Here is a 56,893-nt window from a genome sequence, read left to right on the forward strand (position 1 = left end):
TGCTCGCCTGTCCAGACCAGCGCCAGAAAGCCCAGGAAGATGATCAGGCTGGCGCCGAAGAACACCCAGCCCTGGCGGCGCTTGAGCAGCATCGAGCCCAGCGCATAGGTCATGCCCGCCGGGATCAGCAGCATCGCCAGGATGTGCAGCATATTGGTGAGCGGCGTGGGGTTCTCAAAAGGATGGGCTGCATTCATGCTGAAAAATCCGCCCCCGTTCGTCCCCAGGTGCTTGATGCTCTCCAGACTCGCGACCGGCCCCATCAGCAGCTGCTGCGTGCGGCCGCCATCGATGGTGTGGGCCAGCACCTCGGTGCCCAGGGTCTGCGGCACGCCCTGCCAGACATAGACCAGCGCCAGTAGCAGTGACAGCGGCAGCAGCACGCGCCAGAGCATGCGCACAAAATCCACCCAGTAGTTGCCAATGTCCTGGCTGCCCGCGCGGGCCAGCCCGCGCACAAAGCCGGCAGCAGCGGCCAGGCCGGCGGCGGAGCCCGCAAACATCAGGCCGGTGATCACCACCATCTGCGTGGCATTGCTCAGGCTGCTCTCGCCGGCATAGGCCTGCCAGTTGGTGTTGGTGATGAAGGAGGCTGCCGTGTTGAACGCCAGATCCGGCGTCTGCGCAGCGTTCTGCAGCGGATTGAGCGGCAGGCTGCCCTGCAGCCGCAACAGCAGGTAGCCCAGCAGCATCAGCAGGCCATTGCTCATCACCAGCACCGCGCCATAGCGCTGCCAGCCCATGCGCTCTTGCGGATCCACACCGATGGCGGCGTAGGTCCAGCGCTCCAGCCGGCTGTCGTGCGCGCTGGTAAAGCAGCGTGCCAGCCACCATCCCATGGGGATGGTGAGCAGCACCAGCACCGCCACAAAGGCGGCATATTCGATCCAGACTAAACCCATGTCAGCCCCCGCTCAGATGCGCACCAAGGCGCGAACAAAGCCCAGCAGGCCGACAAAGCAGGCCAGCGTGAGCCCGACAAATACGAGGTCTTGCAGCATGTACATGGCCCTCTCCCCTTTTTTCAGAACTTTTCGGGCCGCAACAGCGCGTACCCCAGATAGACAAACAGCGCAGCACTGACCAGCGCGGCCAGCACCTCCACTCCATGGAACAACATCGCTCTCTCCTCTTGCGCCGCCGGGCCGCCCAATGCGGAGCGGCGGCGCGGTGGTGTTGCGCAGGCAAAACGCCTGCCGTAGAGCCAATGTAGGTTTGCGCGCATCAAGCAGGCGCTGAGAATGCGCGGGGGGATATCAAGATGGCATCAAGATGGTGTTGCGCAAAGGCAATGGCGACCCGACAGGGCCATGTATAGTGGTGCCGCGCTCACATCCGCCCCCTACCTATGCAGCCTTCCATGCCCCATCGCAGCAACTCTTTTGACATTCTTCGAATCTGCGCGGCGCTGGCGGTGATCTTTTGCCACCACTACTACATCAGCGGCCGTGAGGGCCCTGCCTGGATGAATGTGGGCATGATCGGCGGCGTGGCCGTGATGACGTTCTTCACAATCAGCGGCTACCTGGTCACCACCAGCTGGCTGCGTGAGCCGCATGTCGTCAAGTTCTGCGCCAAGCGCCTGCTGCGCCTGTGGCCGGGCATGATGGCTGCCGTCGTGCTGAATATCTATGTCTTTGGCGTGGCATTTACCGATCTGCCCGCACGCAGCTTCTTGACCCATGGGCAGACCTTGGAGTACTTCAAGAACCTGCTGCTCTACCGCGCCTACGTCAACCTGCCCGAGGTGTTTTCCAGCAATCCGCTGAGCAACTTGATGAACGGGCCGCTGTGGACCATTCCGATCGAGACCATGTGCTATGCCGCTTTGGCGGTTGCAGGGTTGGTAGGCGTTTTCCGCTACCGCTGGCTGGCCAGCCTGGTGCTGGTGGCCTACATCCTGCTGTTCATTGCGCGCTACAACGCCGACTTCACTGGCACGATGATGCATTGGTGGGAGTACCCGGCCTACTTTGCCTGCGGCGCGCTGATCGCGCTGCACCGGGATCGCTTTTTGGCCCATGGCGCTGCCATCACGTTCGGGCTGATTCCGGTGGCCCTGTTTTTCTGGCTGACGGGCTTACAGCATACGTCGGGCCTGGTGGTGCTGCCGGCTTTGCTGATCTTTCTGGGCAGCTGCAGTTCCAGCTTTTCAGGTGGAGTCAGCCGCCTGGGTGATCCCTCCTACGGGGTCTACCTCTCAGGCTGCCCGATCGCGCAGGCGGTGTTTGCCGTCTCGCCGGGCATGGACTTCTATGCCAGCATGGGGCTGTCGATGCTGCTGTCCATGCTGCTGGGCTATGCGCTGTGGCATTTGATCGAGTCGCCCGCGTTGCGCCTGAAGCGCTATCTGTAGCCCGCCCCCCCAAGCCCGGGTAAAACGCTTTCCGTTAAAATGCCCGCAGTCCCAGCCAGCACCTGCTGGCTTTGTTTTTTGGCAGCCCAGTCCCGGGTCTGCGCCCTTTGCTCTTCCGTACTGTGTCCTACGCTCCCGAAACCCAACGCCGCCGCACCTTTGCGATCATCTCCCACCCGGACGCGGGTAAGACCACCCTGACCGAAAAGCTGCTGCTGTTCTCCGGTGCGATCCAGATCGCAGGAGCGGTGAAGGGCCGCAAGGCCTCGCGCCACGCCACCTCGGACTGGATGGAGATTGAAAAGCAGCGTGGTATTTCGGTGGCCTCGTCGGTAATGCAGATGAGCTACCGCGACCATGTCATCAACCTGCTCGACACCCCCGGCCACAAGGACTTCTCGGAAGACACCTACCGGGTGCTCACCGCCGTGGACTCGGCGCTGATGGTGATCGATGCGGCCAACGGTGTGGAATCGCAGACCCGCCGCCTGATCGAGGTCTGCCGCCAGCGCGATACGCCCATCATCACCTTCGTCAACAAGATGGACCGCGAAGTGCGCGATCCGCTGGACATCATGGACGAGGTCGAGCGCGAGCTGGGCATGCCCTGCTGCCCCATCACCTGGCCCGTCGGCCAAGGCAAGAGCTTTGGCGGCATCATCAACCTGCTGACCCAAAGCATGACCGTGTTCGCGCCAGGCAGCGACCGCGGCCCCAAGGACTTTGAAGTCATCCCGCTGAGCGAGGCCGACAAGCTGCGCAGCCGCTTTGGCCAGGCCTTTGACGATGCGCTCGACTCGATGGAACTCGCCCAGGGCGCCTCTGCCGAATGGAACCATGCGGATTTCCTGGCCGGCAAGCTGACCCCCGTGTTCTTCGGCTCCGGTGTGAACAACTTCGGTGTGATGGAAGTCCTGGACGCGGTGGTGGACATGTCGCCACCGCCCGGCCCGCGCATCGCCTACACCGAGGTCAACCGCAATCGCGAAGAAAAAACCATCCATCCGGAAGACAGCAGCTTCTCGGGCGTGGTGTTCAAGGTGCAGGCCAATATGGACAGCAACCACCGCGACCGCATCGCCTTTGTGCGCGTGGCCTCGGGCAAGTACACCCCCGGCATGAAGATGAAGGTGCAGCGCACCGCCAAGGAACTGCGCCCCACCAGCGTGGTGACCTTCATGAGCCAGCGCCGCGAAGCCGTGGACGAGGCCTATGCCGGCGACATCATCGGCTTTACCACGCACGGCGGCGTGCAGCTGGGCGACACCATCACCGATGGGCCCAACCTGCAGTTCACCGGCCTGCCATTCTTCGCGCCAGAAATGTTCATGACCGTGGTGCTGAAGAACCCGCTGCGCACCAAGCAGCTGCAGCAAGGCCTGATGCAGCTGGGCGAAGAAGGCGCCATCCAGGTCTTCAAGCCCGATGCCGGCGGCAATATGCTGCTGGGCGCCGTGGGCCAGCTGCAGTTTGAAGTGGTGCAGCACCGCCTGAAGACCGAGTACGACTGCGAAGTCCGCCTGGAAGGCTGCCAGTACACCGGCGCCCGCTGGATCACCGCCGACACCCCCGCCGAGCTGCGGGAGTTTGAACACGCCTACCCGCTGCGCCTGGCGCATGATGCCGCCAATACCCTGGCGTATCTGTGCACCAGCCCGTATGACGTGCGCCTGGCACAAGAGCGTTTTCCGAAGATCCACTTCCATCCGCTGCGCGAGCATGCGGGGTTGGAATTGCAGACCTCCTGATCGCGCCGGTACCAGATACCGATGGCCTACCGCCACGCCAGCCCCCAACTGCCTTTGCAAGCCTATGTCACCCGGCATAGCGACTTGCAGGCCTTGGAGGGTGGCCGACGGGTGACGAGAAGCCTGCCCCGATCAGGATGGCGCTGATCGGCTTTGTCCTTGGCCAGTACGCGCAGCTGCTGGTTTTCATAACTGCTTGCTGGGGACTTGGCACCCTGCTCTGGCCCGCCTCCGATCTGCCCACACGGCAGCCTTTGCGCATCGCGCTGGGTATGGGTTTGGTCATTTGTGCGCTGCAGGGGCTGGCCATTGCAGGCTTGCTCAACACCGCATCGGTGCTGCTCGTCATCGGCTGCGGGCTGGTGGCTGCTGCGCTGCAAATCTGTCAGATGGCCTGGCCCCGGCTTGCACCGGGATGGCCGCTGCTGCTCTTGCTGCTGGCCACGTTGCCAACCTTGTTCGCCCCGCTGCGCCCGCCCCTGGCCTGGGATGCGCTGATGTACCACCTGCCCCATGCGCGGGAGTGGGCGTTGACCGGACATCTGGGTGTGCACGAATGGCTGCGCTACCCCTGGTTCCCCTACAACTTTGACCTGCTGTTTGCCGCCGCGCTGGTGTTGGGCAACGATGTGCTGCCCCAGCTGATCCATGCGAGCACTGGCTGGGTAACAGCCTGGTTGCTCTACCGGCTGGCTATGCAATACCTGCCTGCGCCTGCTGGCGCCGCAGCTGCTCTTGCCACCGTGACCTGGCTGGTCACCAGCCGCAGCCACTACAGCGCCGCCTATGTGGACATGGCCGTGGCCATGTTTTTGACCGCTGCTTTCACCGCCATGCAGGTCAGCATCCGGCCCGCTGGCCGACGAGCAGTATGGCTGGCGGCATTTCTGCTAGGCGTAGCCGCTGGCAGCAAATACCAGGTGCTGGGGCTGCTGCCGCTGTTTGGTGCTGCGCTGCTGTGGCGCCACCGCATGCAAGGCCCTGGCTGGCGCATCCGCAGCGAATGGGACACCTGGCTGGTTACAGCCCTGTGCTTTGCGCTGCCATGTCTGTACTGGTATGCCCGCAACGCCTTGCTCACAGGCGATCCCTTCAACCCGCTGGGCGGGCGCCTGCTGGGCTTTACGGATTGGAATCTGGGCGACTACCTCTGGCAGCTGCAGGACCTGCGCAACCATGCGGGCTGGCCACATTGGGCACTATGGCCAGCCTTGGCCGCCCCCCTGCTGCCGTCTCTGCGACGCATTCCGGCGCTGCGCGCGGCTTGGCTGGTGGCGGCCTATATGGCGTTGGTCTGGCTGCTGAGCTCGCGCTACCCGCGCTACCTGCTGCCTGCCTATCCCCTGCTCAGTTTGCTGTCGGCTGCGGTATGCATTCAGCTACTGCGGCAACTGCCTGCCAAGCTGTATCGGGCACTGGCACCCGTGTTTGTCGGATTGCTTGTACTGGCCCTGGGGATCATCGGAGCACGCAGTATCGCCAAATCCTGGCCTTTGATGGCCCCCACTCAGGCCGCACGCGATACCATCCTGCAGCAGCAAGTTGCTGGCTACCAGGTCTGGCGGTACTTGCAAGAACACCCTGAGGCCAAGCTGTACCAGATGAACCTGGAAGACAGCCTCTACTATGCACCGCGCGCCACCTGGGGCGATGTGTTTGGACCGTGGCGCTACCGCGACTACCAACACCTTTCTCCCCAGCCGCTGCACCATAAACTCAAGTCCGAGGGCTTCACCGCCTTGGTAATACACACAGGCCGGGCGCCGACTGTGGCGCAGCAATCTGCTTTTTTGCAATATTTTGAATTAATGCTGGTCGTTGGCGAGGTCAGCCTGTATCGTTTGAGGCCGGGATTTTGAGCGATGATTGCTTAATCATTAGCTAGACACCGCTACTGCTAGTTTGACAAAGTCCGGCAGTTGAAATAGTTGACGATTGCTTTGCATATAGATAGATATTTCGTCAAAAATAATCAAATTCATGAATAACCGGATCTCACCCTCTGTCTTTTTCTGGCCTTGCATGGCAGTCATTTCGATGGTTTCGCTGTGGCTGCGAATGGCATTCCCGATTCTGGGACAAGGTTGGGCATCGTACGACGACTTGCTGTTTGTGAGACAGGCTGCAGAGATCGGAATGGGAAATTGGCTGGGCACCTATAGCAATCTCACGCTTTCCAAAGGTATCGGCTTTTCCTTGTTCATGCTGGTCAACCATGCAACTGGCCTGCCTCTGAAGTTCAGCGAGCACGCGCTCTACTTGGCTGTTGCCTTGTACTTCTCGATGACCATGGCCCAGCTCTACCGCTCGCGTCTCGCAGCCTTGGTCTGCTTTTTTCTACTTGCCTTCTTCCCTACCGCCTGGGTCGCGGGTGCGGGGGGACGTGTAGTACGCGAAGGCCTTTACATCTCGCAAGCGCTGCTGCTGCTGACTTTGGGCATCCGCTGCTGGGTACTTCCCAAGGCCGAGTCCGTTGCACACCAACTGCACATACGGTGGCGCACCTTGATTGCCTTGGGTCTGGTAGCTGGCTGGTTCTGGATTACCCGTGAAGAAGGGGTGTGGCTCTTTCCCTCCATGCTATTGCTGATGGCTTACTGGCTGCTGCGCCAGGCCAACAGCCGCACGCAGTGGCGTCCAGTCCTCACTTTTTTGGCGCTCCCCTTGCTGGCTGCATCGCTGGTTGTTCTCACCATCAATTCCGTGAACTTCGCGGTTTATGGCACTTTTCGCAACAATGATTTCCGGTCCAGCGATTTTCAAGCCGGTTATGGCGCACTGACCCGTATTCGGCATGACAACTGGCAGCGCTATGTACTGTTCCCGAAAGATGCCCGCGAACGCGCCTATGAGATGAGCGCTGCCGCACGCGAACTCAAACCTTACTTTGAAGGCGCTGGCGGACAGGGTTGGCGAGATGCAGGCTGCAACCAAACTCAAACTTCTCCTTGCCCGGAGATTCTGTCCGGTTGGTTCATGTGGGCCCTTCGCGATGCGGTTTCCCAGGCAGGGCATTACAACAGTGCATACGATGCCCGTGCCTTTTATCGTCGTCTTTCCGCTGAAATCGAAGCAGGCTGCCAACAGCGGCCCGGCGACTGCCTGCCCATGCGTAAGACCCTTCTGCCACCGTGGCATGAGGGTTATGCCACCGATACGCTTCAGGCGTCATGGGCGGTTTTCAAGACGCTCGCCACCCTGGGGAAACTACCAGCCTACATACAGCCTAGCGAAGGCGATCCTAAATATTTAGCGCTTTTCGACTCGGTGACCAATGGCCCGCTGGCTCCAACGGCTGAATCTAAAGGCACCTGGGGAGAGTACACACTCAAATCACCACGCGACACGCTGCGAATGCACTGGGCCCAGCATTTGACGATATGGATTACTGCTTTCTCCACCTATGCGCTGCCCTTGGCATTTGTGATCTGGCTGGCATGGTCTGTAATTGCTGTCCTGCAGGCGATACGCAAGCGAGCATTTCCGTCTCCAGCCTGGTGGGTGGCATCGGCCATTGCAGGGGGGATTATCACTCGGGTAGTTTTGCTAGGCTTTTTGGAGGCCACATCGATCCCTAGCAATAACATGCTTTACCTCTTTCCCCTGGTGCCATTTTCTTTGGTCATGCTGCCTGTCGTGCTCTGGGGCGTGCTGCAATGGATAACTCCCGGAGTCAGGCACAATGCGGCAGCCGCCTGAATGACCAAAAATAACTCTGACATGATCGACAATTCATCCCGCCTCTACCGCAACCAGCGTATCGCCGTCATCCTCCCTTGCCACAACGAAGAGCTGACGGTGCGCCCGGTGGTGGAAGGCTTTCGGCAAGCGTTGCCGGAGGCGGAGATCTACATCTTCAACAACCTCTCGACGGACCGCACCGCAGAGATCGCTGTTGAAGTGGGCGCACATCTGCGCAATGTCCATCTCAAGGGCAAAGGCAATGTCGTGCGCCGCATGTTTGCCGATGTGGATGCCGATATCTATGTGATGGCCGATGGCGATGCCACCTACCACGCACCATCGGCCCGCCAGCTCATCGACATGCTGATTGACCAGCAGCTGGACATGGTGGTGGGTGCGCGCGTCGAGGCTGAGTCCGAGCCCGGCGACACAGGTATCACCTACCGTCCCGGCCATCGCTGGGGCAACAAGCTGTTGACGGGTACGGTGCAGCAGATCTTTGGTGGCAGCTTTCGCGACATGCTCTCGGGCTACCGGGTGTTTTCGCGGCGCTATGTCAAATCCTTCCCTGCACATTCGCATGGCTTCGAGATCGAGACAGAGCTTAATGTCCACGCGCTGGAGTTGCGAATGCCATGCACCGAGGTCGATACGCCTTACGGCGCCCGGCCCGAAGGCTCGGCCAGCAAGCTGTCCACCTACCGCGATGGCTGGCGCATCCTCAAGACCATTGGCCGCCTGGTAGTCAGCGAAAAGCCCTTGCAGTTCTTCGGCTGGCTGGGCGCTGTGCTGGCGCTGGTCGCCATTGCACTGGCCGCTCCCATCGTCATGGAGTACAGCCACACGGGCATGGTGCGGCGCTTCCCGACCTTGGGCCTGGTGTCCGCCATGGTAGTGTGCGGTGGTGTGTCCTTTGTCACCGGACTGATCCTGCAAGCCATTACCTTGACGCGGCGCGAGATCAAGCAGATTGCTTATCTGGCTTCTGTGGCCAACACACCGAGCAAGTGATGCGGTTCAAGATCAAGCGCTCGGTGCTCTGGTTCCTGATTGCCGGCTCACTTGCCTTTGTCGTTGATGTCGTGGTGTTGACCTTGCTGCGGGATGCCCTGGGCGTGTATGCCGCACGGGCCGTGTCGTTCTGGCTGGCAGCCACCACGACCTGGCTGATCAACCGCAATATCTCCTTTGCGGGACGCAGCGCCAACGGCAGCTTGCTGACCGAGTACCTGCGCTATCTGGGTCTGATGCTGGGCGGCGGTGCCGTCAACATTGCGGTCTATTCGTTGCTGGCCTGGATCTTTCCCCAAGGCCCGCTGTGGCTGATGCTGTATGTGGCTGCAGGTACCTTGGTCGCGATGACGGTGAACTACCTCAGCATGACCCGGTTGCTGTACCGCCAGCGCCAAGAACATTGATACAGGCCGGGCGAGAACGCAAATGCGTGCGGCATGCGGGTATGGGACAAGACAAGAACGCAAGAGAAAATGAAACGCATGGAACCGCTACGCCTGCACCCCGTCAATAATTTCGACGCCTTGCGCTTGGCCGCCGCTTTGGCCGTGCTGTACAGCCACCAGTACCCGATCACCGGCACACCGCCCCCAGCCTGGATGAACGTGGCGATGGTCGGTGGTGTGGCTGTGATGGCTTTCTTTGTGATCAGCGGATATCTGGTCACTCTCAGCTGGTTCTATCAACCACGCCTGTGGGCCTTTTGTGCGAAACGTGCGCTGCGCATCTGGCCTGCGTTGCTGACGGTGGTATTACTGGCCACCTTGGTATTGGGCTCCAGCGTTACGACCCTGCCGCTTCCCGATTACTTCCGACACCCTATGACCTGGGACTATCTGCACAACCTGTTGCTGCAGACGCGCTTCGGTCTGCCCGGGGTATTTACAGGCAATACTTTCCCCAATACCGTCAATGGCTCTTTATGGACCATTCCCATCGAGGTGAGTTGCTATGCGGTGCTGGCTGCAGCGGGAGCATGCGGGCTGCTGCGCTTTCGTTGGCTGTGGGCCGCGATCTGCGTTGCTTACCTGCTGTGGTTTCTCACCCATATGACCGTGGATTTGACGGGAGTGATGACGCACTGGTGGGAGTTTCCGGCGTACTTTGCGTTTGGCTCGTTGATTGCCTGTTTCAATCAGCAGTTTTTGCAGCGCCGTGCGCTGTTTGCGGTTGTTGCCAGTGCTTGTGCGCTGGCTGCCTATGCGTGCGGATTTTCCTACTCTGCGATCTTGCTGTTTCTGCCAGCAGTACTGCTGGCTGTGGGTACTGCCTCTTGGCCTGTGTTGTCTCAGGCAGGCAGGTTTGGCGATGTCTCCTATGGTACTTATCTGTATGCGTTTCCTATCCAGCAGACGATACGCTTGCTGGCGCCCGATCTGGGCTTCACCAGCAACCTGGCCATCGTGGTGATGCTGACTTTGGTGGCCGGCTGGCTGTCCTGGCGTTTGGTGGAACAGCCAGCACTGCGGCTCAAAACCCTTTGGCAATGAGTTGGCATGCAGTACAGAAAAGACATTGATGGCTTGCGCGCGATCGCCGTAGGCTCCGTCATCCTCTTCCATGCGGGCTTGGCCCAGCAGTTGCCGGGAGGATTCTTCGGTGTCGACATCTTTTTTGTCATCAGCGGTTTTTTGATTGGCCGCATTCTTTTCAGCGATATTGCCGAGGGACGCTACAGCCTGCTGCGTTTCTATGAGCGACGCGCTCGGCGCATTCTGCCGGCGCTGTTTTTTGTCTTGCTGCTCAGTTATGGCTTTGCACGCCTGCTGTTGACGCCACTGGCGTTCGCCGACTTTCGCAACAGCTTGTTTGCCACCTTGGGCTTTGCGTCCAACATCTATTTCTGGCTGCACAGCAGCTATTTCGAACCCGCCAGCGAGCTCAAGCCCCTGCTCCACACCTGGAGCCTGGGGGTCGAAGAGCAGTACTACATCCTCTTTCCGCTGCTGGCATTTGCATTGCGTAACTCACGCTGGCGCTGGGCAGCCATCGCACTGTGCGCTGCCGCGAGCTTCATCTGGGCGGTCGCTACCGTATCCGCCCAACCCAATGCCGCGTTCTACTTGCTGCCTGCACGGGCCTGGGAGCTTCTGCTAGGTGCGCTTGGTGCGCTCTGGGTGGCCAAGAACACATTAGCGCCCCAATCACGGGTCGCCCTTTCGGTGCTGGGAGTCGTCTTGATCCTGGTTGCGCTGCTGGGTCTGGATGCGCATCTGCCCCACCCCGGCGCCTACACATTGATCCCCACGCTGGGCACGGCCTTGGTGCTGGTCGCACAAAGCCCTGGCGGCGTGGCTACCCGCTTGCTGCAGTTGCCGCCGATGGTTTGGCTCGGTCAGATCAGCTACAGCGCCTATCTCTGGCACCAACCCCTGTTTGCTTTCTGGATCTACCGCTTTGGCAAGCCCTCTTTTGAACACTATGCCTTTGCCTTGATCGCTGCCACCTTGGTGTTGGCCTACCTCTCCTGGCGTTTCATCGAAAACCCGGCCAGAAGCGCAGCACGGACATCCAACCAGCACTTTGCCTGGTACGGCGCAGCAGCGCTGGTATTGCTGGCGACGGCTTTGGTTCCGCAAACCTGGCTGCTCAGCCACCGCGCCAACGAGGCTTTGCAGCAGTTGGCCCGCATCGAGAACCTCTACGACCACTTTGAATTTCAGAAGAACATCCGCAACCAGGTCTGCCATTCGGTGTCGATGGCAGAGCGCGAGCGCAATGGCTGCCTGCACACCCGCAGCAAAAACATTGTGTTGTTGGGTGATTCCTACGCAGCAACGCTGTATCAGGGCTTGCGCCATGAGCGCAATACCAGGCATACCGACTACGGCATCATCCAACTCACCGATGGCAATGCACCACCTTTTTTCCAAGATGGGCAGATCGATGGTGGCGCACCACTTCGGGAGATCAATGAAGCCAAACTGCAGGCGATTGCTGCCTTGCAACCACAGAAGATCGTCATCAACTGGATGATCTATGGCAAAAACAGCAGCAATGATCCTCAAAAGGAGTTGGAGGCTTTGCAGGCCACCCTTGCCCGTTTGAGCGCTATCAGCCCGGCCAGCAGCATTATCGTCATTGGTCCTGTTCCCAACTGGTCGGTATCCCTGCAGAAAAATCTGATGGACTTCATCAACGACCAGGATGATTTTCCGCGTTACATGCAGCAGGGGCTGTCGGCCAATGAAGCGCAGTGGGATGCCTATTTCAGCAGCCATTTGCAAAAAACCAGAACCACTTACCTGTCCGCGCTGGACGTGTTCTGCACGCCCGCCGGGTGCCTGACCTCGGTTGATGGCACCATTGCGGGTATGACAGCGGTCGATTGGGGGCACCTGACCAAGGCCGGATCGCTGTATCTGGCCGAAAAAATCGCTCCCCGCATCTTTGATTAGTCTCTCTCGCCTCTGCAATGCTAGCTCTTGATACCTGGAATCCGTCCTCTCTTCCCATCCTCGGCCTGCTGACCGATATCGACGACACCCTGACAACAGAGGGCGCCGTCCCTGACAACGTGGTGCAGGCCATCGCTGCCCTCAAGGCCCAGGGTCTGGCGGTGATCCCCATCACCGGCCGCCCAGTGGGCTGGAGCGAGCCTTTTGCTGCTGCCTGGCCGGTCGACGCAATCGTGGCGGAGAGCGGTGCCGTCGCGCTGCGCCGCAATGCCAGTGGCGGGCTCGACAAGCTCTACCAGCAGGACGAGGCCACGCGCATGGCCAACTTTGCCAGGATGCAGGCAGTGCTCACGCAGATCGAGCAAACGGTGCCGGGGGCGCAGCGCGCCACCGATTCGGCCGGGCGCGAATGCGATATCGCCGTGGACCACAGCGAGTTCACGCAAATGCCGCAGACCGATATCGACCGCTGCGTGGCGCTGATGCAGGCGGCCGGCATGAACGCCACCGTCAGCTCCATCCACATCAATGGCTGGTTTGGCGGGCACAACAAGCTCGAAGGCGCGCGCTGGATCGTCAAGACCTTGTTTGGGCGCAATCTCGACGCGGAAATCGGCCAGTGGTGCTATATCGGCGATTCCACCAACGACCAGCTGATGTTCCAGCACTTCGACAACAGCTTTGGCGTGGCCAATATCGCGCGCTTTGTGCCCCAGCTGCAGCACCTGCCGCGCTATGTGACGCGCGGCGAGCGCGGCGCCGGCTTTATCGAGCTGGCCGAGCGCATCTGCGCGCTGAAGTAAACGATTGGGCGACGAACTGATCGCCCTCTACAACGCAAAAAACGCCCGCGGCACTTCAAGTGCAACGGGCGTTTTGTCGTGCAGAACGCGCGAAAGCGCGGTCTGTCTCAGGGCTTGAAGTCGAACTGCTGCTGCAGGATGACCTTCATCGGCTGGTTGTTCTTCATCGCGGGGCGGTACTTCCACTGGCGCACCGCGCGCTCCACCTCGGTGGCCATATCGCGGGAGGTGGTGGTCAAGGTCTTCACATCGCTCACCGCACCATCGGTGTTGACGACGAACTGCACGCGCACGCTGGCCGGTTGTGGCTGGGCGCCTGCGGGGTAGGGGAAGCGGGGCGATGCACCGGTCAACAGCTGGGGCGCCGAGTCGCAGGCATTGCCTGCGCAGCCGGCCGCTGCAGGGGCCGCGTTGGCGGCAGGGGCCGTGGTCGCAGCAGCGCCAGCATCAGGCGTGGGAGCCGGCGCATTGGTAGCGCACCCTGCCAGCAGTGCGGCAAGAACGGTGACAACGGCAGAACTGGTACGGATCAATGGCATGGTCTGAAGCTTCCAAAAGTCTCATGGTGGTGCGGCCCAGGCCGCCCTGGCGTGCACAGGGCGCGGCGCAACAACGCTGCCCGCGCGGCAAACCCCATGTTTTACCACGGGCCTGCGGCTCTATTGTGGAGAAATCCGGTACATGCCCGCCCCAGCATGTCGAAATTGCCGTGCGCGACTACGCACACCGGCATGAACGGTTAGGATTTACAGCTGTTCGCCCGCAGCCATCCATCGGCTGCCCGCGACGGCCCGACCACTGGATACCTCCAAGACACGCAAGGAAAAATGGCAATGACCACTGCATATCCGGATACCCGACTGCTGATCAACAACGAATGGTGCGATGCCTCCGACGGCAAGACCATCGATGTGGTGAACCCCGCCACGGGCAAGCCCATCGGCAAGGTGGCCCACGCTACCAAGAAAGACATGGACCGTGCACTGGAAGCCGCCCAGGCGGGTTTCCTGGTCTGGCGTGCCACCCCTGCGATCGAGCGCGCCAACATCATGCGCCGTGCCGCTGGCCTGCTGCGTGAGCGCGCCGAGCAGATCGGCCGCCTGCTGACCCAGGAGCAAGGCAAGCCCTTTGCCGAAGCCAAGGGTGAAGTGCTGGCTGGCGCCGGCATCATCGAGTGGTTTGCCGATGAAGGTCTGCGCGTCTATGGCCGCATCGTGCCCGCCCGCGTGCCCAATGTGCAGCAGCTGGTGATCAAGGAGCCGGTCGGCCCCATCGCCGCATTCACGCCCTGGAACTTCCCTGTCAACCAGGTGGTGCGCAAGTTGGGCGCGGCACTGGGCACCGGTTGCTCCTTCCTGGTGAAGGCGCCGGAAGAAACCCCCGCCTCGCCTGCTGCGCTGCTGCAGTGCTTTGTCGATGCCGGCCTACCCAAGGGCGTGCTGGGTCTGCTGTTTGGCTCGCCTTCGGAGATCTCCGAGTACCTGATCCCGCACCCGATCATCCGCAAGGTGACCTTCACCGGCTCGACCGTGGTGGGCAAGCAGCTGGCCGCGCTGGCCGGCGCCCACATGAAGCGCGTGACCATGGAGCTGGGCGGCCATGCCCCGGTGATCGTCGCCGACGACGCCGATGTGGAACTGGCCGTCAAGGCCACGGCAGCTGCCAAGTTCCGCAATGCCGGCCAAGTCTGCATCTCGCCCACCCGTTTCCTGGTGCACCGCGATGTGAAGGACGCCTTTGTCAGCGCCTTCGTCAAGCATGCCGAAAGCCTGAAGCTGGGTGATGGCCTGACCGATGGCACCACCCTGGGCCCGCTGGCCAATGCCCGCCGCCTGACCGCCATGGCCCAGGTCGTCGAAGACGCCGCTGCCAAGGGCGCCAAGGTTGCCACCGGTGGCGCACGTGTAGGCAGCGAAGGCAACTTCTTCGCGCCCACCATCCTGGCCGATGTGCCGATGAACGCCTCGGTGTTCAACGACGAGCCCTTTGGCCCGATCGCCGCGATCCGCACCTTCGACAAGCTCGAAGACGCGATCACCGAAGCCAACCGCCTGCCCTTTGGCCTGGCAGCTTACGCCTACACCCGTTCGTACAAGAACGTGCAGCTGCTGTCCAACCAGATCGAAGCGGGCATGGTCTGGATCAACCAGGCGGCCACGCCAACGGCCGAGTTCCCCTTCGGCGGCGTGAAGGACTCCGGCTACGGCAGCGAAGGCGGCCCCGAAGCCATGGAGGCTTACCTGAACTCCAAGGCCGTGTCGATCACGGCAGTCTAAAGATCGTCCCAAGGCCTGTGCGCAGGCCTTGGGTACAAAAAAAGCAAGTCTGCGGACTTGCTTTTTTCTTGGGCTCAAACATCAGGCCGCAGCCGATTCAGGATGCTGCATCCGCCTCGCGCTCGCGCCGGCTGGGCAGGCCAAAGGCGATGGCGCCCAGCGCGCCCTGCACCAGCGCATACACGCCATAGATCAGCCCCACGCCGACTGCCAAGGCCGCTGGCACGCCAAAGGGCGCCAAGGCCGCGGCACTGGCCGCTTCACGCGTGCCCCAGCCGCCCACGCTGACCGGCAAGGCCGCCATCAGAAAAATGGGCGCCATCGCAAAGGCCCAGGCGGCCAGGTCGAGATGAATGCCCAGCGCCAGCCCGCCCAGCGCCAGGGCAGCGGCAGACAGCAGCTGCACCAGCGCAGAAGAGCCCGCCTGTACCAGCATCTGGCGGTTGAAGTCCGGCCGCGCAGCGGCCTGCAGCAAGGGCTGCAACCAGCCCGGCAGGCTGGCCGCCTGGCGCCGGCCCAGCCACCACAGCAGCAGCCAGGGCAGAGCGATCCAGACGATGGTGCCCAGCAGCATCAAAGCCTGCAGCGCCGCTGGAGAAATATGCAGTACGGGCGCCAAGGCGTTGGCGGAGAGCGCCGCGCCGATGGCACCGATGGCGCAGAGCATCCACAGGCCGCTGAAACGGTCCAGTAGGACCGACAGCGAAGCGGCGGCCTTGCCCTGGCCACTGCGCTGCAGCACCACGGCGCGGTAGACATCGCCACCCACCACAGCGCCGGGCAGCAGCGCATTGAGGCCAATGGCCTGGAAATACCAGCGCAGCGCATCGGGCCAGTGCATCGGCGCGCCCAGCCACTGCGCCAGCGCGCGCCAGCGCCAGGCAGAGACCACGTTCGATGCGATGGCCGCCGCCAGCCCCGCCAGCAGCCAGCGCCCATCGGCCGCACGCAGCCGGGCCCAGAGAGCAGCAGGGTCGGCAAAGTAGGCCACGGCGCCGAGCAACGCGGCGCCACACAAGGCCTTGATGCAGGCTTTTTGTGTAGGGTTCACACCAGGGGCGCTTAAAGACTCGGAGCGGCAGCGGGCTGCACGCTTGGCATACGGCCGGCATGGGCGTCCAGGCGCACCATGCGGGGGGCGTCGCCCGTCTCGTCGATCACATAGTCGTCCGCATAGTACTGGCGGCCACCGCCCGACTCGTAGTAGATGCGCGTCAGCAGCTCCCCGATCAGGCCGGCAGCAACAAAGGTCATGCCCATCAGCACCAGCATCACGCCAATGATCAGCAAGGGCCGCCCGCCAATGCTCTCACCCATCAGCTTGACGATGAACAAATAGGCCAGGATCAGAAAACCTGGCGTGGCCAGCCACAGGCCCAGGCCGCCAAAGGCGTGCAGCGGACGCTGGCGGTAGCGCATCAGGAACACCATCAGGATCAAATCCAGAATCACGCGGAAGGTGCGGTCAATGCCGTACTTGGAAACCCCCGCCGTGCGGGCATGGTGGCGCACCGGCACCTCGGTGATGCGGGCACCGGCATCGCGCGCCAGCGACGGGATGAAGCGGTGCAGCTCGCCGTAGAGGTGCACGCGGTCAATGATGTGGCGGCGGTAGGCCTTGAGCGCGCAGCCATAGTCGTGCAGCTGCACGCCGGTGGCGTTGGAGATCAAACGGTTGGCAATCTTGGAGGGCAGCTTGCGCGAGATGGCCGCATCCTGGCGGTCCTTGCGCCAGCCCGAGACCATGTCCACGCTCGGGTCGGTCTCCAGGCGGTTGAGCAGCAGGGGGATGTCATCGGGCTCGTTTTGCAGGTCGGCGTCCAGGGTCACCACATAGCGGCCCTGCACGCGGTCAAAACCGGCCTGCAGCGCGCTGGACTGACCGTAGTTGCGCGCCAGGATCACCGGGCGCAGCCAGGGGCGCGTGGCAGCCAGCTCCAGCAGGCGCTTGGCGCTGTCGTCCTTGGAGCCATCGTCCACGGCAATCAGCTCATAGCTCAGCGGCTGCGAGCGCATGGCCGCGTCAATCCGGTCGACCAGGGCGATCAGATTGTCGAACTCGTTGTAGATGGGGACGACGATGGAAACAGCAGGAGACATAGAGGGCACATTGCAAAAAGCCGCTCAAACAGGCGGCTGGACCGAGACCGGAACCGGCATGCGGCGCAGCCCAACCGGGGTTGGCGACTCTTGTGGCATTGGTAAAACAGTGGTCGCCTATACTACCTGATCCGCTCTTTCCTCTGCTGCTGATGCGACAGGCTGGTGCCGCGCCTCAGGGCTGCGGGCCCTGTATGCACCCGCATTTCGTGTTTCTGCCATGACGTCTGCGTCCCCCTCCTCCGCCAAAGATTGGCAGTCCCAGCTCTACCGCCACCCCTTGGCCTGGGTGCTGGTGCTGGCCTGTGCACATGTCCTCTCGCGCGTGGCCATCTCGGACGGCATGAAATGGGACGAATCCGAACAAATCCTCTGGTCCCAGCAGTTCCTGCTGGGCTATGGCGCCCAGCCTCCTGCTTACAGCTGGCTGCAATGGCTGGTGGGCCAGGTGCTCGGGCCCACGGTGCTGTCGCTGTCGCTGGTCAAGCACAGCCTGATCGTGCTGACCTATGTGCTGGCCTGGCAAACCGGCCGCGCGCTGCTGCCGGCCAAGGGCGCCTTCTGGGTCGCCGGCGGCCTGCTGCTGATGCTGCCCTTTGGCTGGGACAGCGTGCGCGACCAGACCCACACCATCCTGGTCACCGCGATGGCCTTTGGCGCCTGGTGGATGGCCTTGCGCCAGGTGCGCGCGCCAGATTTGGTCAATTTTGTCGGCCTGGGCATTTTTTGCGGCGTGGGCATGCTGGCCAAGTACAGCTTTGCCATGTTGATTGGCGTGTTTGCCGTAGCCGCGTTCAGCGTGCCCCAGGTGCGCCGCGCGCTGCTGGGCCGGGGCTGGTGGCTCGCGCCGCTGATTGGCCTGCTGATCTTTGCGCCGCACGGCTACTGGCTGCTGCAGCACTGGCGCGAGGCCACGACCGAAACCATCCACAAGATGGACATCTCCACCCAGGTCTCCCACCTCAAGGGCCTGGGCGCGCTGGCGACGGCCGTGTTCTCCACGCTGGGGCTGTGGCTGCTGGTCAGCCTGGCCAGCTACCGCAGCCGCTTGTGGAAGGATGCCCCCACCCCATTGCCCGCCGCAGATGTCGCTACACCTGAATGGCGCATCTGGGCCTGGCCGCTGCTGTGGCGCTACCTGGCGCTGGTGTTTGCGATCCTCGTGGGCATGGTGCTGGTGGGCGATGTCAGCAGCTTCAAGCAGCGCTGGGTGCTGCCGCTGACGGCCGTGGCACCTCTGGCCCTGTATGTCTGGCGCCCGCGCCTGCTGGCCGATGGCGTGGGCCGGGGCTACACCACCACGGTGCTGGTGTTTGCGTTGGTCTTTCTGACCTTGGCAACGGTGCGCCCCTGGCAGTCCAACCTGCGCAAGGATCCCGACGAGCTCAACCACCCCGTTGCGCAGCTGAGCGCTGCGCTGGCGGCCGCCGGCTATGACGGCCAAGGCGTCATCGTCGGCTCGGACAACATGGTTGCCGCCATGCTGCGCTCGCGCAACCCGGGGGCCTATGCCACGGCCTGCACGGCCGAGGTTGGCCGCATGGCCGACTGCCTGGCTCAAGCCCGCGCCAGGGCCGTTCACACCGGCACCGGCCTGCTGTACATTGCCCGCATGGACAAGGCCACGCCCGCCTGGTGGGAGCCGGTGCTGGCTGCGGCGCCCGGCGCGTCCGTGCAAGATCTGACCCTTCCGTTTTCCCATATGCGTGCCAGCACGCCGCCCATGCACTACCAGTATCTGTGGCTGCCCGCACCCATCACACCATGAAACCTGTTCTCGTCACCGGCGCTGCCGGTTTTATCGGCATGCACTGCGCGCTGCGCCTGCTCGAGCGCGGCCTGCCCGTGGTTGGCATCGACAACCTCAACAGCTACTACGATGTTGCGCTCAAAGAGGCGCGGCTCGCGCAGCTGCAAAGCCACCCCAACTTCCGCTTCATCCAGCTCGATCTGGCCGACCGCGCCGGCATGGCCGCGCTGTTTGATGAGGTCCAGCCCCAGCGCGTTCTGCACCTGGCCGCCCAGGCAGGGGTGCGCTACTCGATCGACCAGCCCGACGACTACACGGATGCCAACCTGCTGGGCTTTGGCCATGTGCTGCAGGGCTGCCGCAAGCACCAGGTGGCGCACCTGGTCTATGCCAGCAGCTCCAGCGTCTACGGCGGCAATGCCAAGATGCCTTATGCCGAGAGCGATGCCGTCGACCACCCGATCAGCTACTACGCGGCCACCAAGAAGGCCAACGAGCTGATGGCCCATACCTACTCGCACCTCTACCAGATGCCCACTACCGGGCTGCGGTTTTTCACGGTCTATGGGCCCTGGGGCCGTCCGGACATGGCCTTGTTCAAATTCACCAAGGCCATCCTGGCGGGCGAGACCATTGACGTCTATGGCAATGGCCAGCTGGTGCGCGATTTCACCTTTATCGACGACATCGTCGAAGGCATTTTGCGCGTGCTGGACAAACCGGCCACGCCAGACAGCCACTATGACGCGCTGCAGCCCAACCCGGGCACCAGCACGGCGCCCTACCGCATCTTCAACATCGGCAACAGCCAGCCCACCGTGCTGATGGACTACATCGCCGCGCTGGAGTCGGCGCTGGGTATGCAGGCCCACAAGCGCATGCTGCCCATCCAGCCGGGCGACATGCACAGCACCTCGGCCGACACCCGGGCCTTGCAGGCCTGGGTGCAGTTCGCCCCCTCTTTCACTGTCACAGACGGAATCCAGCGCTTTGTCGACTGGTACCGCTCGTTCTACCGCGTATGAAAGTCACTGTTTTTGGAACCGGCTATGTCGGTCTTGTTCAAGGCGCCGTGCTGGCCGATGTCGGCCACCAGGTGCTCTGTGTCGATGTCGATGCCTCCAAGGTCGCCGCGCTGCAGGCCGGCCAGATCCCCATCCATGAGCCGGGCCTGGACAAGCTCGTCACCAGCAACCATGCCAACGGCCGCTTGCGCTTTACCACCGATGCAGCCCAGGGCGTGGCGCACAGCGAGGTCATCTTTTTAGCAGTGGGCACGCCCCCTGACGAAGACGGCAGCGCCGACTTGCAGTACGTGCTGGCCGTGGCCCGCACCATTGCCCAGCACATGGATGGCCCGCGCATCGTCATCAACAAATCCACCGTGCCGGTGGGCACAGCCGACAAGGTTCGCGCGGTGATCGCCGAGGGCCTGGCAGCTCGCGGCGCCAGCCACGGCTTCGACGTGGTCTCCAACCCGGAATTCCTCAAGGAAGGCGCCGCGGTGGCCGACTGCCAGCGGCCGGACCGCATCATCATTGGCACCAGCAACCCCGCATCCGAGGCGCGGCTGCGCGAGCTGTATGCGCCCTTCAACCGCAACCACGACAAGATCGTGGTGATGGATGTGAAGAGTGCCGAGCTGACCAAGTACGCCGCCAACGCCATGCTGGCCACCAAGATCAGCTTCATGAACGAGATCGCCAATCTGGCCGAGCGCCTGGGCGCCAATGTGGAGGCGGTGCGCCGCGGCATTGGCAGCGATCCGCGCATTGGCTACCACTTCATCTACCCCGGTGTGGGTTATGGCGGCAGCTGCTTTCCCAAGGATGTGAAGGCCCTGGTGCGCACGGCCGAGGAGATCGGCTTCGATCCCCTGCTGCTCAACGCCGTCGAAGCCCGCAATGAGGCCCAGCGCAATGTGCTGTTCGAGCGCATCAGCGCCTTTTATGGCGGTCAGCTGCAGGGCAAGACGATTGCGCTGTGGGGCCTGGCCTTCAAGCCCAATACCGATGACATGCGCGAGGCGCCCAGCCGTAACCTGCTTGAATCGCTGTGGGCCGCTGGCGCCCGCGTGCAGGCCTATGACCCCGTCGCGATGCAGGAAGCCCGGCGCATCTATGGCGAACGCAACGACCTGGTGCTCGCTGCCGACCCCGAGGCCTGCTTGCAAGGCGCCGACTGCCTGGCCATCGTCACCGAGTGGCAGATCTTCCGCGCGCCCGATTTTGGCCAGCTGGCCCAGAGCCTGCGCGACCGCATGGTCTTTGACGGCCGCAACCTCTATGATCCTGCTTTGGTGGCCGGCTATGGCCTGGGCTATGTGTCGATTGGCCGCCAACCGGTGCCACGCAGCGAATAAGGCCGCTGGCGATCAACCACAAAAAAAGCGAGTCCTCCGACTCGCTTTTTGCTGCATGGGGGGCCACTGCTGCAGCCCGCGCCCCGCTTATTTGTCGCCCACCACCTGGCCATCAAAGCGCATATCGGCATAGGCCACGGTGCGGCTGCCTTTGGCCCAGCGGTAGCCCCACCAGATCAGCAGGAACACCGGCAGGCCGATATAAGTGGCCACCACGCCGCCCCAGTCGATATGGTCTTTCAAGAAGGCCTCGTAGTTCTGACCCAGCGTGATGACCAGGCAGAGCACAAACGCAAAGATGGGGCCAAACGGGAACCAGGGCGAGACATAGGGCAGCTGCGACACATCATGGCCCTGCGCCAAAAAGCCCTTGCGGAAGCGGTAGTGGCTGATCGCAATGCCCAGCCAGGCGATAAAGCCGGTCATGCCCGAGAGGTTGAGCAGCCACAGGTAGACGGTCTGCGGGCTGAACAGAAAGCTGAAAAAGCACAGCCCGGCCATCACCGTTGTCGCCAGCAAGGCCATCACCGGCACGCCATGGCGCGAGAGGCGGCCAAAAATGCGCGGCGCCATGCCCTGGCAGGCCAGCGTGTAGAGCATGCGGGTGGAGGCATACATGCCCGAGTTGCCGGCCGACAGCACCGAGGTCAGCACCACGGCATTCATGATGACGGCCGCCGACAGCAGGCCCGCCTTCTGGAACACCAGCGTGAAGGGGCTGACGCTGATATCGCCGATGTCATTGCGCAGCAGATGCGGGTCGGTGTAGCTCACCAGCGAGCCGATCACCGCAATGGCCAGGACATAGAACAGCAGGATGCGCCAGAACACCTGGCGCACCGCGCGCGGGATGTTCTTGGCGGGGTTCTCGGATTCAGCTGCTGCAATGCCAATGAGCTCGGTGCCCTGGAAGGAAAAGCCCACGATCATCGCCACACCGATCAAGGCCGCAAAGCCTCCGGCAAAGGGCGCATCGGCCACCTGCCAGTTGGCGATGGCGCCCCAGACGCCGTCGGTAGGCCCGCCTTTCAGAATGCCAAAAATCATCGCCACGCCCAGCGCGATGAAAACCAGCACCGTCGTCACCTTGATCGCGGCAAACCAGTACTCGGCCTCGCCAAAACCGCGCACCGAGATGGCATTGAGGGCCACCATCAGCAGCAGGAACAGCGCGCTCCACCAGTAGCCCGGCACATCGGGGAACCAGTAGGCCATCACCAGCTGCGAGGCCACCAGATCGACCGCAATCGTGATGGCCCAGTTGTACCAGTAGTTCCAGCCCAGCGCGAAGCCAAAGCCCTCGTCCACATAGCGCGCGCCATAGGTGGCAAACGAGCCCGACACCGGCATGAAGGCCGCCAGCTCGCCCAGGCTGGTCATCAAAAAATAGACCATCAGGCCGATGACGCCATAGGCCAGCAGCGCGCCACCGGGCCCCGCCTGCGCAATGGTGGCGCCCGAGGCCACAAACAGCCCCGTGCCGATGGAGCCGCCAATGGCAATCATCGACAGATGGCGCGCCTTGAGATCACGGCGCAGTTCATTGACTGGCGCGGAAGAAGATGAAGACCCAGAACCCGGCATACACAAAAAAGCATGGCCACAAGCGCCATGCCGACAATGACAAGGCCGCCATTATCGGGTTTTCCCCTGCTCTGCGGTAGTGTCCGCCCACAATTCCGCCACAGGGCGCGTGTTTCCTTGAGGGCGCGTTGGCGTCAGCCCAAGGTCAAGGTCTGGCTGATCGACCATGGCTGGCCCGGAGCCAGCTGCACCGGCGTGTCGATGCTGGCCGCCTCCACACACAGCATCTGGCGCCAGCCATCATCGGGCATATCGGCCAGGCTGTGGCTCAGCAGCAAGCCCGGGTTCCAGACCACCACCTCGCTGGCCGTGCTGCTGTGGACAATCTCCAGCCTGCGGCCGGACGGCACCTCGGGCTGGCGCAGCTGCAGCGCCGTGCCCGCTGCGTCCGGTGTGGAAAACACCCGGTCAAAGCCCTGCTCGGTGGTCGTGGCAAAACCCACATCGCCCGGCGGCTGCACAAAGCGGGTATCGGCCAGTGCATCCCAGCAGGCCAGGCCCTGCAGGCCGGACAACCGCGTTTGCGCCACATCGTCCACCTGCAGGTAGCTGTGCAGCGCGCAGGTCATGGACCAGGCGACCTGGTCGGTGTTCTGCACATCCAGGCGAATGGAGAGGCTGCCCGCCTGCACGCCAATGCGCAGCCGCGCATCAAAGGCATGGGGCCAGTAAGCGCGCGTGGCCTCGCTGTCCGTCAATTGCATCACGATGCCGGCTTCATCGCCCTCCCGCATCTGCCAGGGCAGGTTGCGTGCAAAGCCATGCTTGGGCAGCGGCCCGCGCGTGTTGAACTGTGGAAAGCAGACCGGCACACCGCCGCGAATCGCCGCCTGGCCATCGCGCAGGCTGGCCGGGCTCAGATACAGGTGCTCACGGCCATCGGCCGTTTTCCAGGACAGCAGCTGCGCGCCCTGCTCGGCCACCACGGCCGATGACCCGTCGGGCCACTGGGCACACCAGGCGGCAAAGCCTTCGTAGCTGATTCGGGTCCACGCATGCGCCATCTTCTTTGCTCCTGTGAATGCAGCGATTGTGACATTGGCAGCGGCCCCCGCTGCCGCTGGCGAGCAACGCAGCGGACAGAAAAAAGGACAGCGCTTGCTGTCCTTTGGTATGCGCGATGGGGTTGCGCATTGTCGAAGCAGGTGCCCAGCCTCAGCCGGGCACGCTGGCGATCAATATTCCCAGAAAATGCGCTGGATTTCCTTGGGGTCGTTGGTCTTGGTCAGCGCCAGCGCTGCCAGCAGGCGGGCTTTTTCCGGGCGCAGGTCATGCGCGACCACCCAGTCGTACTTGTCATCGGGCTGCTCGGCATTGCGCAGCACAAAGCCATAAGGCACGCGTGCCGAGCGGATCACCTGCACGCCCTTGCTGCGCGCTTCCTGCAGCGCGGGGACGATGCGGTCCGCCACCGAGCCATTGCCGGTGCCGGCATGCACGATCGCCTTGGCGCCGGTGCCGACAAATGCATCAATCGCAGTGCGCGGCACATTGCCGTAGCTGTAGACCACTTCGACGGCAGGCAGGCTGGATATGGTGTCGATGTTGAACTCGGACTGCATCGTGTGGCGCTTGATTGGCGCACGGAACCAGTAGTTCTTGCCTTCCACCACCATGCCCAACGGGCCCCACTGGCTTTGGAACGCGCTGGTCTTGATGTTCACATCCTTGTTCACATCACGCGCGGTCTGGATCTCGTCGTTCATCGTCACAACCACGCCCTTGCCTTCGGCATCCTTGGACGCTGCCACGCTCACGGCGTTGACCAGGTTCAGAGCGCCATCGGCCGACAGCGCGGTGCCTGGGCGCATCGAGCCCACGACCACGATGGGCTTGTTGGTGTGCACCGTCAGGCTCAGGAAATAGGCCGTCTCGGCCAGCGTGTCGGTGCCGTGGGTGATGACCACGCCATCCACATCGGGCTGCTTGACCAGCGCAGAGACGCGCTTGGCCAGCACCAGCAGGTTGTCGTTGGTAAAGCTCTCGGAGGCAATCTGGAAGACCTGCTCACCGCGCACCTGGGCGACCTTGGACAGCTCAGGCAGGCCGGCGAGCAGCTTGTCCACCGGCACCTTGGCGGCGCTGTAGGTGGCGCTGTTCATTGCCGATGCACCGGCGCCGGCAATCGTGCCGCCGGTGGCCAGCACGACCACATTGCGCTGGCCTTGCTGGGCCACCTGAGGCGCAGCCGCTGGCGCTGCAGCAGGTGCGGCGGCAACGGCAGGGGCCGCCGCAGCGGCTTGGGTGTTTTGGGGGCCGCTGGCGCAAGCGCCCAGGCTCAGCGTGACCGCCAGGGTCACAGCACTCAGTGCGGGAAACCGCCAGCGGGCCGCTTGGGACACCTGCAGCATTGTTGTCGATTTGTGTGGCATCAGTAGCACCTCGTGTCAAAAGCCGCTATCTTAGAAACAGTGTGCGGGCTGCGCATTGGTGAACACACCTATGGTTTTTTGCAAGCCCATAGGTTGAAAGATTGACGCCCAGGCGACGGTTCGCCGACACAAAGACACCCGCCCCTCTAGGGCTATGTTGGCCGCCCGCCAAGGGGGTCGCGGGCGCCGCTAGACTTGCCGGATCGGGGTTGTTACCACTGTTAATATCAACAGCTGCTTACCATGCAGCGCCAGGGCTGGCACAGACCCAGCGCCCCAGCCCTATTGCAGGAGATCAGTGCATGTTTTCGTTTTTCGAGCGGCGGGTGCCGCCCTATCCCAGTGCCGAACCCCAGGTTCCACCCAAGGGGTTTTTTGCTTTCATGTGGGCCTGTACGCAAGGCATGCGGGGCTGGATCGGCTTGCTCACGGCCACCTCGGCCCTGCTGGCCGTCTATGAGGCCTTGCTGTTTGCCGTCATGGGCCATGTGGTCGATTGGCTGGCGACCCTGTCGCCCAACAACTTCTGGGCCGAGCAGGGCGGCACTGCGCTGGGCATCGCCGGCGTGCTGCTGGGCAGTGTGCTGCTGCTGGGCCTGCACACGCAGGTGATGCACCAGGTGCTGGCCATCAACTTCCCGATGCGGCTGCGCTGGGTGTTCCACCGCCTGATGCTGGGCCAGAGCATGTCCTTCTACGCCGACGAGTTTGCCGGCCGCATCACCACCAAGATCATGCAGACGGCACTGTCCGTGCGCGAAGTGGTGTTCATGATTGTTGATGTGCTGGTAGGCGTGAGCGTCTACATGATCGGCATCCTGATCCTGGCGGCCAGCTTCGAGTGGCGGCTGATGCTTCCTTTCCTGCTGTGGCTGCTCGCCTATATCGGCGCCTGCTTCTACTTTGTGCCGCGCCTGGGCAAGATCGGCAAGGCCCAGGCCGATGCGCGCTCGATGATGACCGGCCGCGTGACCGACGCCTATACCAATATCGCCACCGTCAAGCTGTTCGCCCACACCAGGCGTGAGGCCGACTACGCCCGCAGCGCGATGGAAGCCTTCAAGCAGACCGGCCATGCACAGATGCGCCTGGTCAGCCTGTTCGAGATCACCAACCACCTGATGATCACGCTGCTGCTGCTGGGCGCATCGGGCACGGCGCTGTACCTGTGGATGAATGGCCAGGCCAGCGCCGGTGTGGTCGCCGCCGTGATCGCGATGGCCCTGCGCCTGATGGGCTACTCGCACTGGGTGATGTGGCAGATGACGGGCCTGTTCGAGAACGTCGGCACCATCCAGGACGGTATCAACACCTTGACCAAGCCGCGCAGCATCGTCGATGCCAGCGGCGCCAAGCCCCTGGTGGTGCAGCAAGGCCGCATCGAGTTCGACAACGTCAGCTTTGCCTACAAGGATGCGGGCCGCCCGGTCATCGACCAGCTCAACCTGACCATCCACCCCGGCGAGCGCATTGGCCTCATTGGCCGCTCGGGCGCCGGCAAGTCGACCCTGGTCAACCTGCTGCTGCGCTTCCACGACCTGGCCGGCGGCCAGATCCGCATCGATGGCCAGGACATTGCCAAGGTCACGCAAGACAGCCTGCGCAGCAATATCGGCATGGTGACGCAAGACACCTCGCTGCTGCACCGCTCGATGCGCGACAACATCCTCTATGGCCGCCCCGACGCCAGCGAAGAAGACATGCGCCGCGCCACCGAGCGTGCCGAGGCATCCGACTTTATCGCCACACTGAGTGACCGTTTTGGCCGCACCGGCTACGACGCCCAGGTGGGTGAGCGCGGCGTCAAGCTCTCGGGCGGCCAGCGCCAGCGCGTAGCCATTGCCCGCGTGATGCTCAAAGACGCCCCTATCCTGCTGCTGGACGAAGCTACCAGCGCGCTCGACAGCGAGGTCGAGGCTGCCATCCAGGAGAGCCTGGACAGCCTCATGCATGGCAAGACCGTCATCGCCATTGCGCACCGCCTGTCCACCATCGCCGCGATGGACCGCCTGATCGTCATGGACAAGGGCCAGATCATCGAGCAAGGCAGCCACCAGCAGCTGCTGGCCCAAGGCGGCATCTATGCCAAGCTCTGGGCCCACCAGAGCGGCGGCTTCCTGGCCGAGCCGGTCGATGGACCTCTGTAAATCTGCATATGGCTATTGAACTCAAAAAGGACGTGCACGACCGTGCCGTCCAATCCATCGAACGCTACTTCGAGCAGACCCAGGGCGAGCGCATCGGCAATATGACCGCCGCCGCGCTGCTTGGCTTCTTCCTGAAGGAAATCGGCCCCAGCCTCTACAACCAGGGTGTGGCCGACGCCCAGGCCCGCATGCACGAGCGCCTGCAGGAGCTCGACTATGAGGTGCATGAGGACGAGTTTGGCTACTGGAACAAGGCCAGCGGCAAGCGAGAATCACGGGACTAGCCGCTGCGCGCAGCGGCCTGCCGCACGCCGCTCAGATCGTCCCCCATAGGAGCACAACGATGTCCGCCATGACTTCCGATTCCGATCTCACCGCAGCCGGGGTGCAGCGGCTGGTGGCGTTCTACGAGTCCCTCGCGCCTGAGAGCCTCCAGCAGCTGGGCAGCTACTACGCAGCGGATGCTTTTTTCAAGGACCCGTTCAACGAGGTACGCGGTGTGCCGGCCATTGCCGCCATTTTTGCGCATATGTTTGAGACGCTGCATGAGCCGCGCTTCATCGTCACCCAGCAGCTGGTGCAGGGCGAGCGGGCGTCCCTGGAGTGGGAGTTCCGCTTTCGCTTTCGGCGCTGGAACGCGCAAGCGTCCCAGTGCATCTATGGCGCTTCACTGTTGCGCTTCGATGCGCAAGGGCGCGTGTCCCACCACCGCGACTACTGGGACGCCGCAGAAGAGCTGTACGAGAAATTACCGGCGATTGGCGCCCTGATGCGCTGGCTGCGGCGCAACGCCTCGGTCAAGCGCTAGGAGCCGCACCGGGCGCCGCCGCCGGCCCGGCCAGGCCGTGAAAGGTGGTGCCCGTCACCCAGTCGATGATCTGGTCATCGCTGTACTGGCCCGAGTCCTTGAGCAGACCCAGCACCGGATCGCAGGCCCGGGCAAACAAGGTGTAGAGCACCAGCTCAGCCGGCAACGCCGCTGGCAGCTGGCCGCGGGTCTGGGCCTCGGTGATCCAGATGCTCAGCCGGTTGCTCAGCGCAATCAGCCGGTCCATATAGGCATCGTTGGACTGCAGCGAGGCGCTGAGGTTGGAGTTTTGCGCGGGCAGCGACGGCATCTGCCCTTCCAGCTGGGTGCGCATGGCCCAGCGCACCACCGCCTTCAGTTGCTCCAGCGCCGCGATGGGCTGGCCTGCCTCTGCCGCCGCCTGGGCCGCATTGCGCAAGTCATCAACAAAACCCAAGGCGCGATCCAGCACCCCCACCATGGCGGCGCCCGCCAATTCTTCCTTCGACGTGAACAGCTTGTAGAGGCTGGCCTTGGCCATGCCCGCCTCCGCCGCCACCTCATCGACCGTCATCGCGTCGTAGCCCTTGGTCGCGAGAAGGCGGTTCACCGCCGTCACGATGGCCTCTTCACGCACACGTTGTATTTGTTCCTTGATGGCGGACCGAGCATTCATGCCGCTATTTTATGACGTAGCAGGTCATGAAGAAGACTAAATGGTGCATTTTTGACATTTGTGGTTTATAGTGTGAACTCATCAGTTCAACAATTGATCTACAAGGTTCAACCGTTTGACTGTGGCATCTACAGGGGCCTTTCATGCAACGCATCGCTGTCATCGGATCGGGGATTTCTGGGCTGGCTGCTGCCACCCACTTGGCCCGTTCGCAGGCATCGCACCGGGTCAGCCTGCTGGAAGCTGGCAGCCATTTCGGCGGCCATGCCAACACAGTGGACCTGAGCCTGAACGGCATCACGCACGGCGTCGATACCGGGTTTCTGGTGTTCAACCACCGCACCTACCCCTTGCTGACCCAGCTCTTCCAAGACCTCCAGGTCGATACGGTGGCCGCTGAGATGTCGTTCTCCGTCCAGGTGCCCGGTGTCAACGGGGCATCTGCGCTGGAATGGAGCGGCCGGTCCCTGGCCAGCGTGTTTGCCCAAAAACGCAATCTGCTGCGCCCGCGCTTTTGGGGCATGCTGCGGGACATCGCCCGCTTCAACCGCCTGACCACCGAGATCGCCAAGCGCCAGGCCGAGGCCGAGATGACGGCCTCGATCGCTGGATTCCTGGACCAGCACCGCTTCTCTGCCGCGTTCCGCAGCGACTATCTGCTGCCGATGCTGGGCTGCATCTGGTCGTGCCCCACGGACCAGATGCTGCACTTCCCCGTCGCCACGATGATTCGCTTCTGCCACAACCACGGCCTGATCCAGGTCAGCGACCGGCCGCAGTGGTACAGCGTGCGCGGAGGCTCACGCCAGTACGTGCGCCGCCTGCTGGCCCGTTTGACGCAGGATGGCCGCCACGAGGCGCGCCTGAACACGCCGGTGCTCGGCCTGCAGCGCCACCCGCAGGGCGTGATGGTGCAGATGGCGCAGGGCGCCGAATGGTTTGATGCCGTGGTTCTGGCCTGCCACAGCGACCAGGCCTTGCAGCTGTTGGGCAATGGCGCCACGGCCGCTGAACGCGCGGTGCTGGGCAGCATCCGCTACCAGCCCAATGAGGCGGTATTGCATACCGACAGCAGCGTGCTGCCCCAGCGCCAGGCGGCCTGGGCCGCGTGGAACTACGAGCGCGCAGCGGCATCCAGCGCCGAGCAAGCGGGCGTCTGCCTGCACTACCTGATCAACCGGCTCCAGCCCTTGCCTTGGCAGCAGCCGGTGGTGGTATCGCTCAACCCAGCGCGCCCGATTGCGGCAGACCAGGTACATGCCCGCATCCAGTACAGCCACCCCGTTTTTGACCAGGCAGCCATCGACGCCCAGCGCCTGCTGCCCCAGCTGCAGGGCCAGCTGCGCACCTGGTTTTGCGGCGCCTGGTGCGGCTATGGCTTCCACGAGGACGGGCTGCGGTCCGGCCTGGCCGCTGCCGCTAGCCTGTGCCAGTCGCTGGAGGACGCCGCGCCGCTCGCGCAGGCGCCGACACTGGAGGAGGCCGCATGAGCAACCCCTCGCTGATCGGCTTTGGCCACATCTGGCACCAGCGCTTGCGCCCGGTGGTGCATGCCTTCCGCTACCCCGGGTATTTCTTGCTGCTGCCCCTGCGCAGCTTGCGTGACCAGCCCGATGCGGTGCTGCGCCGCAACCGGCGCGGCCTGATCAGCTTTTATGACCGCGACCATGGCGAGGGCAGCGCCGACTGCCTGGCCTGGTTTGACCAGCTGCTGCAGCAAGAAGGTATCGACGACGCGGTCGGCGAGGTCTGGCTGCACACTTTCCCACGTGTGCTGGGCTATGCCTTCAAGCCGGTCAGCTTCTGGTATGCGCACCGCGCAGATGGCTCGCTGGCCGCCGTGCTGGCCGAGGTCAATAACACCTTTGGCGAACGCCATGCCTACCTGCTGGCCGGGCCCGATCTGGCCTGGGGCACGGAACAGGTGGCGGCCAAATGCTTCCATGTGTCGCCGTTTTGCAATGTGCAGGGCGAATACCGCTTCCGCTTTGTGCGCAGCGACAGCCGCAACCAGGTGCAGGTCGACCTGCATGACGAGGCCGGCGCGCTGCTGCGCACCGGCGTCGCAGGCACGCTGCAGCCCTTGACCCGTGCCACTGTGCGGCGCGCATTCTGGGGCATGCCGCTGATGACGCTGGGTGTCGTGTTCCGCATCCACTGGCAGGCGCTGCGCCTGTGGTTCAAGCGCCTGCCCTTCCATCGCAAACCCACCGCGCCCAAGCGCTTCGTCACACGATGAACTCCACCACCGCCTCCCTGCCGAGCCCGTCCGCCAAAGCCGGGCAATCCATCCCCCGCGGCGCGCGCCAGGTGCTGCAGCTGCTGGAGCACCTGCCCTGCGGTCAGCTCGATATGCAGCTGCCCGATGGGCAACTGCGGCATTTCAGCCAACAGCCCGCAGCGCAGGCCGATGCGCGCTGTGCCATCCAGGATTGGGAGGCGCTGGAACGCGTGCAGCGCTCGGGCGATATCGGCCTGGCCGAAGGCTATATCGAGGGCCAGTGGGACAGCCCCGATCTGAGCGCACTGCTGCGCCTGTGCATCAGCAACCGCGACCACATGGAGCAGCTGGTATATGGCAGCTGGTGGGGGCGGCTGGGTTTTCGCTTGCGCCACCTGCTCAACCGCAACACCCGCTCGGGCAGCGCGCGCAACATCCATGCCCACTACGACCTGGGCAATGACTTTTACCGCCTCTTTCTCGACCCGAGCATGAACTACAGCGCGGCCTGGTTTGAGGGGCGCAGCGGCGATGCGCTGGCCCAGGCCGATCTGCAGCAGGCCCAGCAGGCCAAGATGCGCAGAGCCTTGCAAGAAACCGGGCTGCAAGCCGGCGAACGTCTGCTGGAAATTGGTTGCGGCTGGGGTGCACTGGCGCAGACGGCCGCCACCGAGTTTGGCGCCCAGGTGACCGGGGTGACCTTGTCGCGCGAGCAGCGCCAATGGGGTCTGGAGCGCATCGCCCAAGCGGGCCTGCAAGCCCAGGTCGATCTGCGCTACCAGGACTACCGGGACCTGGCCGCCCAGCACCAGTCGCAGCCCTTCGATGCCATCGTGTCCATCGAGATGTTTGAAGCGGTGGGGCATGAATACTGGCGTAGCTATTTCCAGACGCTGCGCCAGTGCCTCAAGCCCGGTGGCTATGCCTGTGTGCAATCGATCACCTTGCGCGACGACTTGTTTGCGCGCTACCTGCGCTCGACCGATTTCATCCAGCAGTACATCTTCCCGGGCGGCTTGCTGCCGAGCGTCCAGGCCTTTGAGCGCGAAGCACGCCAGGCGGGTTTGACCGTGGAAAAGAAGCTGCATTTTGGCAGCGACTACGCCGAGACGCTGCGGCGCTGGCGCCAGGCCTTCGAGCAGCAGATCGATGCTGTCCGCGAACAGGGCTTTGATGAACGCTTTGTGCGCATCTGGCGCTTCTACCTCGCCTACTGCGAGGCCTCGTTCGACATGGGCAATACCGATGTGGTCCAGTTCACACTGCGCAGGCCCGACCATGCCTGAAATTCGCCGTCGCCAAGCCCTGGGCTGGGGCGCCAGCCTTCTTGCTCTCTCCATGACTGCCATGACCCACAACCTCCTCGCTGCCACGCCTGCCTCCCCTGCCCCTCCCGCTGAGCTGGGCACGGCCTTGCCAGGCGCCCGCCTGGTGGGCACCGGAGTGCTGCGGTTTTTTGGGCTGCGGGTGTATGAGGCGCGCCTGTGGGCGGCTGCCGGCTTCAACCCGCTGGACTATGCGCGCCAGCCCTTTGCGCTGGAGCTGGTCTATGACCGCAAGCTCGAGGGCGAGGCCATCGCTGAGCGCTCCATCGCCGAGATGCGCCGGGTGGCGCCCTTCTCCGAAGACCAGGGCCGCCAGTGGCTGCGCATGATGAAGCAGGCCTTTCCCGATGTGGTGGCGCAGGACCGCCTGCTGGGTTTGAACGACGGTGCGGGCAAGGTCATTTTCTTGCACAACGGGCGCGAGACTGCAGCCATTGACGACGCGCTGTACGCGCGCCTGTTCTTTGGCATCTGGCTGTCGGAGCAAACCTCCGCACCGGCGCTGCGCGCTGCACTGCTGGGCCAGGGCTGAGGACTGCCTGCCATGCGTGCCCCCCTTGTGCAGCAAACGCTTTCCTGGCGCACCGGGCTCGCCTATGGCGCGCTGGCTGCACCGCTGGCCTTTGTCTCGCTGCCCTTGTACGTCACCCTGCCCCATTACTATGCGGCCGTGGCCGGTGCGCCGCTGGCCGGCCTCGGGGCCGTGTTGCTCGCCACCCGGGCCTTCGATGCGCTGCTGGACCCGGCGCTGGGCCGCCTGGCGGATCGCTTGCTGCAGCGCGGGCGGCGTGCCGCCTGGCTCGCTGCGGCGCTGGGCAGTCTGGCCATGGCCCTGGGGTTTTATGCGCTCTGGCACCCGCCCACCAGCAACCCGTTCCAGATGCTGGGCTGGCTCGCCGGCTGCCTGCTGCTGAGCACCTTGGCCTATAGCGCGGTCGCGATCCTGCACCAGACCTGGGGCACCCGCTGGGGTGGCCAGGCAGCCTGGCGCACGCAGGTGACGGCCTGGCGCGAGGGCGCGACCTTGGTCGGCGTGCTCACGGCCAGCGTCTTGCCCAGCCTGCTGGGCATGGATGCCACCAGTGCGGTGCTGCTGGCCGCGCTGGGTCTGGGTTTGCTGGGCTTGTACCGGCTGTGCGATCCACGCACCGACGCTGCACATGCCGGCGCAGGGGCCGCACGGCGCGATGGCCTGTCCCAGGCGTCTCCCTGGGGCGATGCCGCCTTTCGCAGGCTGCTGTCCGTGTTCATGCTCAACGGCATTGCGGCGGCCATACCCGCCACGCTCTTGCCCTTCTTTGTCGTGGACCGTCTCCAGGCGCCCGAACTGCTGCCACTGTTTTTGCTGTGCTACTTTGCCGCTGCCGCGCTGGGCCTGCCGCTGTGGGTGAAGGCCGTGGCCCGCTGGGGCCTGGCGCCCAGTTGGCGCGCCGGCATGCTCGCCAGCGTTATCGCCTTTTTTTCCGCCTCCTTGCTGGGCGCGGGGGATGCCTGGGCCTTCGCGGCCATCTGCATCGCCAGCGGCCTGGCGCTGGGCGCCGACCTGGCGGTGCCCGGCGCGCTGCTGACCGGCGTGATCCACGAATCGGGCCATGGGGGATCCGGCGACGGGCGCTACCTGGGCTGGTGGGCCTGTGCCACCAAGCTCAACCTGGCCCTTGCCGCCGGGCTCTGCCTGCCGCTGCTCGCCGTTGCGGGCTACCACAGCGGCAGCACCGCCCCTGCCGGTCTGCAGGCGCTGGCCTGGGCCTATGGCGGCCTGCCCTGCCTGCTCAAGTTGTTGGCCCTGGCCTCTCTCTGGCGCGCCGAGCGTCTGCAACCCTCCTGGAGGTAGATATGAAACCACTGCACCTTCCCCGTCCTTCCCTGACCCTGCGGCGCGCGGGGATCGGTCTGGCCTTGATCGGCACGCTGGCCCTGCTCAGCGCCTGCGCCGGCCCCTCGGTCGAAGAATATGCGCAGGAACGCCCGCAGCTGGACCTGCGCCAGTATTTCAACGGCCCGCTCACGGCGCAGGGCATGTTCACCGACCGCCAGGGCAAGGTGGTCAAGCGCTTTACCGTGCGCATGACCGGCACGTGGACGGGCAATGACGGCGTGCTGGAAGAGCACTTTGTCTACAGCGACGGCACGACGCAGGAACGCACCTGGCACATCCAGTACCTGGGTGAGGGCCGCTACAGCGGCCAGGCAGGGGATGTCGTCGGCCCCGCCACCGGCCAGGCCGCCGGCAACGCCCTGCACTGGAACTATGTGCTGGCCTTGCCGGTGAACGGCCGGGTCTGGAATGTGCGGATGGACGACTGGATGTACCTGATGGACGGGCGCACCATGCTCAACCGCACGGCGATGAGCAAGTTCGGCATCCACCTGGGCGATCTGACCATCTCCTTCACCAAAGGGTCGGAGTGATGCCGCTGCTGCAAGCCAAGCTCAATCAGCCGATGCGCGACTGGCAGGGCCGATCCGTCTGGATCATTGGCGCCTCCACCGGCATTGGCCGGGCCACGGCTGAAGCGCTGCGGGCCAAGGGCGCGCGCGTCATCGTATCGGCCCGGGACAGCGCTGCACTGCAGGACTTTGCCAACAGCCGCCCTGGCTGCCTGGCACTACCGCTGGATGTGAGCGAGCCCGGCACAGTGGCGGCTGCCGCACAAGCGGTGCATACCGCCCTGGGTGCTGCGCCTGACCTGGTGCTGTATTGCGCCGGCTACTACCGGCCGCTGCGCGCCACCGCCTTCGACCTGCCAGAGATGCAAAAACACCTGGCGGTCAACTATGTCGGCGTGCTCCTTGTGCTCGATGCCGTGCTCCCGATGCTGCTGCAGGCAGGCCGGGGCCATATCGCGCTGGTCGGCAGTGTTGCGGGCTACCGGGGGCTGCCCATGTCGCTCGCCTACGGCCCCACCAAGGCCGCGCTCAACAACCTGGCTGAAAACCTCTACCTGGATCTGCACCCCCAAGGGCTGGGCGTATCCATCATCAACCCAGGCTTTGTCGAGACACCCCTGACCGCCCAGAACCATTTCAAGATGCCCGCGCTGATCAGCCCCGCCGAAGCGGCGCAGCACATCTTGCAGGGCTGGGCGCGCGGACAGTTCGAGATGAACTTTCCCCGCCGCTTTACCCGCTGGGTGCGCCTGCTGCGCTGCCTGCCCGACCGCTGGTACTTTGCCAGCGTGCGGCGTATCACCAAGGCCTGATGCCTGCGCCCGGACGACGGCGGTACAGCATCAGCGCCTATGACGATGGGTCCAAAAACAGTCAATCCTGAACACCAGTCCGTTCATTCACCGACCGCCCAAGACCAAAAAGGAAATCTACGATGCCTTTCTCTGCAAACGCTCTCATCCGCGCCACCGCTATGGCGGTAGCAATCACCGGTGCCGCAGTCGCCTTGCCCGGCTGCGCAGTCTCTGTCCCCCAAGGGGTACAACCGGTCAGCGGCTTTGACGCCAGCAAGTACATGGGCACCTGGTATGAGCTGGCGCGCATCGACCACCGTTTTGAAAAAGGCCTGACCCAGGTGACGGCCAGCTACAGCCTGAATGCCGATGGCAGCGTGACCGTGCTGAACCGCGGCTATGACCCCGCCAAGCAACAGTGGCGTGAAGCGCAAGGCAAGGCACGCTTCCTGCGCCAAGCCAATGAGGCCGCGCTGAAGGTCTCGTTCTTTGGCCCGTTTTACGGTGGCTACAACGTGGTCAGCCTCGATGAGCAGTACCAGACCGCCCTGGTGATTGGCAGCAGCACGGACTACATGTGGATTCTGTCCCGCAGCAAGACCATTCCGGAGGCCCAGCGGCAAGCCCTGCTGGAGAAAGCACAGTCTTTGGGTGTCGATTTGGCTCAGGTGATACGGGTGGAGCAATAGCCTTGTGTGGACGGATGGGGATGAATTGCAACGGGAGAAAACAGCAAGGCCCAGCAATCCCTCACCCGAAGTTTGAAGCCCGACGCTTGGGGGCCCATCCAAGGCGCCCATAAAAAAACGCAGCCACCCAGGCTGCGTTCTCACATTCAAAAGCCCCAGGCCACCACCCAAGCAGCGGCGCGCGAGCTTCTCTATCAGCAGTCGCCCACGCGCTTGCTGCTCACCGTGGTGGTCATGCCCTGGCCGGCCATGTCCATGGTGCTGGTGACGGTGTTCTCGGTGGGCGAGACATAGACCGCTTCGAGGACCATGCTCATCTTGCCTTCACCGCAGCTGAAGCGCATCGATTCCTTGTTGCCATCGGTCTTGACGTCAGCCGGGCTGCAGCCTGGCATGTTCTTGAGCTGCGAATCGGCCAGCGATTGCAAGGTCTTGCCGGCCATCTCGGGCGTGATGCACATCTCTTGCACCAGCTTGCCGCCTTCGATCTTGGCGTTATCCAGGTTGGCGGCCTTCTTCTGCTCGGGCGTCATGGTCTTGAAGGCCTGCTCCATACCGGCCAGTGCCTGCTGGCCCATGGGGCCGCTCATCTCGGTGACCGCCTGCCACTTGCCGGGCTGCACTTTTTGTGCGGCAGCGGCGGGTGCTGGCGCCGGTGCTGCTGCGGGCGCAGGGGCCGGCGCGGCGGCGGCCGGTGGGCTGCTGGGCGTCTCTTCCTTCTTGCTGCAACCCATCAGACCGGCACATGCGACCACGGCGGCTACGGCGAATCCTGTTAGTTTTTCCATTTTTTCTCCTCGTTGCGGCACGGCACAGGGCTTGCGGCGTGCAACGCCTTGCCCTCCCTATGAGCACAAGCGCGTGGCCGCAGTGTAGCGATCTGGCATGCAGAAATGGTTACCAATTGCGTTTCCAACGCCGCCCCATCACGGTCGCAAAATGGGCTCAATGACGTGATTTGCCACTTCTTTCACACTGGTCGACTGGGCCAGTACAGAATGTAAACAAGCTTAAAATGGCGCGAATAATTCTTATTCATAACATTCCATGCGCTCCACACTCAGCTGGACACTGGCCCTTGTGGCCGGTTTGGCCGGTTTGCTCAGCGGCTCTGCCCTGGCCCAAACGCCCGCTACGGCGCCCTCCACCACCGCTTCCAACTCTGCTTCCGCCACGCAAGCCACGGACGCGCGCCAGCTCTGGCAGCTGCTGGACTATGTCGCCGTGGACTACGGCGGCGCCGTCGAGAACGGCCAGGTCGCGAGCGAAGGCGAATATGCCGAGATGCTGGACTTCAGCGCCAATGCGCTGCAGCAGGCCCAGGCCCTGCCCGCCCATGCCGACAAGGCCAAGGTGGTGAGCTTGGTGACCCAGTTGCGCGCAGCGGTGCAGGCCAAGGCCACGGCCGATGCAGTCGCCCAGCTGGCCCACCAGGCGGCCCAGTTGCTGGTGGCGGCCTACCCAATGCCGGTCGCGCCTGCCAAGGCCCCCGATATAACCAAAGGCTCTCAACTCTTTCAACAAATCTGTGCCAGTTGCCATGGCGCTACCGGCGGCGGCGATGGCCCGGCCGCGCAAGGCCTGGATCCGCAGCCGATTGCCTTCAGCGATGCGCAGCGTGCGAATGCGCGCAGCCTGATGGCCCTCTACCAGGTGACCTCGCAAGGCGTGGAGGGCACCTCGATGGTGTCCTTTGGCGCGCTGCCCGAAGACGACCGCTGGGCGCTGGCCTATTTTGTTGGCGGCCTGTCGTACAACGATGAGCTGCGCGCCACCGGCAAGGCGCTGTGGCAGAGCGATGCCGGCTTGCGTGCACGCTTTGGTGACCTGGCCGCGCTCAGCACCACCACCGCGCAAAGCCTGACCCCCGCCATGCCGATCGAGCAGGCCCGCGCGGTGCTCGCTTACCTGCGCGCCAACCCCGAGGTCATCAGCGAAGGCAAGGCCAGCGGCGTGGCCCTGTCGCGCCAGCGCCTGGCGCAAAGCCTGGCAGCGCTCCAGGCGGGCGACCGCAACCAGGCGATGAAGCTGGCCCTGTCGGCCTACCTCGATGGCTTTGAGCCGCTGGAGCCCACCATCGCTGCGCGCAACAAGGCCTTGATGACGCAGGTCGAATCGGCCATGGTGCAGTACCGCGCCACAGTAGCCAGCGGCACGCTGCAAGAGGCCGAGGCCGCCGCCCAGCAGCTGCAGGCGATGTTTGGCCAGGTCGAGGCCGAGCTGAACGCGGGCGCCTCCGATGCCACCGCCACCTTTGTCGGCGCGCTCACCATCTTGCTGCGCGAAGGGCTGGAGGCCTTGCTGATCGTCATCGGCATGGTCGCGCTGCTGCGCAAGGCCGGCCGCCAGGATGCACTGCGCTATGTGCATGCAGGCTGGAGCTCGGCCCTGGTCGCCGGCGGCATGACCTGGGCGATTGCGACCTATCTGGTCGAGATCAGCGGCGCCAGCCGCGAGGTGACCGAGGGCCTGGGCTCGGTGGTCGCCGCGCTGGTGCTGCTGAGCGTGGGCCTGTGGATGCACAGCAAGAGCAGCGCCGGCCGCTGGCAAAGCTATTTGAGCGAAAAGCTCTCGGCCAGCATGGGCCAGGGCTCGATGTGGGGCCTGTTCGCACTGGCCTTTGTCTCTGTCTACCGCGAGGTGTTCGAGACCGTGCTGTTCTTCTCGGCGCTGGCCTCGGACGGCCACCATGGCGCGCTGCTGGGTGGCGGCCTAGCGGCCGTAGCCATCCTGGGGGTCATTGCCTGGGTGCTGCTGCGCACCAGCGCCCGCATGCCCGTGGGCCGCTTCTTCTCGGCCACCTCGATCCTCGTGGCCGTGCTGGCGGTCGTGCTGGTGGGCAAGGGCGTGTCCTCGCTGCAAGAGGCCGGCTGGGTCAGCGCCACGCCGCTGGCTGCGCCGCGCATCGAGCTGCTGGGCATGTTCCCCACGATGGAGACCTTGCTGGCCCAGGCCCTGGTGCTGGCGCTGGTGGTGTTTGGCTTTGCCTACAACCGCGCGGCGGCGCGCAGGGCGCCGGGCGTCCCGCAGTAAGCACCGCCTTGTCGGCCGCCAGACCTCGCCAGGGCGCCAAGCCTGGGCGAGGTCTTTTTCTTTGACCGGCGCTGCGCGCAGCGACTACCATCAACAGGGTTCCCGCGATCTCTCCATCCCCCTCCCCCGACCATGCGCATCATTCACACCTCGGACTGGCACCTGGGCCAGCATTTCATGGGCCAAAGCCGCCAGGCAGAGCACAGCGCGCTGATCGACTGGCTGCTGGAACAGGTGGCGGCGCAAGCCGCCGATGCGGTGCTGATCGCCGGCGATATTTTTGACACCGGCGCGCCCCCCAGCTACGCGCGCGAGCTCTACAACCGCCTCATCGCCCGCCTGCACCAGGCCGGTGTGGCGCTGTTGGTGCTGGGCGGCAACCATGATTCGGTTGCGGTGCTGGAAGAAAGCCAGGGCCTGCTGCAGCACCTGGGCACCCAGGTGATTGCCGCGACCGGCGCGCCCGCGCAGCATGTGCGCATCCTGCCGCTGCGCGATGGCACGCCTGGCTGCATCGTCTGCGCGCTGCCTTTTATCCGCCCCCGCGATGTGCTGCAAAGCCAGGCCGAGCAAAGCGCGCAAGACAAGCAGCTGGCGCTGCAGCAGGCCATCCAGGCGACCTACCAGCAGGTGTATGCAGCAGCACTGCAGCAGCAGGCTGCCCTGCAGGCCAGCCTGGGGCGGCAGTTGCCCATCATCGCCACCGGCCACCTCACCACCGTCGGCGCCAGCAGCAGCGAATCGGTGCGCGAGATCTATGTCGGCGCGCTGGAGGCTTTCCCGACCCAGGCCTTTCCCCCTGTGGACTACATCGCGCTGGGCCATATCCACCAGCCGCAAAAGGTGGGCGGGCTGGCGCACATCCGCTACAGCGGCTCGCCGATCGCGCTGGGCTTTGACGAGACGCGCCAGCCCAAGCAGATGCTGTTGGTCGAGTTGGGGGAGCCCGGCTTGCAGGCCGTCACCGCCCTGCCGGTGCCGGTCTTCCAGCCCATGGCAGCGCTGCGCAGCAGCCTGGCGGCCTTGCCCGCTGCGCTGCAGCAGGCCAGTGCACTAGTCCAGGCCGACAAAAAGGTCTGGCTGGACATCATGATCGAAGAAGACGACTACCTGGCCGACCTGCCGCTGCGCGTGCAGGCACTTGCCGAAGGTTTGCCATTGCAGCTGCTGCGGGTCAAACGGCTGCGCGGTCGGGCGGCCGCGCAGTGGAGCGGGCCTGCCATCGAAGCACTGGATGCGCTGACACCGGCCCAGGTGTTTGAGCGCCGCCTGGCGCTGGAGACGATGGACGCCGAGCTGCAGCAGGCACTGACCGCGCGCTACCAGGCCGTGCTGCAGTCGCTCTCCAACCCCAGCGGGGAGGCGCCATGAAGATACGCAGCCTGCGGCTTAAAAACCTGAACTCGCTCAAAGGCGAATGGCGCATTGACTTCACAGCCGCGCCCTTTGCCGATAACAGCCTGTTTGCGATCACCGGCCCCACGGGCGCGGGCAAATCGACCTTGCTCGATACGATTTGCCTGGCGCTCTACCACCAGACACCCCGGCTGGCGACCCTCAGCGCCAGCAGCAATGACCTGATGACGCGCCACACGGCAGATTGCATGGCCGAGGTGGTGTTCGAGGTCAAGGGCATCCTCTACCGTGCTTTCTGGAGCCAGCGCCGCGCCCGCGACAGGGCCAGCGGCGCGCTGCAGGCGCCCCGGGTGGAGCTGGCGCGCGTGGCCGATGGCGTAATCCTGAGCACCCAGAGCAACGACAAGCTGCGCCAGATGGCCGAGATCACCGGGCTGGATTTTCCGCGCTTTACCAAATCGATGCTGCTGGCCCAGGGCGGGTTTGCCGCGTTTTTGGAGGCCAAGGCGAATGAACGCGCCGAGCTGCTCGAAGAGCTGACCGGCACCGACATCTACAGCCAGATATCGCAAACCGTGTTTGAGCGCGCGCGCGACGTCCGCCAGGCGCTGGAGCGCGACCAGGCGCAGGCCGGCGGCATGCAGCTGCTGCCCGAGGCCGAGCGCAATCACCTGCAAACCGAGGCCCAGCAACTGCAAGAGACCTTGGCCACTTTGCAGGCGCGCCACGCCGCCTTGCAAACCTTGCAGCACTGGCAGCAGCACACCGCGCAAGCGGCGCAGGCGCAGCACCAGGCCCAGGAACGCCTGCAGCAGGCCCAGCAAGCGCTGCAGGCTGCCGCCCCCGATCTGCAACGCCTGCAGGCCCATGGCCCGGCACAGGCGATTGCCCCGCTGCATACGGGCTGGCAGCAGGCGCAAGCGGCCGCTGCAGCAAGCCAGGCACAGCAGACCCAATTGCAGGGCCGCCTGGCCGATGCCCAGCGCCAGCAGTGGCAGCTGCAGCAGCATGCCAGCGCGCTGGCGCAGCAGGCCCAGCAGCAAGCCGAGCAGGCTGTGCACCAGTTGCACACCCAGCAGAGCGATCTGCAGCACTGGCTGCAGCAGCACCCAGCGCATGCCAGGTTGGGCGACCAGCTGAGCGGCTGGCGCGAGCAGCTGGCACAGCGCCAGCAGCAGCGGCGGCAGTGGGCGCAAGAACAAGCCGCGTTGCAGCAAGCCAGCGAACAAGGCCAATCGCTGCAGCAGCAGATAGCGCGACAGGCCACCGCGTTGCAGCAGGCCCAGGCCGCGCAGCAGCAGGCCGATGCTGCGGCGCGCGAGCTGCAGCACGCGCAGCACACCCGCCTGGCCCCGCATGGCGGCAGCCTGGGCCAGTTGCGCGCCCACTGGCAGACGGCCCAGCAGCACGAGCAAGCCTGGCAGCAATTGCTGCAGCATGCCGAGCAACGCCAGCCGCTGGCGCGCGATGCGCAGCAACTGGGCGATGCCTTGCAGGCCTGCTCGGCACCGCTGGCCCAGCAGCAGGCCACGCTGGCCGCGCTGCGCAGCCAGTACAAGGCGCAGAAAGAGCGCGTGGCCGACAAACAGCGCCTGCTGGCGCAGGAAGAGCGCATCCAAAGCCTGGAAGCCCACCGCCATGCGCTGCAGCCCGGCGAGGCCTGCCCCCTTTGTGGTTCGCAGGATCACCCTGCCATTGCCGCCTATGCCGCGCTGGATGTGACGGCCACCGCCGCCGCGCTGCAAGCGGCCCATACCGAGCTCGACGCGCTGCAGCAGCAGGGCGAGCAGTTGGGCGCTGCGCATGCGGCGGCCCTGAGCCAGCAGACCAGCCTGCAAGCCCAATTGACAGCGGCCGAGCAGCGGCTGGAAGCCTGGCAACAGCGATGGCAGACACTCTGCACAGCCATGGCCCAGCCCATCGCCGCATCGGCCTGGCAGCAGCCGCACACACTGGCCGAGGCGCAGCAAGCCAGCGCCGCGCAAGCGGCGCAGTTGCAACAGGCCCTGGCGGCAGCCGAGGCCGCTGAGCAAGCGCTGCAAGCCGCCAAGGATGCCGCGCATGCAGCAGCCCAGACCCTGCAGGACGCCCAGCATGCGCAAGCGCGCCTGCAGCAGGCCCAGCAAGACAACAGCAGCCTGCAGCAACGCCTGTCGCAGGCCGTGCAAGCGCTGCAGGCACTGGCAGACGCGGCCGAGGCCGCCTTGCAATCCAGCCTGGCCCCGCTGGACCTGGCGATGCCGCCCGCCGATGGCCACGATGCCTGGCTGCAGACCCGCCAGCAGGAATGGCAGCAGTGGCAGCAGCACAGCGCGCAGCTGCAAACCACCGCCCAGCAACTGGCACTGCAGCAGCAGCAGGCCCAGCAGTGCGCGCAAGAGGCCCAGCAATGGCAGCAGCGCCTGGCGCAACTGCCGGCACCGTCACCAGCACAAACCGGTGCTGCGACCATCGCACTGCCCGCCACCTTGGCGGATTGCGCCGCGTTGCTGGAGGACACCCGCCAAGAACTCGCCAGCCTGCAAGGCCAAGCCCAGCAAGCGGGCCAGCAACTGGCCGAGCGGCAGTGGGCCCTGGAGCAGGCCCAGGCCGCCTGGAACCAGGGCTTGGAGGCCAGCCCCTATGCCGATGCACAGGCTTTTGCGCATGCGCTGTTGCCAGCGGACGCGCTGGAGCGGCTCAGCCAGCAGCGCGATGGCCTGCAGTTGGCATTGCAGCGCGCCAGCACGGTGGCCGAGGAAACGGCGCAGCAGCACCAACACCTGCAGGCCCAGGCCTTGACGGAGGAGGCACCCGAGGCGCTCGCGGCGCAATTGCGGGCGCTGGAGGACGAGCGCAACCAGACGGCAGAGCGCATGGGCGCCCAGCGCGCGCGCCTGGCCGATGACGACCAGCGCCGCGCGGGGCAGCAGGATTTGCTCGCGCAGATTGCGGCGCAGGAGCGCGACAGCGCGCTGTGGCAGCGGCTCGATGGCCTGATCGGATCGGCCAAGGGCGACAAGTTCCGCAAGTTTGCCCAGGGCCTGACCCTGGACCATTTGCTGGCCTTGGCCAACGGCCATCTGGCCAGGCTGCATGGCCGCTACCTGCTGCAGCGCAAGACCACTGGCGAGCTCGAGCTCGATATCGTCGACAGCTGGCAAGGCGATGTCGCGCGCGACACCCGCACCTTGTCGGGGGGCGAGGCCTTTTTGGTCAGTCTGGCGCTGGCGCTCGCGCTGTCGGACCTGGTCAGCAGCAAGACCTCGATCGATTCGCTGTTCCTGGACGAAGGCTTTGGCACCTTGGACGGCGACACCCTGGAGATCGCGTTGACAGCGCTCGATACGCTGAATGCCAGCGGCAAGATGATCGGCATCATCAGCCATGTAGAGGCGCTCAAGGAGCGCATCCCGGCGCAGATCCGGGTGGAGAAGGGGGCGGGAATCGGATATTCGCGTTTAGAGCTGCAAGGCTGAAGCGCAGAACCCTTGCTATGCTTTTTACCTTAGGGCGCCATGGGGATGCGCCCTGCCCGGCCGCGCTGCAGCGGCCATATCGGCTACCATCCATGCCCTTGCTTGATAGGTACAAGCCATGATCCGGATCGCAGAACTCAAACTCCCCCTCTCGGCGGTGCCTTACCACCCCGACAACCACACCGAATACGCGCCCCAAGAGGCGCTCACCCAGCTCGCAGCGCAGCGCCTGGGCCTGCAGCCCGCAGCCATTGCCCAGCTGCAGGTGCACAAGCGCAGCTTCGATGCGCGCAAGTCCGAACTGCTGGCCGTCTACATCGTCGATGTGGCCTTGGCAGATCCCGCGCAGGAAGCGGCCTTGCTCGCGCACTTCGCGGCAGACTCGCATGTGAACCCAACGCCCGACATGTCCTGGCACCCGGTGGGCCAGGCGCCTGCCGATATGCAGGATCGCCCGGTGGTGGTGGGCTTTGGGCCCTGCGGCATTTTTGCAGCGCTGGTGCTGGCGCAGATGGGCTTCAAGCCCATCGTGCTGGAGCGCGGCAAGACCGTGCGCCAGCGCACCAAGGACACCTGGGGCCTGTGGCGCAAGCGCCGCTTGACGCCCGAATCGAATGTGCAGTTTGGTGAAGGGGGCGCCGGCACCTTCTCGGACGGCAAGCTCTACAGCCAGATCAAGGACCCGCGCCACCTGGGCCGCAAGGTAATGCAGGAGTTCGTCACCTACGGCGCGCCGCCGGAGATCCTGTTCACCGCCCACCCGCACATCGGCACCTTCAAGCTGGTCAAGGTGGTCGAGGGCATCCGCGAGGAGATCGTGCGCCTGGGCGGTGAGATCCGCTTTGAGCAAAAGGTCACTGATGTGCTGGTCGAAGGCGATGACCGCCAGCTGGTAGGCCTGCAGGTGCTGGATCAGGTTAGTGGTGATAGCTACACCCTGCCCACGCGCCACGCGGTAATGGCACTGGGCCACAGCTCGCGCGACACCTTTGCGATGTTCTACGAGCGCGGTGTGGCGATGGAGGCCAAGCCCTTCTCGGTGGGCTTTCGCATCGAGCACCCGCAAAGCGTCATCGACCGCGCGCGTTGGGGCAAGGATGCTGGCCACCCGCTCTTGGGCGCGGCCGACTACAAGCTGGTGCACCACGCCAAGAATGGCCGCGCCGTCTACAGCTTTTGCATGTGCCCGGGTGGCACCGTGGTGGCCGCCACCAGCGAGCCCGAGCGCGTCGTGACCAATGGCATGAGCCAGTACTCGCGCGCCGAGCGCAATGCCAATGCTGGCATGGTCTGCGCGATCAGCCCCGAAGACTACCCGCAGGACGCCGAGAGCTTTGCCTGGGCCTTTGGCGGCAAGACCTATGGCGTGGAGACGCAGGCGCCGGGCGCCTTCCATCCGCTCTCGGGCATCGTGCTGCAGCGCCAGCTGGAGTCCAAAGCCTATCTGCTGGGCGGCCAGAACTACAGCGCGCCCGGCCAGCTGGTGGGCGATTTTGTCGCAGGCACGCCGTCCACTACCTTTGGCACCGTAGAGCCCTCGTACAAACCCGGCATCACGCTGGGCGACCTGCACCAGGCCCTGCCGGCCTACGCAATTGAGGCGATGCGCGAGGCCCTGCCCGCCTTTGGCAAGAAGATCCGCGGCTATGACATGCGCGATGCCATCCTGACGGGGGTCGAGACCCGCACCTCCTCGCCCGTGAAGATCGGCCGGGGTGCCGATTTTCAGAGCGACAACACACGCGGCCTGTACCCGGCCGGGGAAGGCGCCAGCTACGCGGGCGGCATTCTGTCAGCCGGCGTCGATGGCATCAAGGTGGGTGAGGCGGTGGCCTGCGCCATTTTGGGGCTGGCCGTGCCGTCGTCGGGCTCGCGCGGCTCGGGCGGCGCACTGTAGTGTTCAAGGCGTTGGTAGCGATTCGAGCATGGCTACGGCGCCGTGTCGGCGTGGCGGTCTTCGACCTCGGCGGACAGCGCAGGTTCCGCCAAAATCCGGCAAAAACACTTAAGAACAACTTAACAAACCGCATCTTGGTTCGTTGAGGCCTATACGCTACAAACGCAGCTATCCTTTCTCAGCGCATCCTAGAATTCTGGATTGTTCTGCCGATATTGCTGAAGGAGGGAGCCCCATGTCCGTACCGATCCACCCCGCGCTGAGCGCCTGCCTGGGCGCGGCCTTGTGCTTGAGCTGCGCGATGGCCGGGGCCTCCAGCCATGACAGCCAGACCCCCAGCAACCCATCTGCACTGTCGGGCTGGAGCGTTGGCTATTCACCCTATACCTACCACTACTCCAACGCCAAGAAGCAACGTGATTTCGAGCCCGATGATGAGCGGCACAAATATGTGTGGCTGATCAATGCCGAGAAAAAGCTCGACGACCACCAGCTGGCCGGCTTCGCCTATTTCAGCAATTCCTTTGGCCAGCCCAGCCAATACGCCTATTACGGCTGGCAGTTCCAGCCGCTGTCCAGCTCGCCGCAGCTGTTTGTCAAGCTGACCGGCGGAGTGATCCACGGCTACCGCTTCCCCTACCACCGCAAGATCCCGCTCAACAACAAGAACGGCTGGGGCGTCACCGCCATCCCTGCGGTGGGCTGGAACTACAACGAACACTGGGGCGGCCAGCTCAATGTGCTGGGCAAGTCCGCACTGATGTTTCAGCTGAACTACACGATGCGCTGACCGGCGCAGCGGCCCAGGCCCCAAGCGGGACTCAGGCAGGCAAGGGATAGAGGGGGCAGGAGACCGGGGGCCAGCCACGCGGCCCCAGCGCCTCAGCGGCGTTCCCAGTGCCCGCCCCGCGCTTGCCAGCCGTGGGGGCCGCGCACCCATTCGCGGGGCACCCAGCGGTCTCCATGGTGAGGCGGCGCAGCCCAGCGGCCTTCACGCCAGACATAGCGGCCACCGCTCCAGTCCCAGAAGCCGCCAATCCAGACCTGGGTCGCGATCGGCGCCACCGCAACCGGGGCGGGCTCATAGCGCAGGGGCGGTGGCGCTTCGCTGGACACGACCACGGCCCCGCTATTGCCATAGGCATAGGGCTCGGCCGGTGCGACAACGCAGCCGGTCACCAAGGTGGCGACCGCCAGGGCGCCAGCACACAAAGCGGCCGAACGCTTAGGGATGCGCTGCAAAACCCTCGCCAAGCGGGATGGACGCGGATCGGGATGAGACGCAAGGCGTCTTTTGCAGTCAATAGCCGTAGCTATTGACAAGGAAGACAACGCAGCGGATCGCCCGAGACCGCGTTCAGACCACGGCAGGGAGTTTTGCAGAGGGTCTCTAGAGCTGGGAGTGTGCGACATGGTGTATCTCCAGTCATTGCAAGAACTCCATTGAAGGCGCGCCAGCTTAACGCCCGGTGAGCGGCGCGTAAATCAGCGGTAAAAGCGGGTTCAACCATGCCAGTGAAACGCCGGCCAGCCGCCCATCGCCCACAAAAAAAGCACTGCCGAGGCAGTGCTTTGGTGAGGCGGCCAACCGGGCCTTATTGCACCGGGTTGTTTTGCAGCGCGGCCACACGCTCTTCGATCGGTGGGTGCGAGCTGAACAGCTTGCCCAGGCCGCCGGTGATGCCCATGGCCTGCATGCTTTGCGGCAAGGTGCCAGGGTGCATGCCACCGAGGCGGTGCAGCGCATTGATCATCGGCTGCTTACGGCCCATCAGGCGGGCGGCACCGGCATCGGCGCGGAACTCGCGCTGGCGCGAGAACCAGGCCACGATGATGGCGGCCAGGAAGCCAAAGACGATATCGAGCACGATGGTGGTGATCATGTAGCCAATGCCAGGGCCCGAGCTTTGCTCGTCATTGCGGCGCAGAAAGGAATCGACCGCATAGCCGATGACGCGCGAGAGGAAGACCACAAAGGTGTTCATCACGCCCTGGATCAGCGCCATGGTGACCATGTCACCATTGGCCACGTGGGCCACCTCGTGGCCGATGACGGCCTCGACCTCTTCACGGGTCATGCCTTGCAGCAGCCCGGTCGAGACGGCCACCAGGGCCGAGTTCTTGAAAGCGCCGGTCGCAAACGCGTTGGCCTCGCCCTCATAGATACCGACCTCGGGCATCTGGATGCCGGCCTGGTCGGAGAAGCGACGCACGGTCTCGACAATCCAGGCCTCGTCAGCGCTTTGGGGCTGGTTGATGATCTTGACGCCCATGCTCATCTTGGCGATGGGCTTGCTCATGAGCAAGGAGATGATGGCGCCGCCAAAACCCATGATGAAGGCAAAGCCGAGCAGCGCCCCGAGGTTCAGGCCATTGGCAGTCAGGTAGCGGTTGACACCGAGCAGGCTGGCAACAATGCCCAGCACCACAACCACGGCGATGTTGGTCGCCAGAAAAAGGAACATTCGTTTCATGGGGTCGATTCTCCAAGGAGGGGAACACAGTGCTCGATAGCTGGGGGCAATGTCTTGCGAATTCAAGACCTTACCTCCACTTTATGGCGACGGCGGGTGCTTATGATATTTGTGGCCGTCGGGCCGAGCGAAATACGTCTGGGTCATCGTAGAAGGAAACATGCTGGTTTTCCTGGCACCATCCCGGAACGCCCAGCACCGGCAAGGGCGCGAAGGGCTTGCCCGCCAGGTGCGCAGCGTCCAGAGAATCGGCGATGACCGCGTCGATATTGTCCACCATCGGCCAAGACTGCGGGGGGCAAAAAACATGCGCGGTGATTGGTTTTCTGGGGCTGATGAGCTTTTCCAGCAGCGCATGGCCGATGACGAGGAGCTGCGCCTGCTGCCACAGTGGCCGCAGCTCGACAAAGAGCCGCTGCCATTGGCGCTGCTGCAGCGCCTGCCACAGCGCTGCGGGCGCCAGCAGCACGGCGCCGTTTTCATCGAACAAGGTCAAGGCATCACGCAAGGGTCCCCGGCTGGCCCCGACGCCGCCCGCTTGCGCAATGGCCTGGGCCTGCAAGGCATTGAGCCGTGCCTTGGTGCGCGCAAAGCGCTGCCAGACCAGGCCGTTGAGCCCGTCATGCATGTGTTCGCGGGTGGGCACGCAGCCGCTGCGGGCGATAAAGCTTTCATAGGCCTCGCTCGCAGGCAGCGCCGACTGCGGCACAAAGCGCCGGCCGCAATCGCCCAGGCGGTTGAGCAGATCGGGCATGGCCAGGCCCTGACCATCCAGCGCGCGGATCTGCAGGCCCAGCGCCCGGTAGGGCTGCAGCCAGGGCGCCTGCCAGTCCAGCGAGGACCAGCCCGGCGCGGGCCGATCCTGTGCAGTGGCCTCGCGGTTATCCACGCATTAAATGATAAAAACGCTCAGTCTGCCAGCTTCCAGGGCAGCGCTTCACCCGAGCGCAGCGGCTTCAAATCCGCCTGGCCAAAGGGGTAGGACTCGGGCGGGGTCCAGGACTCGCGCACCAGCGTGATGCGGTCGGTATTGCGCGGCAGGTTGTAGAAATCCGCGCCATGCAGGCTGGCAAAGCCTTCGAGCTTGTCCAGCGCCCCGACCTTGTCAAAGGCCTCGGCATACATCTCGATAGCGGCATGGGCGCTGTAGCAGCCGGCGCAGCCGGTGGCGTGTTCCTTGAGCTGGGCGGCATGCGGCGCGCTGTCGGTGCCCAGGAAGAACTTGGGGTTGCCACTGGTGGCCGCCTGCACCAGCGCCAGGCGGTGCTCCTCGCGCTTGAGCACGGGCAGGCAGTAGTAGTGCGGTCGAATGCCACCCGTAAAGATCGCGTTGCGGTTGAACAGCAGATGCTGGGGCGTGATGGTGGCGCCGACAAAGCGGTCGCTCTCGGTCACATACTGGGCCGCTTCGCGCGTGGTGATGTGCTCGAACACGATTTTCAGCTCGGGGAAATCGCGGCGCAGCGGCACCATGTGCTGGTCGATAAAGGCCGCCTCGCGGTCGAACAGGTCCACATCGCTGCCGGTCACCTCACCGTGCACCAAGAGCAGCATGCCTTCGCGCTGCATCGCCTCCAGGGTCGGGTAGATCTTGCGGATATCGGTCACGCCATGGTCGCTGTTGGTGGTGGCACCAGCGGGGTAGAGCTTGCAGGCCACAACGCCGGCAGCCTTGGCGCGCACGATCTCCTCGGGGGCGAGTTTGTCCGTCAGGTACAGGGTCATCAGCGGCTCGAACTTCAGGCCCTGGGGGATGGCCGCCACAATGCGCGCCTTGTAGGCCTGGGCCAGCTCGGCGGTCGTGACCGGGGGCTTGAGGTTGGGCATGACGATGGCACGGGCAAATTGCCGCGCGGCATGGGCCACGGTGGTGGCTAAGGCGGCGTCATCGCGCAGATGGATGTGCCAGTCGTCGGGTCGGATGATGCTGATGGAAGAGGGTGCGGTGCTCATCCCGCCATTGTCGCACCGGTCATGCCGGCGTCATCACAGTCCCCGAGCATTGGATAAAGGTAACTCAATGTTAAGGGTAGGTGCCCATAGAGTACACAGTCTCTATGCGTATCATAGACAGCTGTAGGAATTCTTAATCAAGGACTGTGCAACATGTGGCTAAACCATATTTTTCGCGGCGCTGTGCTGCTGTGCCTTGCCAGCAGCAGCCTGGCTCAGACCCCTTTGCCCGACAGCTGGGACAAGATCCGGGAGGCACAGCGCATCACCGTGGGCTACCGCCCCGACGGCCTGCCTTTTGCCTACGAGATGGGCGAGACCAAGAAACCAGTGGGCTACGCCATCGACATCTGCCAGGCGCTGATTGCCAAGCTCCAGCAGAGCATGGGCCTGGCCAAGCTCGATATCCAGTACCGCGCCATCAATGGCCAGACCCGCTTTACCGACCTGTCCAGCGGCGCCATTGATGTCGATTGCAGCAACACCACCAACACCAAGGACCGGCGCGAGAGCAAGCATGTGTCCTTCAGCCTGCCCTATTACATCGCTGGCGTGCGCATGCTGGTCAAGTCTGACAGCGGCATCAACGAAGTCGATGACCTCTCGGGCAAGCGCGTGATCACCACCAAGGGCACCACGTCGCTGCAGGTGCTCGAGCGCCGCGTGGCCATCAATGGCCTCAAGATCCAGCACAGCGAGTGCCTCACCCATGACGCCTGCTTCAAGGCCGTGCAAGCGGGCACGGCCGATGTCTGGCTGATGGACGACATCCTGCTGGCGGCCCACCGCGCGCAGTCAGACAAGCCCGAGCAGGTCAAGCTGATTGGCAAGCTGATGTCGATCGAGCCGCTGTCGCTGATGATGCGCGACACCGACGTGCGCATGAAGAAGGTGTTCGACGCCGAGATGCGCGTGCTGTCGCAGAACTACGAAATCACGCGCCTGTACAAGAAGTGGTTCGAGTCGCCGCTGCCGGGCAAGAGCTTTGCACTGAACGTGCCGATGTCCTACCTGCTCACCGACATGCTGCGCTTCCCCAGCGACAAGTTCGACAACTGACCGTTCGGGGGCCGCGTTCTGCGGCCCCTGCCCTCCCACCAGCTGCTGAGCCACGGCGCTCACCGCCAAGCCTCCCAGCATGCGTCTGTCCACGGGAGGCCAGCCCCCTCCCCCCATTAACTTTGCCGATAAAAAATGGCCGCATAAGCGGCCATGGTTGGGTGCGAGCTGCGCTGCAATCAGTGCTGCAGGATCTTGCCCAGGAAGTCCTTGGTGCGGGGCTGGCGCGCATCGGGGTTGCCGAAGAAGTCTTCCTTGGAGCAGTCCTCCAGGATCTTTCCGCCCACGTCCATGAAGATCACGCGGCTGGCCACCTTCTTGGCAAAGCCCATTTCGTGCGTCACGCACATCATGGTCATGCCTTCGTGGGCCAGGCCGATCATCACGTCCAGCACTTCGCCAACCATTTCAGGGTCCAGTGCCGAGGTGGGCTCGTCAAACAGCATCACCGAAGGGTCCATCGACAGCGCACGGGCAATGGCCACGCGCTGCTGCTGGCCGCCCGAGAGCTGGCCGGGGAACTTGTCCTTGTGCGCCATCAGGCCCACGCGGTCGAGCATCTTCAGGCCCCGGGCCTTGGCATCGTCGGCGCTGCGGCCCAGCACCTTGATCTGCGCGATCGTCAGGTTCTCGGTCACCGACAGGTGGGGGAACAGCTCGAAATGCTGGAACACCATGCCCACGGTGCTGCGCAGCTTGGGCAGGTCGGTCTTGGGATCGTGGATGGCCGTGCCGTTGACCCAGATCTCGCCCTTCTGGATGGGTTCGAGCGCATTGATCGTCTTGATCAAGGTCGACTTGCCCGAGCCCGAAGGACCGCAGACCACCACCACTTCGCCTTTGGAGATGCTGGTGGAGCAGTCGTTGAGCACCTGGAAGCTGCCATACCACTTGGAGACATTCTTCATTTCAATCATTTGGATATCCTTTGTATTGCCGCATCAGCGAATGATGGCGATCTTCTTGTGCAAACGCTTGACGAACCACGACAGCGTAAAGCAGATGATGAAGTACAGCACAGCAGCGGCCAGATAGGCCTCGACCGGACGGCCGAAATTCTTGCCTGCCACCTCAAAGCCCTTGAGCATGTCGTAGGCGCCGATGGCATAGACCAGCGACGTATCCTGGAACAAGATGATGGTCTGCGTCAGCAGCACCGGCAGCATGTTGCGGAAAGCCTGGGGCAGCACCACCAGACGCATGTTCTGGCCATAGGTCATGCCCACGGCCTGACCGGCATACACCTGGCCACGCGGAATGGACTGGATACCGGCGCGCATGATCTCGGAGAAGTACGCGGCCTCGAACGCCACGAAGGTGATGACCGCTGACATCTCCGCCCCGATGGGCTTGCCGATCAGCAAAGGCACGAGCAGGAAGAACCACAGAATCACCATCACCAGCGGCACCGAACGCATGCCGTTGACATAGATGGTGGCCGGCACCACGAGAATCTTCTTGCCCGACAGGCGCATCAGCGCCAGCAAGGTGCCAAAGAAGATACCACCCAGGGTTGCGACGATGGTCAGCATCACGCTGAACACCAGACCCTTGATGATGAAGTTCTGGATCAGGTCCCAGTTGTAGAACGAAAAATCAAGATTCAAATTCATCTCAGTGACCTCCGGAGCCGCCAGCGGCGATAAAGCCCGGGATGCGGCTCTTCTTTTCAATGAAGGCCATGATGCGGTTGATCACGAATGCCGAGATCATGTACAGCGCGGTCACCGCCAGGTAGACCTCAATGCCGCGAGAAGTTTCCTCTTGCGCCTGCATCGCGAACAAGGTCAGTTCGGCCACCGACACGGCAAAGGCCACGGACGAGTTCTTGAAGATGTTCATCGACTCGCTGGTCAGCGGCGGAATGATAATGCGGTAGGCCATGGGCAGCAGCACATAGCGGTAGTACTGGAAGGTCGTGAAACCCAGCGCCATACCTGCATAGCGCTGGCCACGGGGCAGCGCCAAGATACCGGCACGCAGCTGCTCGGCAATACGCGCCGAGGTGAAAAAGCCCAGCGCCAGCACCACCAGCAGGAACCCAGGCACTTGCTTGAGTGCGGGGAAGATGGCGGGCACGACGTGGTACCACAGGAAAATTTGCACCAGCAGGGGGATGTTTCGGAACAACTCCACCCAGGCATTGCCCAGACGCACCGTCCAGGGCCGGTCAGGCAGGGTACGCAAGGTACCGATGATGGAGCCCACCACCAGCGCGATCACCAGCGCACACAAGGAAACGGAGATAGTCCATCCCCACGCAGACAACAACCAGTCCAGATACGTGACATCGCCGTTTTTACCGAAACAGCCCTGCACGACCTGGCGCTCAATCGTGTCTTCACAAAATACTTGCCAATCCCAATTCATAGGACTACCTCTTTTTTTGTCTTTGTAGCAATGTTTGGTGCCTGGTCGCAACTGACAGAAACCAGTACCAACAAAAACGCCCCCCCAAACCCCAGGCTGGAAGGGCGGTACCTAAATGGTGTGCTTACTTGACTTCGTAGGCTTCCATGGGCTTGTCGTTCGGGTTGGCCCAAGCATCCTTGGTTGCAGCCGACAGCGGCAGGCCCACCTTCACGTTGTTAGGAGGGATAGGTTGCATGAACCACTTGTCGTACAGCTTCTCGAGCGAGCCGTCCTTGATCTGGCGCACGATGGAGTCGTCCACAGCCTTCTTGAAGGCGGTGTCGTCCTTGCGCAGCATGCAGGCGATCGGCTCGACCGACAGCACTTCGCCGACGACCTTGTAGTCAGCAGGTGCCTTGGACTTGGAGATGTTGGCGGCCAGGATGGAGCCGTCCATGATGAAGGCATCGGCGCGGCCAGACTCCAGCATCAGGAAGCTGTCCGCGTGGTCCTTGCCCATGACTTCCTTGAAGGTCAGGCCATCAGCGCGCTTGTTCTTGCGCAGGGTCTGCACCGACGTGGTACCGGTCGTGGTCACGATGGTCTTGCCGTTGAGGTCCTTGATGCCGGTGATGCCGGAGTTGGCCTTCACAGCGATGCGCACTTCTTCCACGTAGGTGGTGAAGGCGAACGCAGCATCCTTTTGGCGCGACTGGTTATTGGTGGTGGAGCCGCACTCCAGATCCACGGTACCGTTTTGCACCAGCGGCACGCGGTTTTGCGAGGTCACGGGCTGGTACTTGATGTCCAGCTTGGCCAGGCCCAGCTGCTTTTGCAGGTCGCTCACGATGTGCTCAGCCATCTCGGTGTGGAAGCCAACATACTTGCCGTTACCCAGCGTGTAGCCCAGGCCCGAAGACTCGCGCACACCCAGGGTGATGCTGCCAGACGACTTGATCTTGGCCAGCGTATCGCCCGCTTGCGCAAACGCGCTACCTGCAGCAACCGCTGCGACCGCAAAAGCCAGCAAATGTTTCTTCATCATCAGACCTCCAGATAAATCAATTAAGTGGTCGACTATGGGCCTCAACAGACGCCAAAGCGACAACTGACACGCTACGTATTGTGCAGTCCGTCCAGATAATGCCAGCAAACTGAGCAGTGCAATTATCCGGAAAATTACCAATGAATTGCTAACAATTCATAGCCTTTTTCGAACAAATCGCGTACATCTAACCAACTGCAACACGAGCAATCCGCAAGCATTGCACAGAAAATTTAAGCCGCATATTAGAAATTACCCTGCAAATCCAATTTATCTATATTCTTATAGACATCATGGATTATGTGCGGCGTTGCGGGAGACGAGGTAGTCCCACAGGGCCTGCGCGCCAGTCTTGACCGCATCGCTGGACTGGGGCTTTTCCCGGTAGGCGCGCACATCCATTGCCACTTCCCACTGCGCTGAGCTGGGGTAGTCGGCACGCACGAGCTTCTTGGCCTTGAGCTCCTTCTTGGCCGCGCTCTGCGGCAAAAAGGCCAGACCATGCCCTTCCATCGCCATGGCCTTGAGCCCTTCGGCCATGTCGGTCTCGTAGACGCGGTCCAGATACGCGGGCTCAGGCGCCTGCTTGAGGGCCAGGTCCGTGACGCGGCTGAGGTAGGCCCCCGGCGCGTAGCCCAAAAACGGCAGCGGCACGTCCGCCGCTCCGGGCAGCAGGAAAAGCGGCAGGCCATCGAGCCCGGGCTTGCAATAAGGCGCCATCACCTCGCGGCCCAGGCTCACCATTTCATAGCGTTGCGGGTCCAGCTGGATGGGCTGGGATTCATGGTGGTAGGCAATGAGCAGGTCGCAGCCGCCCTCGACCAGGCGCATCACCGCATCGTGCACATTGAGCGCGATCAAGCGGCTCTTGAACAGGCCAAAGTCATTGCGCAGGCCCGACACCCAGGTGGGGAAGAAGGTAAAAGCCAGCGTATGCGGAACGGCAAAATCGATGATGTCCTTGCCCGAGGACGAGTGCACACGCAGCATCGCGCGCGTGCTCTGCACCGCCTGCAGGATCTCGATGGCCTGGTTGTACAGCGTCTTGCCCGCGGGCGTCAGCCGCGTCGGGTAGGAGCTGCGGTCCACCAGATCGGCCCCCGCCCAGGACTCCAGCGCCTGAATCCGCCGAGAGAATGCCGGCTGGGTGACATGGCGCAACTGCGCCGACCGGCTGAAACTACGCGTCTCCGCCAGACTCACAAAATCTTCAAGCCACTTGGTTTCCATCCGCGCATTATCCACACGCCAATGGCAGTCCGCTGCAAGTGGGCAGGCCCGATGCCAGGCCGGCGCCCGCAACGCAGGCGACTGCAGCGCGCCATCCCCGGGAAATGGATGGCTTGCAAGCCGTTCTTTCAAGGCCATAATCGGGCCCCACTGGCCCACCCGCCAGGCGCGGCGCTGCCGCAGATACCGATCTATCCGATACCAATGGTCCGCTCACAAGGCGGTTTGTGTTTTCCGCATTCACCCTTGGCTCTGCCGAGCCCTCTCGCGACCGGTTGTTATGGCATCACCCTCCCCTCATGCTTCGGGCGGCAGCAGCGCTGCCCCTTCCACCACGCTCCCCAGCGAGCCCGCACCCGCCAAAGGGCTGTGGCTGGAGGACTGGCTCACGGTCGTGATCATGGCGCTGTTGGCGCTCATCACCTTTGCCAACGTCATCGTGCGCTATTTCACCGACGGCTCCTTTGCCTGGACCGAAGAGATCTCGGTGTTCCTGATGATCTTGCTGGCCATGGTGGCTGGCTCGGCCGCGGTGGCGCGCAACCTGCATATCCGCATC

At 63.7% G+C, this 56,893-nt stretch carries 50 protein-coding genes (2 of these 50 only partly in view); 31 read left to right on the forward strand and 19 right to left on the reverse strand.

What is annotated here, in order from left to right; genetic code table 11:
- A protein-coding gene (kdpA, locus tag ACPEE1_RS20045; protein ID WP_423934630.1) for a potassium-transporting ATPase subunit KdpA crosses the window boundary here: on the reverse strand, positions 1-902 show its 5' portion. The gene continues 808 nt to the left of window position 1, outside the view; the window shows 902 of its 1,710 coding nt (coding positions 1-902); its start codon is at positions 900-902; its stop codon lies off the left edge, out of view.
- Positions 903-1,024: 122 nt separating this feature from the next.
- Positions 1,025-1,120: a K(+)-transporting ATPase subunit F gene (kdpF, locus tag ACPEE1_RS20050; protein WP_116926573.1), complete on the reverse strand. Its 96-nt coding sequence runs from the start codon at positions 1,118-1,120 to the stop codon at positions 1,025-1,027.
- 240 nt (positions 1,121-1,360) lie between these two features.
- Between kdpF and ACPEE1_RS20055 the strand changes: the two genes are divergently transcribed.
- The 9 genes from ACPEE1_RS20055 (at position 1,361) to ACPEE1_RS20095 (ending at position 13,003) form a co-directional block, all read left to right on the forward strand.
- Positions 1,361-2,356, forward strand: a complete 996-nt coding sequence (locus tag ACPEE1_RS20055; RefSeq protein WP_243419368.1) for an acyltransferase family protein — start codon at positions 1,361-1,363, stop codon at positions 2,354-2,356.
- A 122-nt stretch (positions 2,357-2,478) separates the two neighbouring features.
- The gene (locus tag ACPEE1_RS20060; RefSeq protein ID WP_116926707.1) at positions 2,479-4,104 is read left to right on the forward strand and encodes a peptide chain release factor 3; all 1,626 of its coding nucleotides are present in this window, start codon (positions 2,479-2,481) and stop codon (positions 4,102-4,104) included.
- Positions 4,105-4,376: 272 nt separating this feature from the next.
- Positions 4,377-5,963: a hypothetical protein gene (locus ACPEE1_RS20065; protein WP_423934635.1), complete on the forward strand. Its 1,587-nt coding sequence runs from the start codon at positions 4,377-4,379 to the stop codon at positions 5,961-5,963.
- A 163-nt stretch (positions 5,964-6,126) separates the two neighbouring features.
- Positions 6,127-7,803, forward strand: a complete 1,677-nt coding sequence (locus ACPEE1_RS20070) for a hypothetical protein (RefSeq protein WP_423934637.1) — start codon at positions 6,127-6,129, stop codon at positions 7,801-7,803.
- 21 nt (positions 7,804-7,824) lie between these two features.
- On the forward strand, positions 7,825-8,799 hold the full coding sequence (locus tag ACPEE1_RS20075; RefSeq protein ID WP_423934639.1) for a glycosyltransferase family 2 protein: 975 nt from the start codon (positions 7,825-7,827) through the stop codon (positions 8,797-8,799).
- Complete coding sequence (locus ACPEE1_RS20080; RefSeq protein ID WP_116926577.1) at positions 8,799-9,206, forward strand: GtrA family protein; 408 nt, start codon at positions 8,799-8,801, stop codon at positions 9,204-9,206. The genes ACPEE1_RS20075 and ACPEE1_RS20080 overlap by 1 nt, the downstream gene beginning before the upstream one ends.
- Before the next feature lie 69 nt (positions 9,207-9,275).
- Entirely contained in the window at positions 9,276-10,292 is a 1,017-nt protein-coding gene (locus tag ACPEE1_RS20085) for an acyltransferase family protein (protein ID WP_423934642.1), read from the forward strand.
- 6 nt (positions 10,293-10,298) lie between these two features.
- The gene (locus ACPEE1_RS20090) at positions 10,299-12,200 is read left to right on the forward strand and encodes an acyltransferase family protein (RefSeq protein ID WP_423934645.1); all 1,902 of its coding nucleotides are present in this window, start codon (positions 10,299-10,301) and stop codon (positions 12,198-12,200) included.
- A 17-nt stretch (positions 12,201-12,217) separates the two neighbouring features.
- Positions 12,218-13,003: an HAD-IIB family hydrolase gene (locus ACPEE1_RS20095; RefSeq protein ID WP_423934648.1), complete on the forward strand. Its 786-nt coding sequence runs from the start codon at positions 12,218-12,220 to the stop codon at positions 13,001-13,003.
- 107 nt (positions 13,004-13,110) lie between these two features.
- Here the strand turns inward: ACPEE1_RS20095 and ACPEE1_RS20100 are convergent, their stop codons facing one another.
- Complete coding sequence (locus ACPEE1_RS20100; protein WP_084635804.1) at positions 13,111-13,542, reverse strand: TonB family protein; 432 nt, start codon at positions 13,540-13,542, stop codon at positions 13,111-13,113.
- 294 nt (positions 13,543-13,836) lie between these two features.
- On the opposite strand from ACPEE1_RS20100, the gene ACPEE1_RS20105 reads away from it, so the two are divergent.
- Positions 13,837-15,279 (forward strand): NAD-dependent succinate-semialdehyde dehydrogenase, encoded by a 1,443-nt coding sequence (locus tag ACPEE1_RS20105; RefSeq protein WP_116926580.1) that lies wholly within the window; start codon positions 13,837-13,839, stop codon positions 15,277-15,279.
- 97 nt (positions 15,280-15,376) lie between these two features.
- Here the strand turns inward: ACPEE1_RS20105 and ACPEE1_RS20110 are convergent, their stop codons facing one another.
- Positions 15,377-16,330: a lysylphosphatidylglycerol synthase transmembrane domain-containing protein gene (locus ACPEE1_RS20110; RefSeq protein ID WP_423934651.1), complete on the reverse strand. Its 954-nt coding sequence runs from the start codon at positions 16,328-16,330 to the stop codon at positions 15,377-15,379.
- Positions 16,331-16,341: 11 nt separating this feature from the next.
- Positions 16,342-17,379, reverse strand: a complete 1,038-nt coding sequence (locus ACPEE1_RS20115) for a glycosyltransferase family 2 protein (RefSeq protein ID WP_116926582.1) — start codon at positions 17,377-17,379, stop codon at positions 16,342-16,344.
- Between the two features lie 220 nt (positions 17,380-17,599).
- Between ACPEE1_RS20115 and ACPEE1_RS20120 the strand changes: the two genes are divergently transcribed.
- Genes ACPEE1_RS20120 through ACPEE1_RS20130 form a run of 3 tightly spaced genes read left to right on the forward strand, consistent with a single transcriptional unit; the run spans position 17,600 to position 21,491 of the window.
- On the forward strand, positions 17,600-19,147 hold the full coding sequence (locus ACPEE1_RS20120; protein WP_423934653.1) for an ArnT family glycosyltransferase: 1,548 nt from the start codon (positions 17,600-17,602) through the stop codon (positions 19,145-19,147).
- Positions 19,144-20,154: an NAD-dependent epimerase gene (locus tag ACPEE1_RS20125; protein WP_423934655.1), complete on the forward strand. Its 1,011-nt coding sequence runs from the start codon at positions 19,144-19,146 to the stop codon at positions 20,152-20,154. The genes ACPEE1_RS20120 and ACPEE1_RS20125 overlap by 4 nt, the downstream gene beginning before the upstream one ends.
- On the forward strand, positions 20,151-21,491 hold the full coding sequence (locus ACPEE1_RS20130) for a UDP-glucose dehydrogenase family protein (protein WP_423934657.1): 1,341 nt from the start codon (positions 20,151-20,153) through the stop codon (positions 21,489-21,491). Before ACPEE1_RS20125 ends, ACPEE1_RS20130 begins: the two co-directional genes overlap by 4 nt.
- 87 nt (positions 21,492-21,578) lie before the next feature.
- Here the strand turns inward: ACPEE1_RS20130 and ACPEE1_RS20135 are convergent, their stop codons facing one another.
- The 3 genes from ACPEE1_RS20135 to ACPEE1_RS20145 form a co-directional block, all read right to left on the reverse strand.
- Positions 21,579-23,075: an amino acid permease gene (locus tag ACPEE1_RS20135; protein ID WP_116926585.1), complete on the reverse strand. Its 1,497-nt coding sequence runs from the start codon at positions 23,073-23,075 to the stop codon at positions 21,579-21,581.
- A 134-nt stretch (positions 23,076-23,209) separates the two neighbouring features.
- A complete protein-coding gene (locus tag ACPEE1_RS20140; RefSeq protein WP_182344925.1) occupies positions 23,210-24,079 on the reverse strand; it encodes a D-hexose-6-phosphate mutarotase in 870 nt (289 codons plus the stop codon).
- Between the two features lie 171 nt (positions 24,080-24,250).
- Positions 24,251-25,426: a type II asparaginase gene (locus ACPEE1_RS20145; RefSeq protein WP_207788088.1), complete on the reverse strand. Its 1,176-nt coding sequence runs from the start codon at positions 25,424-25,426 to the stop codon at positions 24,251-24,253.
- Positions 25,427-25,749: 323 nt separating this feature from the next.
- Between ACPEE1_RS20145 and ACPEE1_RS20150 the strand changes: the two genes are divergently transcribed.
- Genes ACPEE1_RS20150 through ACPEE1_RS20160 form a run of 3 tightly spaced genes read left to right on the forward strand, consistent with a single transcriptional unit; the run spans position 25,750 to position 28,402 of the window.
- Positions 25,750-27,594: an ABC transporter ATP-binding protein gene (locus ACPEE1_RS20150; RefSeq protein WP_116926587.1), complete on the forward strand. Its 1,845-nt coding sequence runs from the start codon at positions 25,750-25,752 to the stop codon at positions 27,592-27,594.
- 8 nt (positions 27,595-27,602) lie between these two features.
- Positions 27,603-27,878, forward strand: coding sequence for a DUF2164 domain-containing protein (locus ACPEE1_RS20155; protein ID WP_116926588.1), 276 nt, complete (start codon positions 27,603-27,605; stop codon positions 27,876-27,878).
- A 59-nt stretch (positions 27,879-27,937) separates the two neighbouring features.
- Positions 27,938-28,402, forward strand: coding sequence for a nuclear transport factor 2 family protein (locus ACPEE1_RS20160; RefSeq protein ID WP_116926589.1), 465 nt, complete (start codon positions 27,938-27,940; stop codon positions 28,400-28,402).
- On the opposite strand, the gene ACPEE1_RS20165 is transcribed toward ACPEE1_RS20160, so the two are convergent.
- On the reverse strand, positions 28,392-29,057 hold the full coding sequence (locus tag ACPEE1_RS20165) for a TetR/AcrR family transcriptional regulator (protein ID WP_182344923.1): 666 nt from the start codon (positions 29,055-29,057) through the stop codon (positions 28,392-28,394). The genes ACPEE1_RS20160 and ACPEE1_RS20165 overlap by 11 nt on opposite strands.
- Positions 29,058-29,200: 143 nt before the next feature.
- Here ACPEE1_RS20165 and ACPEE1_RS20170 point away from each other — a divergent pair, with 143 nt between their 5' ends.
- From ACPEE1_RS20170 to ACPEE1_RS20205, 8 genes are all read left to right on the forward strand, one after another.
- On the forward strand, positions 29,201-30,547 hold the full coding sequence (locus ACPEE1_RS20170; protein WP_423934661.1) for an NAD(P)/FAD-dependent oxidoreductase: 1,347 nt from the start codon (positions 29,201-29,203) through the stop codon (positions 30,545-30,547).
- Entirely contained in the window at positions 30,544-31,296 is a 753-nt protein-coding gene (locus tag ACPEE1_RS20175) for a DUF1365 domain-containing protein (protein ID WP_182344921.1), read from the forward strand. The genes ACPEE1_RS20170 and ACPEE1_RS20175 overlap by 4 nt, the downstream gene beginning before the upstream one ends.
- Positions 31,293-32,564, forward strand: a complete 1,272-nt coding sequence (locus tag ACPEE1_RS20180; protein WP_423934662.1) for a class I SAM-dependent methyltransferase — start codon at positions 31,293-31,295, stop codon at positions 32,562-32,564. The genes ACPEE1_RS20175 and ACPEE1_RS20180 overlap by 4 nt, the downstream gene beginning before the upstream one ends.
- On the forward strand, positions 32,557-33,135 hold the full coding sequence (locus ACPEE1_RS20185) for a chalcone isomerase family protein (RefSeq protein ID WP_423934663.1): 579 nt from the start codon (positions 32,557-32,559) through the stop codon (positions 33,133-33,135). The genes ACPEE1_RS20180 and ACPEE1_RS20185 overlap by 8 nt, the downstream gene beginning before the upstream one ends.
- Positions 33,136-33,147: 12 nt before the next feature.
- Positions 33,148-34,437: an MFS transporter gene (locus tag ACPEE1_RS20190; RefSeq protein WP_423934664.1), complete on the forward strand. Its 1,290-nt coding sequence runs from the start codon at positions 33,148-33,150 to the stop codon at positions 34,435-34,437.
- A 2-nt stretch (positions 34,438-34,439) separates the two neighbouring features.
- Positions 34,440-35,015, forward strand: coding sequence for a DUF3833 domain-containing protein (locus ACPEE1_RS20195; protein ID WP_423934665.1), 576 nt, complete (start codon positions 34,440-34,442; stop codon positions 35,013-35,015).
- The gene (locus tag ACPEE1_RS20200) at positions 35,015-35,806 is read left to right on the forward strand and encodes an SDR family NAD(P)-dependent oxidoreductase (protein WP_423934667.1); all 792 of its coding nucleotides are present in this window, start codon (positions 35,015-35,017) and stop codon (positions 35,804-35,806) included. Before ACPEE1_RS20195 ends, ACPEE1_RS20200 begins: the two co-directional genes overlap by 1 nt.
- Before the next feature lie 122 nt (positions 35,807-35,928).
- Positions 35,929-36,477, forward strand: coding sequence for a lipocalin family protein (locus ACPEE1_RS20205; protein WP_182344915.1), 549 nt, complete (start codon positions 35,929-35,931; stop codon positions 36,475-36,477).
- A 194-nt stretch (positions 36,478-36,671) separates the two neighbouring features.
- Here ACPEE1_RS20205 and ACPEE1_RS20210 read toward each other — a convergent pair whose 3' ends face one another.
- Positions 36,672-37,265, reverse strand: a complete 594-nt coding sequence (locus tag ACPEE1_RS20210) for a DUF3617 domain-containing protein (protein ID WP_116926597.1) — start codon at positions 37,263-37,265, stop codon at positions 36,672-36,674.
- Between the two features lie 259 nt (positions 37,266-37,524).
- Here ACPEE1_RS20210 and ACPEE1_RS20215 point away from each other — a divergent pair, with 259 nt between their 5' ends.
- From ACPEE1_RS20215 to ACPEE1_RS20235, 5 genes are all read left to right on the forward strand, one after another.
- Positions 37,525-39,510: a cytochrome c/FTR1 family iron permease gene (locus ACPEE1_RS20215; protein ID WP_423934670.1), complete on the forward strand. Its 1,986-nt coding sequence runs from the start codon at positions 37,525-37,527 to the stop codon at positions 39,508-39,510.
- 132 nt (positions 39,511-39,642) lie between these two features.
- Positions 39,643-40,881 carry an exonuclease subunit SbcD gene (gene sbcD, locus ACPEE1_RS20220; RefSeq protein WP_423934671.1) on the forward strand — a complete coding sequence of 413 codons (1,239 nt, stop codon included), beginning with the start codon at positions 39,643-39,645 and terminating at the stop codon, positions 40,879-40,881.
- On the forward strand, positions 40,878-44,324 hold the full coding sequence (locus ACPEE1_RS20225; RefSeq protein WP_423934672.1) for an AAA family ATPase: 3,447 nt from the start codon (positions 40,878-40,880) through the stop codon (positions 44,322-44,324). The genes sbcD and ACPEE1_RS20225 overlap by 4 nt, the downstream gene beginning before the upstream one ends.
- 118 nt (positions 44,325-44,442) lie before the next feature.
- Positions 44,443-46,221 (forward strand): NAD(P)/FAD-dependent oxidoreductase, encoded by a 1,779-nt coding sequence (locus ACPEE1_RS20230; protein ID WP_260718815.1) that lies wholly within the window; start codon positions 44,443-44,445, stop codon positions 46,219-46,221.
- Between the two features lie 235 nt (positions 46,222-46,456).
- Positions 46,457-47,011, forward strand: coding sequence for a hypothetical protein (locus tag ACPEE1_RS20235; protein ID WP_116926602.1), 555 nt, complete (start codon positions 46,457-46,459; stop codon positions 47,009-47,011).
- Between the two features lie 92 nt (positions 47,012-47,103).
- Here the strand turns inward: ACPEE1_RS20235 and ACPEE1_RS20240 are convergent, their stop codons facing one another.
- From ACPEE1_RS20240 to pyrC, 4 genes are all read right to left on the reverse strand, one after another.
- Complete coding sequence (locus ACPEE1_RS20240) at positions 47,104-47,463, reverse strand: hypothetical protein (protein ID WP_409935131.1); 360 nt, start codon at positions 47,461-47,463, stop codon at positions 47,104-47,106.
- 353 nt (positions 47,464-47,816) lie between these two features.
- Positions 47,817-48,695: a protease HtpX gene (htpX, locus tag ACPEE1_RS20245; protein ID WP_116926604.1), complete on the reverse strand. Its 879-nt coding sequence runs from the start codon at positions 48,693-48,695 to the stop codon at positions 47,817-47,819.
- Positions 48,696-48,795: 100 nt separating this feature from the next.
- Positions 48,796-49,584, reverse strand: coding sequence for a DUF3025 domain-containing protein (locus tag ACPEE1_RS20250; protein WP_423934675.1), 789 nt, complete (start codon positions 49,582-49,584; stop codon positions 48,796-48,798).
- A 20-nt stretch (positions 49,585-49,604) separates the two neighbouring features.
- Positions 49,605-50,648 carry a dihydroorotase gene (gene pyrC, locus ACPEE1_RS20255; protein WP_260718813.1) on the reverse strand — a complete coding sequence of 348 codons (1,044 nt, stop codon included), beginning with the start codon at positions 50,646-50,648 and terminating at the stop codon, positions 49,605-49,607.
- Between the two features lie 153 nt (positions 50,649-50,801).
- Here pyrC and ACPEE1_RS20260 point away from each other — a divergent pair, with 153 nt between their 5' ends.
- Positions 50,802-51,707 (forward strand): amino acid ABC transporter substrate-binding protein, encoded by a 906-nt coding sequence (locus ACPEE1_RS20260; RefSeq protein WP_116926606.1) that lies wholly within the window; start codon positions 50,802-50,804, stop codon positions 51,705-51,707.
- Positions 51,708-51,886: 179 nt separating this feature from the next.
- On the opposite strand, the gene ACPEE1_RS20265 is transcribed toward ACPEE1_RS20260, so the two are convergent.
- The 5 genes from ACPEE1_RS20265 to ACPEE1_RS20285 form a co-directional block, all read right to left on the reverse strand.
- Positions 51,887-52,624, reverse strand: coding sequence for an amino acid ABC transporter ATP-binding protein (locus tag ACPEE1_RS20265; RefSeq protein ID WP_021026656.1), 738 nt, complete (start codon positions 52,622-52,624; stop codon positions 51,887-51,889).
- A 24-nt stretch (positions 52,625-52,648) separates the two neighbouring features.
- Complete coding sequence (locus ACPEE1_RS20270) at positions 52,649-53,320, reverse strand: amino acid ABC transporter permease (protein ID WP_021026657.1); 672 nt, start codon at positions 53,318-53,320, stop codon at positions 52,649-52,651.
- 1 nt (position 53,321) lies between these two features.
- Entirely contained in the window at positions 53,322-54,077 is a 756-nt protein-coding gene (locus ACPEE1_RS20275) for an amino acid ABC transporter permease (RefSeq protein WP_021026658.1), read from the reverse strand.
- A 124-nt stretch (positions 54,078-54,201) separates the two neighbouring features.
- Positions 54,202-55,101, reverse strand: coding sequence for an amino acid ABC transporter substrate-binding protein (locus ACPEE1_RS20280; protein WP_116926607.1), 900 nt, complete (start codon positions 55,099-55,101; stop codon positions 54,202-54,204).
- A gap of 294 nt (positions 55,102-55,395) precedes the next feature.
- A complete protein-coding gene (locus ACPEE1_RS20285) occupies positions 55,396-56,334 on the reverse strand; it encodes a LysR substrate-binding domain-containing protein (RefSeq protein ID WP_116926608.1) in 939 nt (312 codons plus the stop codon).
- Positions 56,335-56,614: 280 nt separating this feature from the next.
- On the opposite strand from ACPEE1_RS20285, the gene ACPEE1_RS20290 reads away from it, so the two are divergent.
- Positions 56,615-56,893: the beginning of a TRAP transporter small permease gene (locus ACPEE1_RS20290; RefSeq protein WP_116926609.1), read on the forward strand. It continues 306 nt past the right edge of the window; only the first 279 of its 585 coding nucleotides appear in the window; its start codon is at positions 56,615-56,617; its stop codon lies beyond the right edge, outside the window.

This window comes from Comamonas sp. 23 (assembly GCF_049601575.1).
Taxonomy (GTDB): domain Bacteria; phylum Pseudomonadota; class Gammaproteobacteria; order Burkholderiales; family Burkholderiaceae_C; genus Comamonas; species Comamonas squillarum.

Bases quoted from the DNA above. Each gene is read 5' to 3' on its own strand.
- ACPEE1_RS20275 (WP_021026658.1), bottom strand. From the start codon at position 54,077: ATGAATTGGGATTGGCAAGTATTTTGTGAAGACACGATTGAGCGCCAG.
- ACPEE1_RS20195 (WP_423934665.1), top strand. From the start codon at position 34,440: ATGAAACCACTGCACCTTCCCCGTCCTTCCCTGACCCTGCGGCGCGCG.
- pyrC (WP_260718813.1), bottom strand. From the start codon at position 50,648: ATGAGCACCGCACCCTCTTCCATCAGCATCATCCGACCCGACGACTGG.
- ACPEE1_RS20065 (WP_423934635.1), top strand. From the start codon at position 4,377: ATGGGTTTGGTCATTTGTGCGCTGCAGGGGCTGGCCATTGCAGGCTTG.
- ACPEE1_RS20165 (WP_182344923.1), bottom strand. From the start codon at position 29,057: ATGAATGCTCGGTCCGCCATCAAGGAACAAATACAACGTGTGCGTGAA.
- ACPEE1_RS20085 (WP_423934642.1), top strand. From the start codon at position 9,276: ATGAAACGCATGGAACCGCTACGCCTGCACCCCGTCAATAATTTCGAC.
- ACPEE1_RS20230 (WP_260718815.1), top strand. From the start codon at position 44,443: ATGATCCGGATCGCAGAACTCAAACTCCCCCTCTCGGCGGTGCCTTAC.
- ACPEE1_RS20285 (WP_116926608.1), bottom strand. From the start codon at position 56,334: ATGGAAACCAAGTGGCTTGAAGATTTTGTGAGTCTGGCGGAGACGCGT.
- ACPEE1_RS20160 (WP_116926589.1), top strand. From the start codon at position 27,938: ATGTCCGCCATGACTTCCGATTCCGATCTCACCGCAGCCGGGGTGCAG.
- ACPEE1_RS20105 (WP_116926580.1), top strand. From the start codon at position 13,837: ATGACCACTGCATATCCGGATACCCGACTGCTGATCAACAACGAATGG.
- ACPEE1_RS20145 (WP_207788088.1), bottom strand. From the start codon at position 25,426: ATGCTGCAGGTGTCCCAAGCGGCCCGCTGGCGGTTTCCCGCACTGAGT.
- ACPEE1_RS20215 (WP_423934670.1), top strand. From the start codon at position 37,525: ATGCGCTCCACACTCAGCTGGACACTGGCCCTTGTGGCCGGTTTGGCC.
- ACPEE1_RS20120 (WP_423934653.1), top strand. From the start codon at position 17,600: ATGACGTCTGCGTCCCCCTCCTCCGCCAAAGATTGGCAGTCCCAGCTC.
- ACPEE1_RS20155 (WP_116926588.1), top strand. From the start codon at position 27,603: ATGGCTATTGAACTCAAAAAGGACGTGCACGACCGTGCCGTCCAATCC.
- ACPEE1_RS20200 (WP_423934667.1), top strand. From the start codon at position 35,015: ATGCCGCTGCTGCAAGCCAAGCTCAATCAGCCGATGCGCGACTGGCAG.
- ACPEE1_RS20135 (WP_116926585.1), bottom strand. From the start codon at position 23,075: ATGCCGGGTTCTGGGTCTTCATCTTCTTCCGCGCCAGTCAATGAACTG.
- ACPEE1_RS20210 (WP_116926597.1), bottom strand. From the start codon at position 37,265: ATGGAAAAACTAACAGGATTCGCCGTAGCCGCCGTGGTCGCATGTGCC.
- ACPEE1_RS20075 (WP_423934639.1), top strand. From the start codon at position 7,825: ATGATCGACAATTCATCCCGCCTCTACCGCAACCAGCGTATCGCCGTC.
- ACPEE1_RS20170 (WP_423934661.1), top strand. From the start codon at position 29,201: ATGCAACGCATCGCTGTCATCGGATCGGGGATTTCTGGGCTGGCTGCT.
- ACPEE1_RS20055 (WP_243419368.1), top strand. From the start codon at position 1,361: ATGCCCCATCGCAGCAACTCTTTTGACATTCTTCGAATCTGCGCGGCG.
- ACPEE1_RS20070 (WP_423934637.1), top strand. From the start codon at position 6,127: ATGGCAGTCATTTCGATGGTTTCGCTGTGGCTGCGAATGGCATTCCCG.
- ACPEE1_RS20260 (WP_116926606.1), top strand. From the start codon at position 50,802: ATGTGGCTAAACCATATTTTTCGCGGCGCTGTGCTGCTGTGCCTTGCC.
- ACPEE1_RS20090 (WP_423934645.1), top strand. From the start codon at position 10,299: ATGCAGTACAGAAAAGACATTGATGGCTTGCGCGCGATCGCCGTAGGC.
- ACPEE1_RS20150 (WP_116926587.1), top strand. From the start codon at position 25,750: ATGTTTTCGTTTTTCGAGCGGCGGGTGCCGCCCTATCCCAGTGCCGAA.
- ACPEE1_RS20205 (WP_182344915.1), top strand. From the start codon at position 35,929: ATGCCTTTCTCTGCAAACGCTCTCATCCGCGCCACCGCTATGGCGGTA.
- ACPEE1_RS20225 (WP_423934672.1), top strand. From the start codon at position 40,878: ATGAAGATACGCAGCCTGCGGCTTAAAAACCTGAACTCGCTCAAAGGC.
- ACPEE1_RS20100 (WP_084635804.1), bottom strand. From the start codon at position 13,542: ATGCCATTGATCCGTACCAGTTCTGCCGTTGTCACCGTTCTTGCCGCA.
- ACPEE1_RS20235 (WP_116926602.1), top strand. From the start codon at position 46,457: ATGTCCGTACCGATCCACCCCGCGCTGAGCGCCTGCCTGGGCGCGGCC.
- ACPEE1_RS20115 (WP_116926582.1), bottom strand. From the start codon at position 17,379: ATGTCTCCTGCTGTTTCCATCGTCGTCCCCATCTACAACGAGTTCGAC.
- ACPEE1_RS20130 (WP_423934657.1), top strand. From the start codon at position 20,151: ATGAAAGTCACTGTTTTTGGAACCGGCTATGTCGGTCTTGTTCAAGGC.
- ACPEE1_RS20190 (WP_423934664.1), top strand. From the start codon at position 33,148: ATGCGTGCCCCCCTTGTGCAGCAAACGCTTTCCTGGCGCACCGGGCTC.
- ACPEE1_RS20185 (WP_423934663.1), top strand. From the start codon at position 32,557: ATGCCTGAAATTCGCCGTCGCCAAGCCCTGGGCTGGGGCGCCAGCCTT.
- ACPEE1_RS20280 (WP_116926607.1), bottom strand. From the start codon at position 55,101: ATGAAGAAACATTTGCTGGCTTTTGCGGTCGCAGCGGTTGCTGCAGGT.
- ACPEE1_RS20270 (WP_021026657.1), bottom strand. From the start codon at position 53,320: ATGAATTTGAATCTTGATTTTTCGTTCTACAACTGGGACCTGATCCAG.
- ACPEE1_RS20095 (WP_423934648.1), top strand. From the start codon at position 12,218: ATGCTAGCTCTTGATACCTGGAATCCGTCCTCTCTTCCCATCCTCGGC.
- ACPEE1_RS20140 (WP_182344925.1), bottom strand. From the start codon at position 24,079: ATGGCGCATGCGTGGACCCGAATCAGCTACGAAGGCTTTGCCGCCTGG.
- ACPEE1_RS20080 (WP_116926577.1), top strand. From the start codon at position 8,799: ATGCGGTTCAAGATCAAGCGCTCGGTGCTCTGGTTCCTGATTGCCGGC.
- kdpF (WP_116926573.1), bottom strand. From the start codon at position 1,120: ATGTTGTTCCATGGAGTGGAGGTGCTGGCCGCGCTGGTCAGTGCTGCG.
- ACPEE1_RS20125 (WP_423934655.1), top strand. From the start codon at position 19,144: ATGAAACCTGTTCTCGTCACCGGCGCTGCCGGTTTTATCGGCATGCAC.
- ACPEE1_RS20265 (WP_021026656.1), bottom strand. From the start codon at position 52,624: ATGATTGAAATGAAGAATGTCTCCAAGTGGTATGGCAGCTTCCAGGTG.
- htpX (WP_116926604.1), bottom strand. From the start codon at position 48,695: ATGAAACGAATGTTCCTTTTTCTGGCGACCAACATCGCCGTGGTTGTG.
- ACPEE1_RS20175 (WP_182344921.1), top strand. From the start codon at position 30,544: ATGAGCAACCCCTCGCTGATCGGCTTTGGCCACATCTGGCACCAGCGC.
- ACPEE1_RS20180 (WP_423934662.1), top strand. From the start codon at position 31,293: ATGAACTCCACCACCGCCTCCCTGCCGAGCCCGTCCGCCAAAGCCGGG.
- sbcD (WP_423934671.1), top strand. From the start codon at position 39,643: ATGCGCATCATTCACACCTCGGACTGGCACCTGGGCCAGCATTTCATG.